This window comes from Acrocarpospora catenulata (genome assembly GCF_018476525.1).
GTDB lineage: Bacteria > Actinomycetota > Actinomycetes > Streptosporangiales > Streptosporangiaceae > Acrocarpospora > Acrocarpospora catenulata.
In genome coordinates, this window is record NZ_JAHCST010000027.1 from 56,916 (window position 1) to 101,385 (window position 44,470).

General features: G+C 68.3%; 41 protein-coding genes (1 of these 41 running past the window's edge). 19 read left to right on the forward strand and 22 right to left on the reverse strand.

The window, feature by feature from the left end; genetic code table 11:
• The 3 genes from KIP79_RS25600 to KIP79_RS25610 form a co-directional block, all read right to left on the reverse strand.
• Positions 1–629 carry the 5' end (the start) of a hemolysin family protein gene (locus tag KIP79_RS25600; RefSeq protein WP_214107462.1) on the reverse strand. The gene continues 721 nt to the left of window position 1, outside the view, so the window shows 629 of its 1,350 coding nt (coding positions 1–629); its start codon is at positions 627–629; the stop codon falls past the left edge of the window.
• An 86-nt stretch (positions 630–715) separates the two neighbouring features.
• Positions 716–1,855 (reverse strand): glycosyltransferase family 4 protein, encoded by a 1,140-nt coding sequence (locus KIP79_RS25605; RefSeq protein WP_250213811.1) that lies wholly within the window; start codon positions 1,853–1,855, stop codon positions 716–718.
• A 105-nt stretch (positions 1,856–1,960) separates the two neighbouring features.
• On the reverse strand, positions 1,961–3,295 hold the full coding sequence (locus KIP79_RS25610; RefSeq protein ID WP_214107464.1) for a hemolysin family protein: 1,335 nt from the start codon (positions 3,293–3,295) through the stop codon (positions 1,961–1,963).
• A 336-nt stretch (positions 3,296–3,631) separates the two neighbouring features.
• On the opposite strand from KIP79_RS25610, the gene KIP79_RS25615 reads away from it, so the two are divergent.
• Positions 3,632–4,639, forward strand: a complete 1,008-nt coding sequence (locus KIP79_RS25615; RefSeq protein ID WP_214107465.1) for a sporulation protein — start codon at positions 3,632–3,634, stop codon at positions 4,637–4,639.
• Between the two features lie 47 nt (positions 4,640–4,686).
• Here the strand turns inward: KIP79_RS25615 and KIP79_RS25620 are convergent, their stop codons facing one another.
• Together KIP79_RS25620 and KIP79_RS25625 are read right to left on the reverse strand one after the other, a co-directional pair.
• Positions 4,687–4,956, reverse strand: coding sequence for a GlsB/YeaQ/YmgE family stress response membrane protein (locus tag KIP79_RS25620; RefSeq protein ID WP_214107466.1), 270 nt, complete (start codon positions 4,954–4,956; stop codon positions 4,687–4,689).
• An 84-nt stretch (positions 4,957–5,040) separates the two neighbouring features.
• Positions 5,041–7,275, reverse strand: coding sequence for an alkaline phosphatase family protein (locus KIP79_RS25625; RefSeq protein WP_214107467.1), 2,235 nt, complete (start codon positions 7,273–7,275; stop codon positions 5,041–5,043).
• 622 nt (positions 7,276–7,897) lie between these two features.
• Here KIP79_RS25625 and KIP79_RS25630 point away from each other — a divergent pair.
• Positions 7,898–9,082 carry a cytochrome P450 gene (locus tag KIP79_RS25630; RefSeq protein WP_250213813.1) on the forward strand — a complete coding sequence of 395 codons (1,185 nt, stop codon included), beginning with the start codon at positions 7,898–7,900 and terminating at the stop codon, positions 9,080–9,082.
• A 62-nt stretch (positions 9,083–9,144) separates the two neighbouring features.
• Here the strand turns inward: KIP79_RS25630 and KIP79_RS25635 are convergent, their stop codons facing one another.
• From KIP79_RS25635 to KIP79_RS49650, 5 genes are all read right to left on the reverse strand, one after another.
• A complete protein-coding gene (locus tag KIP79_RS25635) occupies positions 9,145–10,134 on the reverse strand; it encodes a hypothetical protein (RefSeq protein ID WP_214107468.1) in 990 nt (329 codons plus the stop codon).
• On the reverse strand, positions 10,131–10,625 hold the full coding sequence (locus tag KIP79_RS25640) for a SigE family RNA polymerase sigma factor (RefSeq protein WP_308169888.1): 495 nt from the start codon (positions 10,623–10,625) through the stop codon (positions 10,131–10,133). Before KIP79_RS25640 ends, KIP79_RS25635 begins: the two co-directional genes overlap by 4 nt.
• 95 nt (positions 10,626–10,720) lie before the next feature.
• Positions 10,721–11,611, reverse strand: a complete 891-nt coding sequence (locus KIP79_RS25645) for a hypothetical protein (protein ID WP_214107470.1) — start codon at positions 11,609–11,611, stop codon at positions 10,721–10,723.
• A 93-nt stretch (positions 11,612–11,704) separates the two neighbouring features.
• Positions 11,705–12,355 carry a response regulator gene (locus tag KIP79_RS25650; protein ID WP_214107471.1) on the reverse strand — a complete coding sequence of 217 codons (651 nt, stop codon included), beginning with the start codon at positions 12,353–12,355 and terminating at the stop codon, positions 11,705–11,707.
• Entirely contained in the window at positions 12,345–14,426 is a 2,082-nt protein-coding gene (locus tag KIP79_RS49650; RefSeq protein WP_214107472.1) for a sensor histidine kinase, read from the reverse strand. Before KIP79_RS49650 ends, KIP79_RS25650 begins: the two co-directional genes overlap by 11 nt.
• A gap of 226 nt (positions 14,427–14,652) precedes the next feature.
• Between KIP79_RS49650 and KIP79_RS25660 the strand changes: the two genes are divergently transcribed.
• The 5 genes from KIP79_RS25660 to KIP79_RS25680 all read left to right on the forward strand — a co-directional run bounded on the left by KIP79_RS25660 (position 14,653) and on the right by KIP79_RS25680 (position 19,975).
• On the forward strand, positions 14,653–15,285 hold the full coding sequence (locus KIP79_RS25660) for a hypothetical protein (protein ID WP_214107473.1): 633 nt from the start codon (positions 14,653–14,655) through the stop codon (positions 15,283–15,285).
• A 60-nt stretch (positions 15,286–15,345) separates the two neighbouring features.
• On the forward strand, positions 15,346–16,935 hold the full coding sequence (locus KIP79_RS25665; protein ID WP_214107474.1) for a hypothetical protein: 1,590 nt from the start codon (positions 15,346–15,348) through the stop codon (positions 16,933–16,935).
• Positions 16,914–18,191, forward strand: a complete 1,278-nt coding sequence (locus KIP79_RS25670) for a hypothetical protein (protein WP_214107475.1) — start codon at positions 16,914–16,916, stop codon at positions 18,189–18,191. Before KIP79_RS25665 ends, KIP79_RS25670 begins: the two co-directional genes overlap by 22 nt.
• 141 nt (positions 18,192–18,332) lie before the next feature.
• The gene (locus KIP79_RS25675) at positions 18,333–18,887 is read left to right on the forward strand and encodes a hypothetical protein (RefSeq protein WP_214107476.1); all 555 of its coding nucleotides are present in this window, start codon (positions 18,333–18,335) and stop codon (positions 18,885–18,887) included.
• Between the two features lie 104 nt (positions 18,888–18,991).
• Entirely contained in the window at positions 18,992–19,975 is a 984-nt protein-coding gene (locus KIP79_RS25680) for an aldo/keto reductase (RefSeq protein WP_372453669.1), read from the forward strand.
• Between the two features lie 51 nt (positions 19,976–20,026).
• Here the strand turns inward: KIP79_RS25680 and KIP79_RS25685 are convergent, their stop codons facing one another.
• Positions 20,027–20,554, reverse strand: a complete 528-nt coding sequence (locus KIP79_RS25685) for an EF-hand domain-containing protein (protein WP_214107478.1) — start codon at positions 20,552–20,554, stop codon at positions 20,027–20,029.
• A 325-nt stretch (positions 20,555–20,879) separates the two neighbouring features.
• Between KIP79_RS25685 and KIP79_RS25690 the strand changes: the two genes are divergently transcribed.
• The 5 genes from KIP79_RS25690 to KIP79_RS25710 all read left to right on the forward strand — a co-directional run bounded on the left by KIP79_RS25690 (position 20,880) and on the right by KIP79_RS25710 (position 26,991).
• A complete protein-coding gene (locus tag KIP79_RS25690; protein ID WP_214107479.1) occupies positions 20,880–21,548 on the forward strand; it encodes a Crp/Fnr family transcriptional regulator in 669 nt (222 codons plus the stop codon).
• 96 nt (positions 21,549–21,644) lie between these two features.
• The gene (locus KIP79_RS25695; RefSeq protein ID WP_214107480.1) at positions 21,645–22,571 is read left to right on the forward strand and encodes a hypothetical protein; all 927 of its coding nucleotides are present in this window, start codon (positions 21,645–21,647) and stop codon (positions 22,569–22,571) included.
• A complete protein-coding gene (locus tag KIP79_RS25700; RefSeq protein ID WP_214107481.1) occupies positions 22,555–24,564 on the forward strand; it encodes a hypothetical protein in 2,010 nt (669 codons plus the stop codon). Before KIP79_RS25695 ends, KIP79_RS25700 begins: the two co-directional genes overlap by 17 nt.
• Positions 24,561–25,688 (forward strand): hypothetical protein, encoded by a 1,128-nt coding sequence (locus KIP79_RS25705; protein WP_214107482.1) that lies wholly within the window; start codon positions 24,561–24,563, stop codon positions 25,686–25,688. The genes KIP79_RS25700 and KIP79_RS25705 overlap by 4 nt, the downstream gene beginning before the upstream one ends.
• Positions 25,681–26,991: a DUF4407 domain-containing protein gene (locus tag KIP79_RS25710; protein ID WP_214107483.1), complete on the forward strand. Its 1,311-nt coding sequence runs from the start codon at positions 25,681–25,683 to the stop codon at positions 26,989–26,991. Before KIP79_RS25705 ends, KIP79_RS25710 begins: the two co-directional genes overlap by 8 nt.
• A gap of 118 nt (positions 26,992–27,109) precedes the next feature.
• Here KIP79_RS25710 and KIP79_RS25715 read toward each other — a convergent pair whose 3' ends face one another.
• The 6 genes from KIP79_RS25715 to KIP79_RS25740 all read right to left on the reverse strand — a co-directional run bounded on the left by KIP79_RS25715 (position 27,110) and on the right by KIP79_RS25740 (position 35,534).
• Positions 27,110–30,814, reverse strand: coding sequence for an FHA domain-containing protein (locus KIP79_RS25715; RefSeq protein ID WP_214107484.1), 3,705 nt, complete (start codon positions 30,812–30,814; stop codon positions 27,110–27,112).
• A gap of 49 nt (positions 30,815–30,863) precedes the next feature.
• Positions 30,864–31,307 carry a CBS domain-containing protein gene (locus tag KIP79_RS25720; RefSeq protein ID WP_214107485.1) on the reverse strand — a complete coding sequence of 148 codons (444 nt, stop codon included), beginning with the start codon at positions 31,305–31,307 and terminating at the stop codon, positions 30,864–30,866.
• A 149-nt stretch (positions 31,308–31,456) separates the two neighbouring features.
• Positions 31,457–32,128: a response regulator gene (locus KIP79_RS25725; RefSeq protein WP_214107486.1), complete on the reverse strand. Its 672-nt coding sequence runs from the start codon at positions 32,126–32,128 to the stop codon at positions 31,457–31,459.
• Positions 32,125–33,396, reverse strand: a complete 1,272-nt coding sequence (locus tag KIP79_RS25730; protein WP_214107487.1) for a sensor histidine kinase — start codon at positions 33,394–33,396, stop codon at positions 32,125–32,127. Before KIP79_RS25730 ends, KIP79_RS25725 begins: the two co-directional genes overlap by 4 nt.
• Positions 33,397–33,433: 37 nt before the next feature.
• Entirely contained in the window at positions 33,434–34,558 is a 1,125-nt protein-coding gene (locus tag KIP79_RS25735; protein WP_214107488.1) for an acyltransferase family protein, read from the reverse strand.
• Positions 34,551–35,534: an alpha/beta fold hydrolase gene (locus tag KIP79_RS25740; RefSeq protein WP_308169890.1), complete on the reverse strand. Its 984-nt coding sequence runs from the start codon at positions 35,532–35,534 to the stop codon at positions 34,551–34,553. Before KIP79_RS25740 ends, KIP79_RS25735 begins: the two co-directional genes overlap by 8 nt.
• A gap of 105 nt (positions 35,535–35,639) precedes the next feature.
• On the opposite strand from KIP79_RS25740, the gene KIP79_RS25745 reads away from it, so the two are divergent.
• Positions 35,640–35,864, forward strand: coding sequence for a FitA-like ribbon-helix-helix domain-containing protein (locus tag KIP79_RS25745; protein WP_155350267.1), 225 nt, complete (start codon positions 35,640–35,642; stop codon positions 35,862–35,864).
• Complete coding sequence (locus tag KIP79_RS25750) at positions 35,861–36,274, forward strand: type II toxin-antitoxin system VapC family toxin (protein ID WP_214107490.1); 414 nt, start codon at positions 35,861–35,863, stop codon at positions 36,272–36,274. The genes KIP79_RS25745 and KIP79_RS25750 overlap by 4 nt, the downstream gene beginning before the upstream one ends.
• Before the next feature lie 76 nt (positions 36,275–36,350).
• On the opposite strand, the gene KIP79_RS25755 is transcribed toward KIP79_RS25750, so the two are convergent.
• The gene (locus KIP79_RS25755) at positions 36,351–36,794 is read right to left on the reverse strand and encodes a hypothetical protein (protein ID WP_214107491.1); all 444 of its coding nucleotides are present in this window, start codon (positions 36,792–36,794) and stop codon (positions 36,351–36,353) included.
• Between the two features lie 644 nt (positions 36,795–37,438).
• Between KIP79_RS25755 and KIP79_RS25760 the strand changes: the two genes are divergently transcribed.
• A complete protein-coding gene (locus tag KIP79_RS25760) occupies positions 37,439–38,965 on the forward strand; it encodes an isopeptide-forming domain-containing fimbrial protein (protein WP_214107492.1) in 1,527 nt (508 codons plus the stop codon).
• 247 nt (positions 38,966–39,212) lie between these two features.
• Here the strand turns inward: KIP79_RS25760 and KIP79_RS25765 are convergent, their stop codons facing one another.
• Positions 39,213–39,662, reverse strand: a complete 450-nt coding sequence (locus KIP79_RS25765; RefSeq protein WP_214107493.1) for a CAP domain-containing protein — start codon at positions 39,660–39,662, stop codon at positions 39,213–39,215.
• A gap of 314 nt (positions 39,663–39,976) precedes the next feature.
• Between KIP79_RS25765 and KIP79_RS25770 the strand changes: the two genes are divergently transcribed.
• Together KIP79_RS25770 and KIP79_RS25775 are read left to right on the forward strand one after the other, a co-directional pair.
• Entirely contained in the window at positions 39,977–40,201 is a 225-nt protein-coding gene (locus KIP79_RS25770) for a type II toxin-antitoxin system VapB family antitoxin (RefSeq protein ID WP_214107494.1), read from the forward strand.
• The gene (locus KIP79_RS25775) at positions 40,198–40,599 is read left to right on the forward strand and encodes a PIN domain nuclease (RefSeq protein ID WP_214107495.1); all 402 of its coding nucleotides are present in this window, start codon (positions 40,198–40,200) and stop codon (positions 40,597–40,599) included. Before KIP79_RS25770 ends, KIP79_RS25775 begins: the two co-directional genes overlap by 4 nt.
• Positions 40,600–40,658: 59 nt before the next feature.
• Here the strand turns inward: KIP79_RS25775 and KIP79_RS47370 are convergent, their stop codons facing one another.
• The gene (locus KIP79_RS47370; RefSeq protein ID WP_250213814.1) at positions 40,659–40,961 is read right to left on the reverse strand and encodes a hypothetical protein; all 303 of its coding nucleotides are present in this window, start codon (positions 40,959–40,961) and stop codon (positions 40,659–40,661) included.
• Between the two features lie 248 nt (positions 40,962–41,209).
• Between KIP79_RS47370 and KIP79_RS25785 the strand changes: the two genes are divergently transcribed.
• On the forward strand, positions 41,210–41,722 hold the full coding sequence (locus KIP79_RS25785) for an RICIN domain-containing protein (protein ID WP_214107497.1): 513 nt from the start codon (positions 41,210–41,212) through the stop codon (positions 41,720–41,722).
• A 203-nt stretch (positions 41,723–41,925) separates the two neighbouring features.
• On the opposite strand, the gene KIP79_RS25790 is transcribed toward KIP79_RS25785, so the two are convergent.
• Positions 41,926–43,179, reverse strand: coding sequence for an RNA polymerase sigma factor (locus KIP79_RS25790; RefSeq protein WP_214107498.1), 1,254 nt, complete (start codon positions 43,177–43,179; stop codon positions 41,926–41,928).
• The gene (locus tag KIP79_RS25795) at positions 43,176–43,529 is read right to left on the reverse strand and encodes a YciI family protein (protein WP_214107499.1); all 354 of its coding nucleotides are present in this window, start codon (positions 43,527–43,529) and stop codon (positions 43,176–43,178) included. The genes KIP79_RS25790 and KIP79_RS25795 overlap by 4 nt, the downstream gene beginning before the upstream one ends.
• Before the next feature lie 733 nt (positions 43,530–44,262).
• Here KIP79_RS25795 and KIP79_RS25800 point away from each other — a divergent pair.
• Positions 44,263–44,470 (forward strand): transposase (locus KIP79_RS25800; protein WP_214107500.1); only part of this gene is annotated, 208 nt, incomplete at its 3' end.

Sequence of the window (44,470 nt, forward strand, 5' to 3'; positions counted from 1 at the left end):
AGGGCCCGCTCCAGCACGTCGGCCTGACTGCCCGGCAGGTGGCCGTGGCGCTCCGACTCGCCGATGATGTGGCCGAGCTCCTCCAGGGTGGCACCGTGGTGCAGTTCCTCGACCGGTTCGATGCCGGCCAGGCGGACGAGCCGGTTGGCCGCCGAGTCGAACAGCCTGATGATCGGCCCGGCGATCATCAGGTAGACCAGCGTCGAACCGGCCAGGGCGCGGGCCAGGACCTCCGGCCTGGCCAGGGCGAGGTTCTTGGGCGCCAGCTCGCCGAGCACCATCTGGATGACGGTCGCCAGGACGAAGCCGAGCGCCAGGGCGATCCCGCCGGTCATGCCGGACGGCACGCCGAGCGCGTCCAGACCCGGCTCGATCAGCTCCGCGAGGGCGGGTTTGGCGATGAAGCCGACGACCAGGGCGGTGACGGTGATGCCGAGCTGCGCCCCGGAGAGCATGAACGACAACCGCTCCATGACGCGGACCGCCTTGACGGCTTTCCGGTCGCCGGCTGCCGCCTGCTGGGAGAGCAGGAGCCGGTCGGCGCTGACGTAGGCGAACTCCTGGGCGACGAAGTATCCGGTCGCCAGGGTCAGGACGAAGATGGCCACCAGGCCGAGCGCGATGCTCACGCGGTCCTGCTCCTCCTGCGGATCGATCGAGGTACGCGAAGGGACGAACGATTCCGGTGTGTCTCAGGTGCCCGGTGAGACACAGATCACTTCTGCTTCTCCGCCAGGAGGTCGGCGAACAGGCGCTCCCACCGGGGCATGACCTGCTCCGGCGTGTACTCCTGCGCCGTCCGCAGCGCCGCCGCCCCCAGCCGGGCCCGGAGCGCGGGATCCTCGATCAGGCGCCCGACCGCGCGGGCCAGGGCCACCACATCCCGGTGGGGCACCAGGAGGCCGTTGACGCCGTCCTCAATGATGTCGGCGGGGCCGGTCGGGCAGTCGAAGGCGGCGACGGCCAGGCCGTGGCCCATCGCCTCCAGCATCACCATCGGCAGGCCCTCGAACCGCGAGCTCAGCACATAGATGGAGGAGTCGGCCAGTTCCCGATCCAAGGTCGTGGTACGGCCCCGCAGCCGGATCGCCGCCGGATCGGCGTTCTGGTCGATCAGCCCCTGGAACCGCTCCTTGCGCGGCCCCTCCCCGAAGATGTCCAGCGTCCACCCGGGGTGCTCACGCGCCACCAGGTCGAACGCCGAGATCAGCATGTCGAAGCCCTTCTGCGGATACAGCCGCCCGGCCGCGATCGCGCGCGGGTTGACCAGCTCGGCACGCTTACGTTCGTGGATGCTGACCGCGTTGGGGATCTGGACGGTCCGCAGCCCGGGGGCGGCGCGCTCGTAGTCGGCCTGGTCGGTCCTGGTCAGCACGGCGACCACGTCGAGCTTGGCGTAGTGGCGGTGGATGGCCCTGCGTACGGGGTCCTTGTGGGTGCCGAGGTTGAGGTGCTCCTGGCCGACCTTGACGACCTGCGGGGCGGCGTACCGCGCGGAGACGAGGTTGAGCGCGGGCCGGGTGGTGACGAGGATCCCGTCGGTCAGGCCCCGGACGTACTCGACGACGGCCTTCTCCACCTGCGGCGTGAAGTAGCGGGCGGCGAACTCCCCGGCGGGCACCACCTTGCCGCGCACCCTGCGCATCACCCGCTCCCCCAGCGTCGGGTCCGAGCGGCCGGCACGCTCGTCGACGACGGCGCTGAGCTTCACGCGGGGGTCTAGGGCGAACTGCGGTTTGGTACGGCGCCGGACGGCGCTGACGATCTCGACGTCGTGCCCTCGGGCGGCCATGGCGTTGGCCTGGGCGAAGACGGTTCTGATGGTGCCGCCCATGCCGTAGGCGTGGAGCAGCATGTACCGGATCCTCATGTGACCGGCGGGGCGTGAACGCGGAGCAAGCTTCTCATCCCCGCACCCTATGGAGGCCGTCTTAGAAAACTCTGAGACCAGACCCGCGGCCTAGGCCGCTGCCTCGTCATCCGGTTCCGGCGACGTGGCGGTCGTGAGCCGTACCTGGGTGATGGCGAGGCGTTCGGTGGCGGTCACCTCGATGCGCCAGCCCTCCACGGTCACCCGCTCGCCGGGGCCGGTGGGGATCCGCCCCAGCTCGGCCAGGACCAGCCCGGCCACGGTGGTGTAGTCGCCGTCACTGCGCCGTTCCAGATGTACGCCGAGGTCGGGCAGGTCGTGCAGGGGGAACCCGCCGGGCAGCAGCATGCTGCCGTCCGCCTCGTGCCGCACGCTCTGGATGTCGCGGTCGGTCTCGTCATAGATCTCGCCGACGACCTCCTCCAGGAGGTCCTCCAGGGTGACGATGCCGTCGACGACGCCGTGCTCGTCCACGACCAGGGCGAACTGCTGGTGTTCCGCCTTGAAGCGGCGCAGCGCGTCCGCGACCGGCAGGCTGTCGGGGAGCAGCATGGCGGGGCGGACGACGCCGGCCACGGTGACGGTCTCCTGCGGGTCCTCGGCGGTACGGGTGTCCGGGTCGGTGGCGGTCAGCAGGTCACGCAGGCTGGTGATGCCGAGGGTGTCGTCCAGGCCACCGACGCGTACCACGGGCGCGCGGGAGTGCCCGGAGGCGGCCAGCAGGCGGGCGGCCGCGTCGGCCGGGGTGTCGGCGGGGAGGGTGAAGACCTTCCGCCGGGGGACCAGCACCTCGCGCAGGATCCGGTCGGTGATCTCCACCGCGCCGGAGATGATCATCCGCTGTTCCTGGGTGAAGCCGCGGTGGCCGGCGATCAGGTCGCGGATCTCCTCCGAGCTCATCTCCTCCCGGTGCAGGGCGGGGTCCCCGCCCATCAGCCGGACCGCCACGTCGGTGGCCTTGCCCAGCGCCCACACCACCGGCCTGGACAGGGTGGCCAGCAGGCTGAGCGGCCGGGCGACCAGCAGCGCCCAGGTCTCGGCCCGCTGCATCGCCACCCGCTTGGGCGCCAGCTCGCCGAAGACCAGCGTCAGGAAGGTCAGCACCAGGGTCACCAGCACGATCGCCGCCGGCCCCGCGGCGTCCCCGAGGAAGGACAGCAGTGGCGCCACCGGCTCCGACAGCGCGACCGCGGCGGTCGCCGAGGCCAGGAACCCGGCCAGGGTGATGCCGATCTGGATGGTGGCCAGGAACTGGTTGGGGTCACGGGCCAGCCGGGCCAGGATCCGGCCACCGCCGCCCCGCTGTTCCAGCCGCCGGAGCTGGCCTTCGCGCAGCGAGATCAGCGCGAGCTCGCTCCCGGCGAAGACGGCGTTGAGCACGATGAGCACGACGACCAGACCAAGCTGGAACCCATAGCCGCCCACAGAACAGACTCCTCGAACAAAGATGTGCGCAGACGGCGCCGGAACACGCTCCGCAGGTGACGGCAGTCAGCCGGGGAGGCACCCGGCCCGGTACTGCACTCGTCCACGAGACTCCGTTCTCACACCTGCGGTGATTGCCGTTGTAGCACGGAAACGGGTGGATTGTCGTATTGGTTCCCGAGTGCTCTTTGGAAAACACCCACCACGTGATGAAGGTCGCACGCCGGTACAGCCATCGGGACAGGCCTTCCTGACCGCGGGAACCGGCCCCCCGCGTTGATCGTTAACGTCGGCGGCCATGCCCATCAGCATTCCTTCGACAGGGAGAAACAAGACGTGGTCTTCAAACGCATGCTGGGTGCCTTCGGCGTCGGCGCGCCCTCGGTGGACACCGTGCTGTCCACCCCGCGCATCCAGCCGGGCCAGACGCTGACCGGCCAGGTCCGGCTGTCTGGCGGCGACTTCGACGCGGGCATCGAACACCTCACCCTGGCCCTGGTGGCCCGGGTGGAGATCGAGCACGGCGACGCCGAGCGCGACGGTCTCAGCGAGTTCGCCCGCGTCCAGGTCTCCGGCCCGTTCACCCTGGCCAAGGGTGAGCAGCGGACGATCGACTTCCAGCTCCCCGTGCCGTGGGAGACGCCGATCAGCCACATCGGCGGCCAGCCGCTGGCCGGGATGGCGGTGGGCGTGCGTACCGAGCTGGCCATCGCCCAGGCCGTCGACAAGGGCGACCTGGACATGGTGACGGTGGAGCCGCTGCCGTCCCAGCTACGCGTGCTGCAGTCGCTGCTGAACCTCGGTTTCCACTTCAAGTCCGCCGACCTGGAAGCCGGGCACCTCTACGGGATTCACCAGGAACTGCCGTTCTACCAGGAGATCGAGTTCTATCCGCCCCCGCAGCACGCCGGTTTCGTCGGCGAACTGGAGCTCACCTTCGTCGCCACGCCGTACGCGCTGGAGGTGATCCTGGAGGCCGACAAGGGGGCCGGCCGCTACTCCGGGGACGCGATCGGCCGTTTCTCGCTCAGCCACGACGACGCGCTGCGCACCGACTGGTCCAGCGAACTCGACCGCTGGCTGACGGGTCTGGCCTCCTTCGGTCACCCCGGTGGACATTACGGCGAGCCCCACGGATACGGGTACGGGGGCGAGCATGGTCACCACCCGCAGTACGGTCACCACGACCCCCACTACCAGGAGCAGCACCGCAGCGGCCCGGGCTGGGGCACCGTGGCCGCGGCCGGCGCCGCCGGTGTGGTCGGTGGCCTGGTCGCCGGCGAGATCATCGAAGAGATCTTCGAGGGTGACGAAGAAGAAGAAGAGGAAAGCGGCGACTGGTAACAGATGAGCGGCTCACCACGATCGTGGTGAGCCGCTCTGCCTGTTCGTCAGCGGCCGCGCCTGCCGTACGCGCCCGTAGCCAGTGACACTCCCAGCGCGGCCAGGGCCACCTGGATGCCCAGTTCGATCCAGTCGATGCCACGGGTGTCGGCGACGCCCAGGACGGACGCGATCGCCGTACCGACCAGGGCCGCGACGACGCCGATCACGATGGTCAGCCAGACCGGCATCCGCTGCCGGCCCGGCAGGACCAGGCGTCCCAGGGCGCCGATGATGATCCCGATGATGATGCCGGAGATGATCCCAGTGATCTCCACGCTGCGCTCCCGACGCTCAACGACCAATCCATCGAGCCCAACGAACGGTCGCCGCGCCACGTTCCGCCGCTCTCCGGCAGCCCCTCATTCGTCCGTTGCCGAGGTGATGATCTCGGTCAGTTCGCTGAGGAAGGTGCCCGCATCGGCGGCTGCCCTGAACTCGGCCCCCTTTGTCTGCGCCACCTCCCGAATCCGCTGATACCACCACTCGGGAGGCCTGCCGTCGGATTGAGCGGCCTCGGCCGTGACGATTCGCTCCGCTTCGGCCAAGGCCATGATTTGGATCTGGCGGTCGGTGGGCCTGCTGCCGTCGATCTCCACCTCGGCGACGGCGGGCTCGGGCATGGCGGGACGGTCGGTCCGGGGCTTTGTCCTGGTCAGCACCGACCACACCGTCGGCGCCCTCCTGATGCGCTCATTGGCGCCCAGCATGTCCGATGGCGCCCTGACCCAGTCACGGATGGATGCGAGGATCGAGGTGTGATCGAACTCGGCTCCCCGGGTCAGTGCCGCGGGCGCCAGATGATTCGAGCCTTTCTGCCGGAGTGCGATGCCGAGCAGCGCGCCCGGAGGCCAGGTCAGCGGGTTGGTGTCCGCGTCGAAGGTGCCCAGGCCGCCTTGCTGCGGGACGTAGTTGGTGTTCCAGTCGGGGTTCTCCAGCCACTGCGGGTCGGTGCCGTCGGGTTTGCTGTGCTGGAGCCGCAGGGCGATCCGGTTGCCGGTGGACGGGTCGTGACCAGGGGGCGCCTTCTGGTGGAAGGCGATGCCGGTGATGACACGGCCGGGCGGGCAGACCAGCGGGTTGGTGTCGGCGTAGAAGCCCCCCAGGCCGCCTTGCTGCGGGACGTAGTTGGCGTTCCAGTCGGGGTTCTCCAGCCACTGCGGATCGGTGCCATCGGGCTTGCTGTGCTGAAGCCGCAGGGCGATCCGGTTGCCGGGTTCCTTACCAGGGCCCTTCCGGCGCAGGGCCATGCCGGTGACGACACGGCCGGGCGGGCAGACCAGCGGGTTGGTGTCGGCGTAGAAGTTGTTGAGTCCGCCGCTCGGCGGAAAGCGGTTGCTGTTGTTGTCGTCGTTTCGGAGCCAGGCCTCGGCCGGCGCCCTGAAGACGGTTCCCGGCTCGATGTACGGCGATACCAGGATGGCCGGCACCCGTGTCCCGTAGACCGCGAAGGGGTTGAGTTTCCCCACGGCGAACTGGGGCGAGGAATTATCCGGTGGCGTGGCCGCCGGAGGGGCCACGTGGTCGTAGCAGCCCCCGTGTTCGTCGTGGGTGATGATCAACAGCACTCTGCCCCAGCGCTTGCTGGTGGACAGGTCTGTGAAGATCCTTTGCACCAGAGCATCACCGTTGGAAACCGGGTGCGGCGGATGCTGGTCGTTGTTGTCCAGCGGCGTGTACGCCGGCTCGATGAAAATGTATTCAGGGGGGAACTGAATCCGATACCCCGGAATGAGGTCGTTGTAGAGGTACTTCGCGTGATGGGCCTGCCACTTCAGCTTCTCCGGTATCGTCCAGAACTGGAAGCTCAGCAGAGTGGCGATCCCGACGGCGTCCTGATACACGCGCCAGCGAATACCCAGCTCCTCCAGCACGTTGAAGATGGTCCGTTTCCCGGCGTACACCGCGAAGTTCGGGACAAGGCAGTCTTCCACATCGGGCTGGTCGCAGTTGTTGAGACGGCCGAACGACGTGCCGGCGTGCAGGAAAGCGCGGTTGGGCCAGGTCTCACAGGGCACGGAACCGAACCACCGGTCGCAGACGGCGTAGTTCTTCGCCAGCTGGCTCATGGTCGCCAACTGATCAGGCGTGTAGCAGTCCATGATCGCGGATGGGTCGGACGCCTTCGCCGCCGTTTTGTAGTTGGCCGCGAAGCCCCACATGTTGGGCTGCTGCCCCGCCTCCGGCGTGGCGGTGCCGTACATCTGCTCCACGAAAGAACCGCAGATCTCGCTCGGGTTCCGATCGGGTGTGGTGCCGGACCGCGCCCCCTTCCGCACATAAATGCGGTCCTTTTCCGGGGCCGTGTCGTGCGCGTTGGCGGGAATGGTGTTCCAGTAGGCCTTCTCCTGGAGGCCCAGGAAATACGGTTTGCCGTCCGGCGGGGTCGGTATGTTCCGGGGCGGCACGTTGCCCTGGTCGGCGTAGAGCCAGCCGAGCAGGTTGTCGAAGGACCGGTTTTCGAGCATCAGGACGACGAAATGCTCGATCTTGTCCATCGGGACGGGGTCGCCGAGGTGGTTGTAGATGTAGCACCCGACGGAGTCCTCGTCGAGCGTGACCTCGTTCGTCCACATCGACCGTGGTACGTGCAGCATGTCGCCGAAGCTGCCCGCGGTCCAGAAGACCACCTGCTGCCTGTCGGTGGCCGGCGTGAATTCGCCTCGCGAATGGGGGTCCAGTTTCTTGCGGGCGCCCCACGGAAACGTGGTGGCAGCGTAGGAACGGTCTTTCAGGTGATACAACCCGAGCCAGACAGTGCGGCCCGTTCTGTTTTCGACCAGCATGTTATTCCGATCCCGGTTGATAAGATTTGGCCGACATCTCGTCAGGGGCGTGGCGCACGGAATACTGGCACTGCGATGGGCGGTTCCGTGCTCTATGTGCGCAGAACTGGTGTCAGCCCCAGTGAATACTGTTTGCCCTGGTCATATGGCTGTGAAACTCAGGCCAACCGGCCTGCGCCGGTGGGCGGTGCCAGAAATATGCGCCATTTCTTGACGAGCGCTTGGCGGCCCATCGCTCATTCTCGGCGTCGGCCCGACCTTGGCGGTGGACGCGAGACGCCGGGAAGATTCGTGGCGCGAGCGGGGATATCCGTTCAGAATTGGAGCCATGACGGAGCTGTGGTCGCCGTGTTCGCCACGTACCGCGGCCCAGAACTGCCTTACGGCCCCGGCCGCCTCCGGTAGCGACCCCCAACCGAGGAGCTCATCCGCCATGCCTGACGCCATGCCTGACGCCATGCCCGATATTGACTTCAACCCTCTCGGCGGCATCCATCCAGCCGGTACGGCTTTCGCCCGCTTCGACGCCCTGCGCGACCAGCACCCCGCCTTCCGCAGCACCTTCGGCCAGGGATTCTGGGTGATCAGCACCTACGACCGGATCGTCGAGGTCTGCCAGGACCCGGAGACCTTCTCCAGTTCGGCCGTCTCGGTGCTGGACCCCAACCCGGCCTACCGCTGGATCCCGGAGATGCTCGACCCGCCGGAGCACACCGTCTGGCGGCGGCTGCTCGGCCCGCTGTTCTCCCCGGCGGCGGTCGCGGCCCGTACCGAGACGATCCGGCGGCAGTGCGCCGACCTGATCGACACCCTCCAGGCCCGGGGATCCTGCGATTTCGTCACCGACTTCGCCCGCGTCTTCCCGACGACCGTGTTCCTGGAGCTGATGGGCCTGCCGGTCGAGGACCTGCCGACCTTCCTGGCCTGGGAGGACGCCATCCTGCACGCTCCGCCTTCCGAACGCGCCGGACGGATTCAGGCGATGGGGCAGGTCATCGGGTATTTCCGGGGCGTCATCGCGGAGCGCAGGGAGCATCCCCGGGAGGACCTGCTCAGCACCGCGCTCGGCTGGGAGATCGACGGGCGGCTGGTGCCGGACCAGGATCTGCTGGATCTGTGCCTGCTGCTGTTCATGGCCGGGCTGGACACGGTCACGGCGCAGTTGTCGTACGCGTTCTGGCACCTGGCCCGGGAGGAGAAGGACCGCGCCCGGATCACGGCCGATCCGGCGATCATCCCGGACGCGATCGAGGAGCTGCTGCGGGCGTACTCGATCGTGATGCCCGCCCGTAAGCTCACCCGGGACGCCGATTTCCACGGATGTCCGATGAAGGCCGGCGACATGGTCCTGCTGCCACTCAACCAGGCCAACCGGGACCCTGACGCGTTCCCGAACCCCGCCGAGGTCGACCTGGACCGCTCCCGCAACCGGCACATCGCCTTCGGGGTGGGCATCCACCGCTGCCTGGGCGCGCACCTGGCCCGCGCGGAGATGACCATCGCCTTGGAAGAATGGCACCGGCGTATCCCCGACTACCACATCCCCCTCGAAACCGAGGCCACCGAACACGCCGACCTGGTACTCGGCCTGGAGACGCTCCCCCTGACCTGGGACTAAATCACCGGTACGGCCGGGCCCCGCCCCCGGCCGTACCGTTTCTGACTGCTCGCGCTCCGTCGTCAAGTGTGGTCCACGACGTGCGTGGTCCACTGGCGTTCGTCGGTGCCCAGCAGGGTGATGCGGCGCAGCACCCCTTCCGTGCCGCCGATGGCGGCCAGTGACTCCGGCATCCCGCCTTCGATCACCGCGCATACCCGGAGCCCGGTGGCGTACGCGCACGAGGCTCCCGGCGAGGAGGGCGGCGCGTTGCCCTCGGGGGTGACCAGCAGGGTGAGGCGTTCGGCGTTCCCTGTGGTGTAGAAGATCGCCAGTTCCCACTCCCGATCGTCGTCGAATCGGGGACGCCAGAAGTGCACCTCCGTGATGTCGAGGTCGCCGGGCAGGCCGTTGACGCGCAGCGGCAGCGGCACAGGCCGGGTGCCGACCGTGACATCCGTCGCGATGCGCAGAAGCACCGGCCGGGGGTCGGCCTCCTTCATGTAGTACGCGTGCAACTCGGCCCACCGACCGTCAGGCACCTGCCACCTCAAGTAGGTGTCACCCCGGTTGAGCGGGTCCTGGGGATCCTCGGTGATCCAGTACGCAGGGTGGCCGTTCACCGCGGGAGCGGGCACCGCGCTTCGCCCGTCCTCCAGCGGTAGCTCATCACCGGCCGGGTACATGTCGAGATTCAGGCGCATGCCGAAGTCGCCGGCGGCCCGCGCCATCACCAGGTCCCCGTGAGCGCCCACCGTGTGGCTGACCCCGATCACCGATTCGGGCAACCAGCCGAACGAAGCGTTGGCGAGCAGGGGATCGGTGCCCTGGGAGAGCGACGCGACCGCCACCGTCTCGATTTCCCCACCGTTGACGGCCGCCACCCCGCCGGTCAGCAGCCCGCAGGCGAGGAGCCCACCGATCAGCTTCGCGCCCCGGCGACGCCGCAGTCGGCGCCGCCCCACCGCCCGTGCCGCCGCGATGTCCACCCGCATCGGCGGCGCGGGCGATCGCGCCAGTTCCCGCAGTCCAGCGGCCAGCCCGCCGCCCTTCTCATCGATCCCCGACGTCATGGCCGGACCTCCTCGGCAGGGGTGTGGAGCATGCGGCGCAGCCGGTCGATCGCCCGTGCCGTCTGGCTCTTGACGTTGCCCTGCGAGCACCGCAGCGTCCGTGCGGTCTCCTCCACTGACAGATCGCAGTAGTAGCGGAGCACCACGACGGCTCTCTGGCGTGGCGGCAGCTTCGCCAGCGCCCCGCGCAGATCAAGGACGCGGTCGAGATCGCCATTGTCGGCGGGCGGTTCCTCCTGCCCGCCGAGTGGGACCATTCGGCGGGCCCACGGAGAGCGCCGCTCGGCCAAGTACACGTTGACCAGGACCGTACGGGCGTAACCGTCGATGTTTCCGGCCACGCGTACCCGGGACCAGTGCACAAAGAGCCGGGTGATGGCGATCTGCACCACTTCGTCGGCGCGGTGCCAGTCACCGCACAGCAGGAACGCGACCTGGCGTAACCACGAGGCCTTGCCTGACACGTAGTCGGTGAACTCGGCATCGTGCACGGAAGGTCCCGGCATTCGCTTCTGCCCCCCTCCGCGCGTACTCATCACCCCTCTGATGCGCGGGAACGGGGCCGAGGTTGCATGCCCCGGTTAGCTCAGGGGAGGACGGGGCGCACGGTTGAGGCGTCTCGCATGCCGGGGGGTTTGCCCAGCATTCGGACCGCGTCCGCGGAGCTGAGATAGGACAGTTTGATGTAGATGGAGTCGCCGTAGGGCTCTCTGGCGGCGAACCGGCGCTCGGCGTCGTCCGGGTGCATGGCCTCGATGGTCTTCTTGAGGTGGGTGGCGTCCTCGACGTAGACGGCCTCGGCGGACAGCAGGTTGTCGATGCGGGCGAGGATCGCGGTCTTCTCCGCCTCCGTCGCGGGGCCGCGTCCGGGGCAGCCCTGTCTGCCGCAGAGCTCGACGCGTACGTCGGCGTGTTCCTCCCAGAAGTCCACGGGGAAACGCGCCACCCGGGCGACACCCGACATTTCACGAAATATCGTGATTGCGGCTTCCAGGGAGGACGGGCGAGGGACCGAACCCGTGAAGTACCTCTCGTCGCCCGGCGGGATGCGTTCATCAGTGGGCAGCCCGTCCTCTCGCAGGTCGTCGAGCCGCCACTTGCGCAGGAGCTTCCCGTCGACATAGCTCAGACCCGAGATCCGCAACTCCCTCGCGCGCTCCAAGATCGCGTTAGCGTCTTCGAGCACCGATTCCCTGCCATCACATGCCGGGAGAGTCAGGGTGCTCTTCGTACACATCTGGATCGCTAAACGGTTCTGAACCGGCCAGACGTCCGGCAACGGTGACATTCCCGAAATCTCTCCCGGCGTTTCCGGCACCGGAGTCGGCGTGGCCACCGGGTCGGGGCCGGAAATCCGCGGAATCCAGCCGACCGCCAGGATGAAGCCGACGATCCCTACTGCGATCAGCGTAGTCAGATGCCGCTTGATCCAGCCGCCGCCAGCCCGCTCCTCCGAGGCCAACTCCTCCACATCCATGGTCGAACTATGGTGTTCACCCCAGACGCCGATCAAATTCCGTGGATGGAGGCGCCGGACGGCAGTGTCCGGCGGGGACGTGTCCTCCAGGCTTCAGCGGCCGAGGCCGGCGTCCCGGGCGCGGATGATCGCTTCTGCTCGGTCGGCGGCCTGGAGCTTGCTGAGTACCGCGTGTACGTGGTTGCGCACGGTCTTCTGGGACAAGACCAGCCGTGCGGCGATCTGGCCGTTCGACAGGCCGGCGGCCACCAGGTCGAGTACCTCATGCTCCCGGGCGGTCAGGCCAGGGAACGCCGTCCCGGTCTGCGGCCTGGGGGACAGGAAATCGGCGATGCGCGAGGCCAGCACCGCGCCGAAGACCACGCCGCCGCCGGCGACGGTGGTGATCGCGCGAACCACCTCGTCCGGCTCGGCGCCCTTGAGCAGGTAGCCGCGCGCGCCGGCGCGGAGCGCGTCGAATATGGTGCCGTCCTCTTCGGACATGGTGAGCACCACGACCCCTATCTCCGGATGCTCCTGGAGCAGGCGACGGGTCGCCTCGATTCCATCCATTTCGGGCATCTGTACGTCCATGACCACCACGTCGGGATTTCCCCGAGCGGCCTGCTCCAGGGCCTCGACGCCGGTCGAGGCGGTCCCGACGACTTCGACCTCGTCGATGCTGCTCAGCAGTGCCGCGAAGCCTTCACGGAACACCGGATGGTCGTCCACCACGAGGACCCTTACCGGTCGATCACCGGTCATATCCCACCTCTCCTGAAGAGACGGTGGCGAGCACGGCCACCTGCCCGGACGGTGCCAGCGGCAGCCGCGCCCACACCCGCGTACCGCTCGGCCCGGCGGAGCCCACGGTGCACGAGCCACCGAGCTCGGCGGCTCGTTCGCGCAACGAGACCAGTCCCACACCGGCCACCACCGCCTCGGCGGCGAAGCCGACGCCGTCGTCGACGACCACCACGTCAAGGCACTCGGCTTCGGTGTCGCGGGTAAGCGACACCACGCACTCAGCGGCCGACGCGTGACGGACCACATTGGTGACCGCTTCCGACGCGATCCGGTACGCCGCCACCTCGACCGCGGCCGGCAGACCGGTCAGATCACCACGCTCCTCGACCCGAACGGTCAGCCCAGGGGCGCGCAACCGCTCCGCCTGCTGGCGGATCGCCCCGACCAGACCGACGTCGTCGAGCGCGGGTGGCCGCAGGCCGTGCACCAGCCGCCGTACCTCGGCCAGCATCCCGGTGAGTTCCTGACGAGCCAGCCCGAGGATCGGGTCCGCCTTCTCCGCCGACCGGCGCGCGGTGATCCTGGCCGTGTCGATCCGGGACGCGACCGCCGCCAGCGTCGGCCCGAGGCCGTCGTGGAGTTCGCGACGCAGGCGCCGCCTTTCGTCCTCCACCGCCGAGACGATGCGCTCGCGGCTGCGCTGCAACTCCTCCGCCAGGCGTACGGCGCGGGCGGCCGCGGCGGCCTGGCGGATCAGGTCGGCCAGCAGCCGTTTGTCACCGTCGCTGAGCCGGTTGCGGCGGGCGGCCTGGCGGGGCAGCAGCAGACGCCCGATCCTTTCCCCTCGATAGGTGATGGGCAACGCGCGTGTCTCCGTGGGACGCTCGCCGTCCTCGACGAGCAGGCGTTCGCCGTTGACCTGAGTGATCTCCACGCCGACGTACCGGGTCCGGAACGCCCGCGCCACCGTCCGGGCCAGCGTGAGGAGTTGCGCCTCGGAGTCGTCCGTCCGCTCCAGCCGCTCGGCGAGCCCGGACATCACCTGGTAGGGATCGTCCCGATCCCCCATGACCCGGCGTCGTACCAGCCGCCACAGCCGGTGCCGCAGCTGCGCGTAGACGATCGCGACCGCGAAGACGGCGAGGACCAGGCGCTCCCCCTCGTTCAAGCGTGCCCCCAGCAGGCGGCCGGCGCTACCGAGGACCAGCAGATCGAGCACGAAGGTCAAGGTAAGCAGGGCGCCGTACACCACGGTCCCGCCGATGAGCCGGTCGACATCGACGAGATCCGGTCGCACGATCCCGATCGCGACCGATCCGACCGTGAGGATCACGGCGACGGTCAGACCGACGGAGCCGAACCAACTGGGCAGCAGCCGGAACGCCAGCATGACCAGCAGGTCGACCACGGCGGCCCAGAGCAACCAGCGCATCCGCGTACGGTCGATCCCGGTGGCCGTTCGGTAGCGCAGTACCACCACGACGAACGGAGCGAGCAGGCTCAGCGGAAGGCAGATCTGCGCCACGAGCAGCACGCCGGTCCAGACCGCGTCCGGCAGTGGAAGGTAGAGCGGATCGAGGTCCAGCGCCCGCACCGGCGCGGGAAACGCCCCCGCCCCGGAGGTCACCTGGGCGATGTCGGACGGCGCCGCGAGCAGGGCCAGCGGGAGCAGGCTCGTCAGTGCGAGGCTGATCAGCGAGACGACCCGCCACCCTCCCGAGGGCAGCTTCCCGGCTGGGAACAGCAGCAGCACCAGGGGCAGCAGCAGCGCCAGGCCCGCCCCTGGCCGGTGATAGATGTAGAAAGCCGCGGACGCGCCCGGGAGCGGAGGGTTGTGCAGGGTGGCGTAGACGAGCCACGAGGACGCCAGGCCGTCGAACCCCCACCAGCCGCCGAAGGCCGACATCAGCCAGCCGAGGGGATGGCGCGGATACCGGGCGAGCACCACCAGGCCGGCCGTGGCCAGCGCGAGACCCGCGAGCGCGTCGAGCCCGCCGGGCTGAAGTTCGAGCACGGCGCGGTGGGCCTGCGGCACCCGCAGGTCGAGCAGCGCTGCTGACAGGACGGCCGCAGCGCTCGCGAGAAGCACCAGCCCCGGAACCAACCGCGAAGGCCTGCAAACCGCCACAAACTGCACCAGGAAAGTGTGCCTCATCAGGTGTGCGATGTCCCTGGGACGCGCGTCCCATTTGTCCTGGGACACGAGAGAGGCCGGGGATCAGGACAAGGCGCCCTGACGGTCTGGGCCGAGGGCTCACCAGGATCGTCCTCGTTGTCGCGGTGCCCCGCACCGCCTGGCCGTACAAGGAAGAACGATGACCGAAACCACCCGCCTCCACGCCCAGCGGGACACCCACGCCACCTCATCCGCGCGGCTCGCCGAGCCGGTCGTGCGCCGCCTGGCCCTGGGCCTGTCCTCGGGCGCGCTGATCTGGTCGGCCGCCAGCTTCGTCTACGGTTTCCAGCCCACGACCGAGATGGGCGTCAAGATCACCGACCTGGGCGGTCTGGCCTTCCAGTTCGGCGCCTGGTCCCTCCTGGTGCTCATGAGCCGTACCAGTGCGGTCGGCGTCACCCGCACCGCTCGCGCCATGCTGACGGTCGAGCGGGTGCTGCTGGCCCTGGCCATGGCGTGGAGCCTGATCCACGCGCTCTTCCCCGCCTCCCGTGACACGGTCTGGCTGGGCGTCCTCGACGTGTTCTGGCCCCTCTCGATGCTGGGCATGTTCGTGATCGGCATCAAGATCGCACTGACCGGCCGGTGGCGCGGCCTCGCCCGCGTCTGGCCGCTCGTCGCCGAAAGCTGGGCGGTCGTGACTCTCCCCGCCATGGGGATCTTCGGTGTCCAGGCCGGGAACATCGTCGGCTCGTCCCACCTGCTCGTGGGATACGCCACGCTCGGACTCATCATCGCGTTCCGCCCCGAACTGGTGTCCGACGAAGGCTGAAGGAATTGAGCAGGGGGATGCTCACGCGCGCTCGGTGTACGCGTTCTTACCGTCTGCTACATGCGCACCCTTTTACGCGTGTTCCTGGCCGTCGCGTTGGGGGCGGGGCTGATCACACTGCTCCAGTCCCCCGCCGCCGCGGACCCGATCGTGAACGTGACCGTCACGATCAAACGCATCACTCTGCTGGCCGGCGGCGACTGCGGCGAAGCTGACTTCTACAACCGTGTCTGGATCAACGGCATCTACATGGACAACGAGGACAGCGAATCGCAGGACGACTGGGAGGGCCACAACGACATCACCCCGGACTGGGAGTTCTCCAAGCCCATCGACGTCGCGGCCCTCGCCACGCCGGGCCGGGTCCCGATCAAGATCGAGGTCCACGACGAGGACGGCGGCTTCTGCTTCGGCGACGAGCACTACGACTCCTCCCCCACCGCGGACCGCTACTTCGACGGGTACGTCGACCTGGCCGGCTGCTCCGTCCACGACCCACGGCAGACCGCCGGGCCCTACCTCGGCGGTTGCCGTACCGACATCGTCCAGGAGGGCACCGCCGACGAGCGGGTCAGGCTCACCTTCCAGGTCGACGTCAAAGAACCGGCGAGCGCGCCGGGACTGAACATCCGCTGCACCCACACGCCCGCCTGGCCGCAGCCGGGCGAGCCCGTGACGATCGTCGCCACCGCCCTGGACGGCAACCTCCAGCAGACCGTCGTCGCCGACGACCTGGAGATCTGGGTCAACCTCCAGGCCAGCGCGGCCAGCCTGGCCGGAAGCCCGCTCCAGTCGCGGCACGGCGTCGGCTCGCTGACCGAGACCTTCACCCCCAGGGCCGAGCTGGCCCCCTTCGCGTACGGCTGCCGCCTGGTGAAGAACGGCGTGAAACTGTTCTCGTCCTGGCACACGGTGACCGTGGGCGACCCGAACCCGAACTTCACCTTCCCCAAGCCGGCGATCCCGATCATCTACACCGGCCCCAGGGACAGCCGCATCGACATCGTCTTCATCGCCGACAAGGACGAGTACAGCGGTCCGCGCGACCCCCGGTTCATCACCGACGTCTCGGACATCATCGAGCGCTCGTACTACGGGTTCAAGGAGTACCTGGTCAGGCAGGACATGTTCAACTTCTGGCTGCTGCCCGACAACACCGGCTACGCCAGCGACGCCACCGGCGACAAGGACTGCGACCACGGGTTCCCCGTACTGTGGGACGACATCTACGCGTGGGCCGACGCCGGCGCGATCCTGCACCACCGCAGCGCGCAGCAGGACTGCGCGATGCGCGGCGACCGGATCTTCTCCGCGCTCGTCGACCCGGGTCTGCCGAAGATCGCCACCCATGAGACCGCCCACCAGCCCTTCGGCCTCTCCGACGAGTACGTGGGCGGCGGCGCGTTCCAGGCGGACCCCTTCCCCAACATCTACGCGGACCAGGAGGACTGCGAGGACGACGCCCCGAACCTCGGCCGCACCGGCGACGCCTGTTACAGCTGGGAGAAGGAGCACTGGTACGGCGACGCCGACTGGTGGAGCTCCGAACCCCACCCCGACGACCTGATGTTCGACAACGGCCAGGCCCGCGCGGCCGACATCCGCCGGTTCAACTACATCTTCTCCGGATGCGAGGCCGCGAAATGCTGACCCGAACCCACTGGGCCATCGCCGCCGCCGCGGCCGCCCTGCTCCTGCTGGCGCCGCTACGCGCCGAAGGGGCGCCGGAGGATCCCGCCACCATCCCGATCCCGCAGCTCGACACCGCCGATCCCGACAAGTCTGTGGTCGCCCGGGTGAAGTTCACCTCCCGGACGTCCGCGGTCGTCGAACGGGTCAAGGTGTCCCGTTCGCGCGCCCACACCCATTTCGGCGACCCGCCCATCCTCAAGCTCGGTCTGGTCGACGTGGACGGGCAGGTGATCGATCGGATCAACACCTGGAGCCCGCTCTGGACGTACGAGGAGGGCGGCCCGGAGCACGTCGGGCTGCGGGACAGCGGTTCTGCCAGTTTCATCGTGCCGTTCTCGCCCGCCCTGTCGACCATGACCGTGACCGACGTCGCCCTCGCCCGGGAGGTCCTGAGCATCGACCTCAGGCCGCCGCTCAGGGAGTTCTGCCTGGCCCACCCCGAGGACCCCGACTGTCTGGAGGCCGACCTCGCGGTCACCGCGGTGACCCCGGCCGCCCCGCTGTTCGCCGTCCTGGGCAAGCCGGTGACGGTGACGGTCGCCTCGGCGGTCGCCAACACGGGCCCTGACGGGCCGGTCACCGCCGTGGTCCGCCAGGACCTCGCGGCCGGCGACGGTCTCACCGCCACGGCGGGCGCCACCGTCGAGACCAGCCTCGCGGCCGGGGCCACCGCCACCGTGACCCGCTCGTACACCGTGACCTGCACCCAGGCGGGGGCGCGCACGATCGACTTCACAACATCGATCAAGCCGAAGCGCGCCACCGTGATCGACCCCGACGCGAGCGACGACACCAGAACGACCCGCCTGACCGTCGACTGCGCCATCCCGGTAACAATCAACATCAAACCGGGCAGCGCGGAAAACAACGTCAACCTGAACGGCGACGGCGTCGTCCCGGTGGCCGTCCTCACGACCACGGCCGGGGAGTACGGCAACCCGATCGCGTTCGACGCCACCCGCATCGACGCGGCGACCCTGCGTTTCGGCTCACCGGCCAAGCTCCTGGCATCCGCCGGCTGGCCCGAGACACACGGAAAGATCCACATCGAGAAGTCGATCGAGCCCGACGAACACACCGTGGACACCGACCAGGACGCCGTCACCCACTACCGCTACGACGTCCTGTCCGTAACCGACACCACCGCCTGCGTCATCGGCCGCGCCGCCGGACTCACGTTCTACGGCTGCGACCACGTCACCGTGCGCGATTGATTTCTGAACACCCAGGCAAGATCCCCTGACCCGGCAGCCCCGGGTCAGGGTGTTGCCACAGATCGCTCAGGGCCGCACACTTCGCGAGGTTCAGACCTACGCTGGTCGTACCAGACATCCGAATCCTTATTCGGAGGCCAAATGGGCGTCATGGACGTCGCGAAGTCGTACGCGGAAGCCGACGAAAAGCGAACCATCCGTGAAGCGCACTACTTCCTTGCCGTTGTGAGCGAGGATGAGCAGGCCCGGCGGATTGTCACCGACAGCGGCTTCCTCCCGCCGGAACTCGAACGACGCGCCCCCCAGGGGACCTTCACCATCGCGCCGACACTCGCACACCATCTCTTCTGGACGGATGGCCTACACCTCGGACTCGGCAAGACCGTCAACCCCAACCTCTGTTTCCTGCTCAGTTGCCTCGTCAGTTCGGGTAGCTCCCTCTACCGGTGGCTCCGCCGGAACGGCACCGACTGCGACGCCCTGTGCCGTGCCCTGACCACCGAACTCGGCCTCGACGAATCCCTTTGCGCACGCATCATTCACTGGTCCGATGAGGTACTCCACCTCGATGCCCAGGAGGGCGAAGCCCTGATGAGGGAACTCCGCTCGCAAGGCCGCCGCTACATGATGAACAGAAAAGACGACGGAACCTTCATCGTGATCCCCGAAGCCGCCAGCCCCGAGAACGAGGAGTGACGACTGCTCCGGGCGGGCGGTGATCCGTTGGACGTCGACCGAATTCTGGCACGATCCTTGGTTTCGGTCGTCCGTGGCGGGCGGCTCTCGCTATGGAGGAAGACGTGGAACAACGGACGTTCGCCAGAACGAATTACAGCGTCTCGGTCATCGGGCTCGGTACTTGGCAGCTCGGGGCCGACTGGGGTGACGTGGCGGAGGACACCGCGCTGGCCGTACTCGATGCGGCGGTCGACAGTGGGGTGACCTTCTTCGACACCGCCGATGTCTACGGCGACGGGCGCAGCGAGCAGTTGATCGGCGCGTTCCTCAAGTCGCGGCCCGACGCGGGGATCACGGTCGCCACGAAGATGGGCCGCCGGCTGGCGCAGCGTCCGGACATCTACACGCTGGACAACTTCCGCGCGTGGACCGACCGGTCGCGGGCCAACCTCGGAGTCGACACCCTCGATCTGGTCCAGCTGCACTGTCCGCCCACGATCGTGCACTCCACCGACGAGGTCTTCGACGCGCTCGACACCCTCGTCGCGGAAGGCCGCATCGCCGCCTACGGGGTCAGCGTGGAGACCCGGGCGGAGGCGCTGGCCGCGATCGCCCGGCCAGGCGTGGCCAGCGTGCAGATCATCCTGAACATGCTGCGGCTCGGGCCCCTGGACGACGTGCTGCCCGCGGCGCGGAAGGCCGGCGTGGGCATCATCGCGCGAGTGCCGCTCGCGAGCGGTCTGCTGTCCGGCAAGTACGACGAGCACACCGAATTCCCCGAGAACGACCACCGCACCTACAACAGGAATGGTGAGGCGTTCGATGTCGGCGAGACCTTCTCCGGTGTCGACTTCGCCACCGGCCTCGCGGCGGTGCGCCGGCTGGCGCCGCTGGTCCCCCACGAGGCCACGATGGCCCAGTTCGCGCTCCGCTGGATCATCGACCAACCGGGAGTCAGCACCGTCATTCCCGGTGCCCGCAGCCCGGAGCAGGCCCGGGACAACGCGGCCGCGGCCGGTCTCCCACCGCTGTCGGACGAAGCGCTCAGCGCCGTGCACCACGTCTACGACGAACTGATCGCCCCTCAACTCGCGAATCGGTGGTAACCCAGACCTCGGCCTGACCACGGACCCGGGCGGTGACGCGCTGCCCCCGGGCTATTCCACCAGCGCGCCGAAGACGTAGGTCCCTGGAGCGTTCGGGTCGTCGCCTGCCCAGAACTCGGTCCAGTGGATACGGAACTCGTCGCGGGTGAGGTGGCCGTCCCCGTCCAGGTCCAGGCGGGGAAAGATCTCATCGGTCGCCGTGGGCGTCCCGTTCCAGGTCTCGATGAGCGCGCCGTACTCAGCACGGGAGATGAGGCCGTCGCCGTTGAGGTCGATGGCCTCGAACATCGCATCGGCGGTGCCGGAGACCGCGTCCGCCATGCCGCCGAGACCGTCCACGACGTGGAGCACCTCGTCGAGGGTGACGGCGTGGCCTCCGTCATGGCTGGAGGCGGCCTGGAGCACCGGCCACCAGCCGGTCATGACGGAGGCCAGTCGCGCCGGATCCACAGGCCCGGCGACGGCCGTCCAGCGCCGGGCGAGCGCCTGAAAGTCGGCCTCCGTCAGCCGCCCGTCTCCGTCCACATCCATCGCACGGAAAACTCCGACGACCTTCTTGCGCTGGAACTCACTGGCCACATCCGCCTCCGCTCTTGGGAAGACTTCATGCTTCCGGGAGGTCACTGCCGGTGACCATAGCCATTGAGTGACGAGTCTGTTACGCACCGTACGGAACGCATTACATGAGTCGGCATCATATAGCGCAGGAACACTAATTGGGACTTCAATCCTTTTTTCGGGAAACAGGCGGACACCACGCCCCAAATCCGTACCTTTGCGGCTATTAAAAGTTTGGGTTCACGTCATTTCGGGGTGTAGTTTCTGATGCTCTGAATCAATGACATTAAGGGTTTAACCGGCGATGGATGATCATCCCCCGGCCAGCTGGCCAAAGGGCACCCTTATGGACAGGCTCAGCCCGGAGGAACGAACGGAACTTCTCGCTCTCGCGCCGTCCTCTCCACGAAGGGCCAGCGAACCGCTCATCTATCAAGGAGATCGAGAGAGATCCGAGGTCTATCTGCTGAGGTCCATTCCCGGTCAGCGGCTCACCGCGTGTGTGAAAGTGACCGCCTACCTGGAATCGGGCGGGGCCGCCTTACTGGGCATCCGGATCAGCGGCGACGTGGTCGGCGAACTGGCGGCCCTGCGCAGGCAGCCGAGAGCGGCCGTGGTGACCACGTGCAGTCCGATGCTGGTGCACGCCATTCGCGCGCAGGTGTTCACGGACTTCCTGGACCGCCATCCGGCGGCATGGAACGCGGTGGCCAGAATGATCGCCGACCGGCTCGACTGGGCCAACCGGAGAAGAACGGACTTCGCCCAGTTCAGCGTCCCGGAACGGGTCGCGAAGGTGCTCGTGGAAATCGCCGGCCGGTACGGATCCGACCGCGCCGACGGAAGACGGGAGCTCGGGGTCGATCTCACCCATGAGGAGATCGCCAATCTCGTCGGGGCCAAAAAAGACGCCGTATTCAAAGCCATCCGACGTTTCAAGGACCTCAAACTGATCGACCCGAGTCATCGCCGGAAGATCCTCATCGACCAAATCGGCCTGGCCAATTTCCGCTAAACGTACTGGTACGTCGCAGATTGCCGCGATCTTCGCCAGACTCCACTCCCGAAGATCGCTCCGGTCGATCTTTCTCGAATCCTCAAAGGTGACGTGATGCTTGATTCCGATTTCAGCCGCCGCCTGGTGGTGGCGGTCGACGCCGAAGGATATGGCCGCGGCGACGACCTGCGGCACGACTCGATCCAGTCCGGCCTGGCCCAGGCCATGGACCGTGGCGCACGCGAGGCCGGCCTGAACCGCGAGACCTGGGCTCGCCAGGAGGCAGGCGACGGCGAGGTCAGCGTGATCCCCGAGGGGGAACCCGAACTCCGGGTCATCGACGACCTGGTCCGCCGCCTGCGCAAGGCGCTCCACGACCACAACCGCGAGCGCCGCGATGACGCCCGCCTGCGGGTGCGCATCTCGATCGGCCACGGGGTGGTGAAACGCGGCGCGATGGGCTTCGTCGGCCAGGTCGTGGTGACCACCTGCCGGCTGCTCGACGCCAAGGCCGCCCGTGAAGCCCTGAAGGCCAATCCACGCGCCGACCTGGTGCTGATCCTCGCCGACCGGCTCTACGAGGACGTCGTCCGGCAACTCCACACCGCCTACCGGCCGGAGTCCTTCACCCGGCTGGAAGTGCCGACCAAGGAACGCACCGAGATCGCCTGGCTGTGGATTCCCGCCGAAGACCTGGACCAGAAGGGAACACCCGACATGGACAATCTGCCCGACGTAGCCGACACCCTGTGGGCGCTCATCGCCGGCGGCGCCCTCGAACGGGTCGGCGCCTACGGCACCGAAAGCGGACTCAGCGGTGCTCGCAAACTGCTCGCGAAGATCAAGGAGTTCCGGTCCAGGCAGGGCCGGCAGGCCGACCCGGAATCCCGCGACGACCTGCTCGAATCCATGGAGAAGCTGGTACGCCTCGACGCCGCCGGAGAGCAGTTCGTGCAGCGGTTCAACGCCGAGCAGATAACCGTCAACCTGATCAACGCTCCCATTTCCGGGGAGGAGATCAACTTTGGCATCCGAAACTGACCTGCCGGCCGAGGAGGGCCCGGCAGAGCAGGTCGAGTCGCCCGAGGTGACGGACGAGAGCTTCGCGCAGGTCTACCAGGGCCAGATCGTCATCAACCACATCCACGACAAGATCGGCCAGGCCTCCTTCGGCATCTCGGGTTCCCGCACCGAGTCCCGCCGCACCTCCGGGCCCGTCCCTCCGTACGAGATGGCGGAGGCCCGCACCTGCTACGTACGCCATGACAGCTACCACGCCGCCGCCGCACGGCTGGAGACCGGCAACATGGTGGCCCTGGTCGGCAGCGCCGGCACCGGCCGCCGGACGGCGGCGCTCAACCTGCTCCACGACGCCGTCGGGGGGCGGCGCGAGGTGGTGGAGCTCAGCCCGGCCTACACGCTGGAGAAGCTGGCCGCCCGCGAATACCGGCAGGCCCACGGTTACCTGCTGTGCGGCTGGCCCAGGGACGACGTCGACCAGAGCGTCGCCGACTTCCACGTACGGGAGATCCGGCGCCGGGTGCGCGCCGCCGGGGCCTATCTGGTGATCACGGCGACGGCCGCCTCGCTGCCCGACGGAGACCAGGTGGCCTGGCAACCGCCCCCGGCCCGCGACATCCTGCTGGCCCACGAGGTGGCGCCCGAGGTCGCCGACCTGGCTGCCGCCCAGATCACCGCCGACCATGCCATGGCCGATGTGGTGGCGCTGGCCCGCGAGCTGGCCTCGGGGGTTCCGCTGGACCAGGCCCTCGGCGGGCTGGCGTCCGCCGGGCGGCGCGACGTGGTGGCCTGGTTCGAAAGCCCGCGGACCCGGGGCGAGATCTTCGAGATGGCCGCCATGGCCTTCGCCGCCGGTCTGCCGGAACGCGGCTTCGAGTCGCTGCACGCCCGGCTGGAGTCGATCGCCGGCATCGGCGAGGAGAGTGCCGAGACCATTTCGGCGGAGGAGCTGATGCCGGGCCGCCGCCTGCTCCGGGTGGCGGAGGGATCGCTTTTCAGCCTGTCACCGGTGCGCACGCTGGAGTTCCGGGTCGAGGGTCACCGAACCCACGTGATGCGGGAGCTGTACCGGCGGCACGGCATGCGGTTGTGGGATCCGGTCACCGAGTGGCTGCACGAGTGCGCCGCCGTACGCGACCCGCTCGCGCAGGTGGAGGTCGCCAGGGGCGTGGCGATTCTGGCCCTCGTCGCGGACTATCCGTACGTCGAGAGCACCTTCCTCACCCCGTGGGCGCGCGGTGAGGGCATCATGCGCAGCCAGGCCACCGCCGCGATGGCCATCTCGTGGTTGTGCCTCGACGAGACGACCCGTCCGCAGGCGCTGCGTACGGTCAACTGGTGGGCGGGGGCGGCCACCGTCCGGCTCAGGTTCACCGCCACCCTCGCCTACTCCGGTGAGCTGGGCATCCGGTTCCCGCTGGAAGCGGTCCGGATGCTCTGGCTGCAGATCAGGGACAGCGAGCGGCGCGCCAGGCACGCGGAGATCGCGCTGGCCCGCCTGTTCACCGCGCTGACCGAGGCCACCGGCAACGCCCTGCCGATGCTCGACTGGCTGGTACACCAGATCACCAACGAGCGGCGGATCGGCCGGGCGATCGACCCGCTGATGCGGGCGATCCTGGGCGTCCTGTCCGGTCGCGCGGACGGCTTCGGCATCCCCACGGTCACCACGCACCTGCGCCATCGTCCTGATTCGGCCCTACCTCTCGCCAAACTCTGGTCGACGGTGCTGGTCAACCGCCCCTACCGCAGGCAGGCCCTGACCGCCCTGTACGACGCCGTCTGCGCCTTCGACGAGAAGGACGATGAGGACCGCGACCGCGTCCGCGCCCTGTTCGCCGCCCTCGTGGAGACGCTTCCCGCGAAGGAACGGCCGTTTCTCGCCCACGACCTGCGCGCCTACGCCGTCTCCCGCGACACCGACGAAAACCGGCTGGAGATTCTCCTGTCGCTGCTCCGGGTCTTCCTGAACCCGGCCGCACTGTCCCTCGACACCATTGGAAAACGTCCATGAGCTACCCCGTGGTCAGCCAGGTCCCCCTTGATCCCGTCGCCAAGCAGGGCTTCCTGAGCAAACCCCGCCGCCCGATCACCAGCCTCCCCCGCCAGCTCCCGCACCAACGGCTCGTCTTCGAATACGACGGCACGTTCGTGCTGGCCGACCGGCGGCTGCGGGGCGACGAACCGCACGTGCTGTACGGCGTCAGCGTCAGCGTCGTCGACGTGACCAAGGACCACCCGGTGACGGTCCAGGTGCCGATCAAGTCTTCGGGCGCCCACGACTTCACGGTCGCGGTGCACTTCCGCTGCATGGTCGACGAACCGATCGAGGTGGTGCGCGCCGGACTGACCGACGCCACCGAGCACCTGCTCACCTACATCCGGGGCTACCACAAGCTCTTCGAACTCGGCCGCGGCCACGGGCTGGACCAGGCCCACGAGCTTTGGACGATCGTGCACGCCCAGGTGAAGGCCTACGCGACCGTGGTGCCCTGCCTGCTGCCCGGCATGTCGGCCGAGTTCACCAGCCTCGAACTGTTCGCCCCCGACGAGATCGCCCGGGGTCAGCGGCGCTACGAGACCAGCCTGCACGAGATCCGGGGCACCCACGGCCTCCGCGACGTCAAACGCAAGCTCGACCGTGACTTCGAACTCGACGAGCAGGACTACCTGCACACCAAGACCGGCAGCGCCAACGACTTCACCCGGCAGGAGGCGGCTCTCGACAAGGACCACCAGATCACCGAGGCCACGAAGGTCAGGGACTTCCTGAACAGCGGTCCCGGCGCCGCCGACGGCCTGTACGCCACCGTGCCCGGCCTCAGCTCCCAGCAGGTCGCCGACCGTTACGCCGCCCTGGGGGACCGGGAGTTCCACACCACCCAGAACCAGATCCAGCACGAACACGAGCTGGAAGTGGTCTCGGCCCGCGCCCGGGCCGAGGTCATCCGGGCGGCGATCGCGCAGGGCCTGTTCAACGAGACGACCGGCAGGGAACTGCTCGCCACCTTCGACAACGCCGCGCTGGAAGAGGGCCGGGAGAACCCCGAGGCACGTGACCAGGAGGCCCGCCCCGAGGTGACCCCGGGCGACCCCGCCGACGACAACCCCTTCATGGAGGAGGACGTCCGTGGTTGACACCCTCCACCGGCCCCCGCTGACCGACCAGCGCGGGCGCCCCCGCCGCCCGGTGCGGTTCACTCCCGGGACCTTCCTGCGCCGGTTCACCGGAGTCGACGAGAAGATCCTCCGGAGTGTGCCGCAGGAACGTTCTCGCTACACCAGCCTCGGCGGGATCGTGGTCAGTAGCGCGCTCATCGCGAGCACCTCCGTGCTGGGCGCGCTGACCCTGCTCTCGCAGGTGTCCCCGCTGGTGCTGCTGCCGGTGGCGGTGGTGTGGGGGCTGATCATCGCCAACGTCGACCGGTTCCTGATCACCAGCCTGCACGGGGACAACGGCGGCTGGTCCCGTTGGGGCAACGTGCTGATCCGGCTGAGCCTCGCCGTCGTCATCGGTGTCTTCATCGCCGAGCCGCTGACCTTGAAGATCTTCCAGGAGCGGCTCGACCGGCAGATCATGCTGGAGCGCGACCAGGCGGTCAGCCTGACGGAGAGCCGGTACAAGGAGTGCAACCCGCTGCGCGGGCCGGCGCCTTCCGGCATCGACTGCACCGGCTATCTCCTCGACATCGGCGACAAGGCCCTCGCCGTCGGGGGCAAGGTGTCCCAGCAGGAAAACATCCTCAAGGCCGCCGAAAAGCGACTGGCGGACGACATAGAACGACGCGAGACGCTGGAGGGACTCCGCGACCGGGAGTGTTTCGGCGTCAAGGTGAAGGGCCAGACGACGGGCGTGCCCGGGGACGGCCCCAAGTGCAAGGTCCGGCAGAACGATCTCGACACCTTCCTCGCCGGCCATGACATCGCCGCACAGGAGACGGAAGTGGCCAACCTGAAGACGGCGATCGGCTCTCTCGGCACAGATCTCGCCACCGCCGAAGAGGAACGCGCGGCGACCATCACCAAGAAGATCACCGAGCGCGTCGAGGAGAAGAGACAGGCCTACGCCAATATCGGCCTGCTCGACCGGTGGGAGGCCCTGGGCACGGTCGCCGCTCAGAACGGCATGGTCAACTTCGCCCACTGGCTGTTGCGCCTCATCTTCGTCCTCCTCGACTGCATGCCGATCATCTCCAAGACGCTGAACGGCAAGACCGAGTACGACCGCCTCCTCACCCAGGAGCTACGTGCGGGCGCCGCCTGCCACGAGGCCGAACTGAACTTCACCACCCGCCAGACGACCGGCGAGTACGAGATCAGGCTCCGCGAGGAGGAGCGCCGGCTGAAAGCCGAACGGGGCAGAATCGACCGCGACCAGCGCATCGACGAGGCCTCCCGGGACAACGAGATCGACCGCCTCGCCCGTACCTTCATGACCTGAGTACCCACCCAGAGGATCCAGGGCGTCCCCAGAGCTCAGGGGAGGCCCTGGTCAGTCGGCCACATGACGGTGAGGATGCGCCGGTACCAGGGCGCCGCCGGCCGGGGCCACGCGAGCGTCAGTCGGGAAGCGCGAGTGGACCGCCGTGGCCGGGCAGGCCCCGGTCGTCCGGGATCTCCTCCTCGACCGCGTGGTCGGCGGTGACGCCCTGGCCGCGGGTCTGCTCGGCGAGGCGCTGGTAGTAGGCCGAGACCGCGGCGAGCGCCTCGCGTACCGCGTTCAGCAGCGTGGCTCCCGCCTGCTCGACGACGTCCGCCTCGTGGATCTCGAACGCCCGAATTCCTTCCAGCACAGCGGTTTTCAGATCGCGCAGCAGTTGCACGTCGCCATGGGCGTAGACGCGGCACAGCGCCGTGACCTGCCGGAAGCCGTCCCCGGTGAGCAGCAGCTCCTTGACGGCGGATACGGAATGCCGGACCAGCCCGACATCAGGCTGCGCGAACATGGCGGCGAGATCGGTGTCGAAGGACCGGATGTCCAGGTCCGGGGCACAGAAGCCGACGGTGAGTTGCCACAGGGTGCGCAGTTCCTCGCGCACCAGCCCGTCCAGATAACTGACCAGGAACCGCCGGTGGGCCTCCAGGACGTACTGCGCCTTGAAGGGCGTCAGCTCCCGGGGGTCCTCGCCCAGGGTGGTGACCGACGTGGTGAATCCGTAGTCGGCGGTCAACGCGTTCTCCATGCCGACCACGAGGTACACCAACCGTACCCAGGTCCGGAACAGCTCCTCCAGCGGCAGCGCGCGCAGACCGCCCTCGGTGAGCACCACGCCCCACCGGGCGCCGAACTGCAGCCGGCGCAGATGGCCGATCTGGTACATCGCGAGTTGGGCGTCGATCTCGGCGTGCGCGTGGTGCAGCACTTTTCGATACGCCGCGGTCGCGTCCAGCCCGACGTGATTGCGGACGATGTGCGGCCCACCGATGTGCAGGTGCAGGAACTCGCTGACGTCGAAGACCGCGCCGCCGATGGCCATCCAGTAGCCCACGTCGGAGGTCGTGTGCTGCGCCAGATCCGACACCTCGAAGCGGGGACCCTGCTGCGCGTGGCCCATGTAGGTGGTGAAGACGTCCTCGCCCAGACGTCCGTCGGCCACCAGCTGGCGGAGGAATTCGCGGCCGTCGCCGGGCACGATGTCGGTCAACGCGTTGAGCACGGAGACGGCGAACCGTGCGCTGCCGCACACGTAGACGTACGCGCCGCGACCGCCATCGTCGGTGGACCGCACCAGCTCCCAGAGCGCGTCCGCCTCGGCCCGGATCACGTCGTCCACCCGGCGCCGCTGCCCGGCCTGGACGACGTGCCGCCGGCCGTCGAATTCGATCGCGGCGTCGGCGCGGGAGAACGCGACGGAGAACTTCAGCCGGCCCTCGGCCGCCGCCGCGTCCAGGTCGGCTTGCTCGACGAATTCCTCCGGCGTCCGGATCCCCAGATAGAGCCGATTCTCGCCCGGCCCGGTACGCGCGGCGACGAACCCCAGGAACGGGGCGATCCCGGAACCGGCCGCGAACATGACGACAGGCCGGGCAGGATCGGCCGGCAGCCGGAACCGGGGCGTGGAGACGATCTGCAGCGACAGCCGCTGCCGGCCCTCGACGCTCGCCCGGCGCAGGAAATGCGATGCCGTACCCTGCCGTTCCCGCGGGTACGACCACGGCGTCTGGGCGGAGGTGTAGTCAAGGCCGGCGACCACCAATCGCAGCGTGGTGGCAGGCTGGCCGGGCGGCGGCGCCGAGGCGATCGAATACAGCCGGAACGGTTCGGGCGGGATCACCGCGCAGAACGCGTCGTCCTCGCGTGGATCGGCCTTCCACAGCCGGGTGACGTCATATCCGCCCGCGTACAACAGGTTCAGGACGTCCCACAGCTCCCACTGGTCCTCCATACGGGAGTCCACCACGCGCTGCCACGCGCCCACGGCGGTCAGTTTCACCAGCCGTTTCGCCAACTCCCGCCCGATCGGCCGGAGCCGGGCGAAGCGCAGCAGTGTCCGCAGCGGCAGCACGTCGACCTCGGCGTAGCCCGCCCGGCAGGCCACCGCCGCCTGCCACTCCGGGGTGAGCCGCACCAGTTCGTCGCCGGTCGCCTGCAGGGCGGCCACGGTGCGGCGCACCAGCTCGTCGTCGTTCTCGGCCAGCACGCCGACCCGGTCACCGGGCAGGTGGTGCACGCCCTGCCCGGCGACGTCGATCTCCAGGTAACAGGTCCAGGCGCCGGACGCTCCGGTGACGACCCGCCCCCGGCGGGCGGTCCCGAACACCACCGGCGCACCCACCGGTGGGCGGCGTTCCTCGCGGACGACGGCCAGCTCGCCGTCCACCTTGTCCCAGGTCCGGTCCTTGAACAGTCCGGTGAACCTGGCCCCGGTCGTCACCTGCCGGCCGACCTTGAAGGCCACCTCCAGGAAGCCGTACGCCTTGATGCGGTGCAGGCCCATCCAGCCGCGGTTGCCCACATAGGCGTCGAGCATGGCGTTGTAGATGCCGCGCAAGGTGCTGTTGCGGGTGTCCTCGACGTACTGGCGTACCGACACCTCGCGCAACGCGGCCACCAGCTCCTGCCAGTGTCGCGGGAAGAATCCGGAGAGGTAGACGCTCTGTTGCCCGACCAGCGTGCCGTAGTCCCGGCGTTCGAGAAACGCGTCCAGCGCGTGGATCTGCGGTTGCGCGGTGCCGCTCGGGCTGGGCGCGCCGTCGAAGATCGGGACGCCCGCGGTGCCGACCGTCTTGGCCCACAGCACCTGGTCGAGCGGATACCGGCCGCGGGGGTTGGGATCGATCTGCGGATAAATGGCCTGGGTGACGTGCTGCAGCCGGTCGAGGATCACCAGCAGCGCGCTCTCCAAGGCGGCGGGATCGTCCGCGACGACGGCCTCCTGGGCATCCAGCATGGCGCCAAGCACGGGCGTGAGCCCCATCGCGAATTCGGTGGTGACCAGGTAGAACACCCGCTCCGCCGCGTTGTTCCAGGTCGGCACGAGCAGGTCCATGTTGTCCAGCGCCCGTGGCCCGGCGGGATCGCGCAGCCGCCAGTTGTAGAAGAACAGATCGATGTAGGAGACGGCCGGGGTCTTCTTGCCCAGTCGGCGCGAGACCGTGGTCCACGGTCGCAGCAGCGACTCGGGCAGAGCGGTCGGCGGGTCGATCGCCATGTACTGATAGGCGTGGGCGAAAACACCTAACATCGTCGAGGCGCGCAACAGGTACCGGTCGGGCAGCGCCTCAGGCCGGGCGTCGAGCACCGGCATCGCGTCGAACGCCCGGCGCAGCGACAGCCGACGGAACAGATCGGGGAGCCGGTCGGTCATCTCGTCCCAAGCTCGGTGCGATTCCGGGAAGGCCAGCAGCGGTAACTCGGCCGGCAGAAAACCGTGCGCGAGCGACAGGAACCCATCGAGTTCGTGCCCGACCCGCTGGTTGTACGCCTCGGCGGCCTCCACCACGCGTCGCGCGGGGATACGCTGCGGCGCGACCGGCCGCAGCATGGTCAGCTGGCTGATATCGACTAACGCCGTAACCTCCGGGTCGAGGAACGTCCACGTCAGCTCGTATCGGCCGATGCGCACCCGATCCCCGGAGACGATCACCTGGCGCGTCACCCGCGCGTCGTTCACGTACGTTCCGTTGGAGCTGCCGAGATCGATGAGCACCAACTGGTTGTCGGCGAACTCCAGCCGCGCGTGGCGCCGGGAGACCATGCTGTCGTCCAGCACCACCGCCGCCGCACCGCTGTCCCGGCCGAGAGTGGCCGGAAGCGTGCACACCCGTTCGCTGGTCTCTCGGGTGTGCCGATCGGTGAGGATCAGCCGGAGTTCAAGAATGGTAGATCACCGCACGGCACAGATCGGCCCGGGACAGCGTGCCCACGAGGGTTCCGTCATCGACCACGGGAAGTCTTCGGATCCCGCGTTCGACCATCACGATCGCCGCCCGGGCGAGTTCGTCGACCGGCCGGACCGTCGCCGTGTCCCGTACGACGAGGGGGTCGATGACGCGGTCGGCGAGGGCGCGGCCCCGCTCCAGGAAAACCCGGAACGCGTCGTGGAGCGTGCCACCGGCGGCGGTCACGTCGTCGAACCCGGGCAGCATGGCCCGCACCAGGTCCTCCTCGGCCAGTGACCCGACGAACCGGCCCTCGTGGTCCACGACCATCAACTGGCCGACCTCCGACACGCTGACCACCTCAGCCGCCCGCCGGATGGTCGCGCCGAGCCGTATGTAGGCCGGGAAGGCCGTCATGACATCACTGACCAGCACGCAACCTCCCAGGTCCGCCCTGCGGTCGTCCCCGCGACAATCGCTTACCTGGCCGCTCATCCGAACAATCTCCCGCGAGTATAGATCGTTACAAATGGGGTGTACACCCACTGGGACGCGGTGCCTGCCCCGCTGGTGCGGGGCTGTTTTCAGTACCCGGCCGGACGCACGAGTCCCGTCTCGTAGGCGTAGACCGCGGCCTGAGTCCGATCCCGCAGGCCGAGCTTGACCAGGATTCGGCTCACATGGGACTTGACGGTCTGTTCCGCGACGACCAGGCACTGGGCGATCTCCGCGTTCGACAGGCCCTGAGCGATCAGCGAGAGGACCTCGGTTTCGCGTTCGGTCAGGTCGCCGACGCGGTCCTTGAGCGGGGCGCGCCGAGCGCCGGTCACCCGGGAGAACTCGGCGATGAGGCGCTTGGTGACATTCGGGGCCAGGAGCGCGTCGCCCGCCGCCACCACCCGTACGGCGTGGGCGAGTTCGGCGGCCGACGCGTCCTTCAGCAGGAACCCGGACGCCCCCGCGCGTAGCGCCTCGTACACGTACTCGTCGATGTCGAAGGTGGTCAGGACGAGCACCTTGACCGCCGCGCCGGGCGCCTCGGTGATGCGGCGGGTCGCCTCGATGCCGCCGAGCCCGGGCATCCGGATGTCCATCAGCACGACGTCCGGCGCGAGTTCGGCGATCTTCGCGACGGCGTCGAGGCCGTCCACGGCCTGGCCGACGACCTCGATGCCGGGTTCGGCGTTGAGCAGCACCGTGAAGCCTTGGCGGACCATCATCTGGTCGTCGGCGATCAACACGCGGATGGTCGTCATGGGGCGTCCTCAACGGGCGTTCTGACGGGCAGGGTCGCGGTCACCTCGTAGCCGCCGTCCGTGGTAGGGCCGGCCGCCAGTTCGCCACCCAGCATGGCCGTACGCTCGCGCATGCCCAGCAGCCCGTGCCCGGGACCCGTGGACGGGGGTGGCGGCCGGTCGGGCGCGGTGTTGGTGATCTGGAGGACAAGCGCGTCGGTCCGGTACCCGATTTTCACGTGCACCGCCGCGCCGGGGGCGTGCCGCATCGCGTTGGACAGCGCCTCCTGGATGATGCGGAACGCCGACAGCTCGACGCCCGGCGACAGCGGGCGCGCCTCACCCGTGGTCTCGATGTCGAGCGCGAGACCGGCGCCGCGCGCGTTGGCGGCCAGTTCCGCCAACCCATCGAGGCTGGGCTGCGGCGCGTGTGGCGGCGTGTCCTGCGACCGCAGCACGCCCAGGACCCGCCGCAGTTCCGTCAGTGCTTCGACGGCGTTCTGGCGGATGCCGGCGAGGTTCTCGGTCAGCTCCTTCGGCGGGTCCTTCACCAGGTGCGGCGCGACCTGCGCCTGGATGGAGATCAACGTCATGTGGTGGGCGACCACGTCATGCAACTCGCGGGCGATCCGGTTGCGCTCCTCAAGCACCGTACGTCTGGCTCGCTCCACGGCCGTGAGCTCCTTCTGCCGGAACAGCCGGGCGCGGGCCACGCGCTCGCCGCGAAGCACGACGCCGATGCCCATCAGGGCGCTGACTGCCGCGCCGGTCACGACGACGGGTACGGCCATCAGGACTTCGTGCGGGCCGATGTTCGGGTTGACGACGTACACGCAGATCGGCCCGGCCAGGAGGGTGATCAGCAGCGTCTCGGCCACCACCCGGGGACGGACCCGCAGGGCCAGCAGGAACAGCACCCCGGCCTGCAACGCGATCAAATGGATGGACCAGGGGAACGCCATCCCTCCGTGCGGAAGCTGGCCGGGAACATCCCAGGACGCGGGGGCACGCTTCACGAGCCACGCGCCGATGACCATGATGGCGGTCGATGCCCACCAGGCCGGAATCGGGCGGACCATCGCGCCGACGAGCGCCGCCGCCTGGAACAGGGCGAGCACCGGGATCGCCGGGTCTACCGAGCCGTTGCCGGCGCCCAGGACCATCAGCATCGCGAACACCACGACCAGGACGTGCGGCAGCCGGGCCAGCCAGCGTGGCCCGTCCATACGCGGCAGCGGATCGGCGGCCACCGTCCACAGGTCCGCGCGCAGGGTACGCCAGACCGTCATTTCGTCCCCCGTTGCCCCCTGGTGGCGAAGGTCCACCCTAGCCACGAGACACCGCCGATGTCAGGACGGGCCGACGCTCCGTACCGCGAAACGCGGCCCAGCACACCAGCAACGCCGCCGCGAAAACCGGCAGCCAGGCCAGCCGGGCGAGCACCCAGCCCGAGCCGTCGGGGACAGTATGCAGACCTGGCAGCGCCCCACCCATGGCCAGCGCGATCGCGGTCACCGCGATCATGGCGGTCTGATGCCAGAGGAAGATCGTCATCGCGGACAGGTTCACCAGAGCCACTGCGGCCCAGGCGGCGGGACGTCGCAGCACCCGGCTCAGCGGACCAAGCAGCAGCAGAGCCGCCCCGCACTGGGCGAGCCCGAAGGCGACGGCCGCGAGAGTCGGCGGATTGAGATTGGAGATCTCGGCACCAGGCACCCCGACCATGGCGGCCGGATAGCCGGCCCACCGGACGAGCCCGGCGGTCACGACCGCGCCACCGACCAGCAGCACCCATCCGGTCCTGCGGCTCCGCAGCCGGCCTCGGGCCCAAGCCGCGCCCAGGCAGTACGGCACCAGCCAGCCGGCCACCACGTTGACCCACCCGAGCCAGGCGGGGCCGCCCAGGCCGTACAGGACAAGGTCGACCAGCGCGACGGCGGCGACCGGCCAGAGCGGGTGCAGGCGGGTGACCAGCGGGGTCACCGCCGTCAGCGCCGCGAAGACGAGCAGGAACCACAGCGGGGACCACACCAGCTTGACCAGTGCGCGCACGGTCCCCAGGTCGGCACCGGCCGCGAGCATCACGCCCGCCGCCACGGCCCATACCGCCACGACGGCGGTGACCGGCCTGGACAGCCGGATGATCCGGGCGCCGAGCCACTGCCCGTACGTCCCGCCCCTGGCGCGGGCGGCGGTGTGACTCTTCGCGCCCATCTGCCCACCCACCAGGAAGAACACCGCAAGCGTCTGGAACAGCCAGGAGACCGGAGCGAGCTGGGGCATGTACCGGAGAGGGCTGGCGGTGCGCAGGGTGCCACTGTCGGCGACCAGCGCGGTCACCAGCCAGTGGCCGAGTATCACGCCGAGGATGGCGAGAGCTCGCAGCGCGTCGGCCGTACGGTCACGTTCGGGCGGGGTCGCGGTCTCGATCCGCCGGATGATGTCACGCACGACGTGCCACGATCCGAGCGATGTTCTCCAAGGCCACGCCAGGTCTCAGGTAGTCACTGTGGCCGCCGTCTCCTGCCTCGAAGACCCGGGCGCCGAACTCAGGTGAGACCGGATCGGTCCCGAATCCCACCCCGGCGAAGGGCAGCCGCGTGTGCGGCACGTCGGCGACCCAGTCGCCGCTGCTCCGACCGGCCCAGACGGTGGCCCGGGTGTCCAGCGCGGCGACGTTGTCCGCACCGACGCCCGGACTGCCACAGAGGAGGATGTCCGTGACGTCCAGCCCGTACGCGGCCTGCCCGCAGACGACAGAACCATAGGAGTGACACACGACCGAGATCCGGGCGGCGGGCTTGGCCGCAGTCAACTCCCGTACGAAAGCCTGAAGGTCAGGGGCGGCCTGGACAGCGCGGCCGGTGGTCAGCGCCTCCAAGCTCACCGTGCTCGGCGTCGCGTACCCGAGCCAGGCGATGACCACGGACCGGTCACCGAGCGCCTGCCGCAGCCTCATCGAGCCACCTCGCAGGAGCCCGTACTTGTCGAGGTTGGTATCAGAGCCCGGGACCAGCACCACGATCCGCTCAGCCCCGGACAGATCGCCGAAGACCTCCACAGCGCGGCCCCCGTCGCGACCGTCGAAGGACAGAAACTGCCGCGCCGGATCCGCCATGGCACGCAACATCGCGGCCCGCCAGTGATCGCCGTGACCGGCGGCCATCCGCTCGGCCGCCCGAATGCCATCACGGCTGGCGGCGTACCGCTCGGCGAGTGCGGCAGGGGTCGCGGCCCGAAATGGGGGCAATGCGGCGGGCGTAGGCGCCGGGACCGCCGCTGGCCGGGCCGCACCCGACAAGGGCCCGGCCAGCGAGGCGGTGACGAGTGTGGAGAGCAGGGCGCGGCGCAGTCTGCGCAGGTGGGACGCCACGGGGTCCTTCCGGGCCGGATTCTCGTACTGACGGCACCGAAACTTACGGATCACATCTCGTGGTCGTCCTCCCGCTTGAGAGCGCATCTCCCGCGTAGCTCTCCGGTATCAGGGGTATGGGTCAGAAAATGCATGCACGTTGCATGCTAGAGTGCCTGCATGGGCATTATTCAGATCCGGGACGTCCCCGAGGCAACGGAACGGACACTGAAGGCGCGGGCCGAGCGGGAAGGCAAGTCGTTGACGGCCTACGTGCGTGACCTCCTGAACGAGGAGGCGGCCACTCCGGCATTGGACGAGGTGATGGCCAAGATCGCCGCCGATGAACCGGTGCCGTACGACCCCGACTTCGTACGCGAGACGATGCGCGAGGGACGCCGGTGAGCTTGGTCGTAGACGCCTCGATCGTGTTCCGCCTCCTGGCGAACGTGAAGGGCGACGATCGGCTCCGGCAGCGGCTGGCCCGCAAGGTACACGCCCCGGCCTTGATCGATGTCGAGATCGCCTCCGTAGTGCGTGGTCACGTGATCACGAGCAAACCGGAGGTACGCATCTCCGAGGCGCGGGCTCAGATCATGCTGGAGCGCTACACCCAACTCAAGATCGTCCGCCACCCGATGCTGCCTCTCCAACCGCGCGTGCTGGACCTGCGGAACAACCTCACCGCCTATGACGGCATGTACGTAGCCCTAGCCGAACTGCTGGAGCTGCCGCTACTCACCGACGATGCCAAATTCGCCGGTTCGACGGGACATCGAGCGGAGATCCACCGCTACCCTCCGCCGCTGGCGTAGGTCACCGATTGCGCCCACGGTCCCGACCCGGACGGCGATGGCCCCGCCGGGCGACCGGCAGGGCCATCGGTAATCCTCAGTTGAACGGGTTGTCGTAGAACGCGGAATTGGTGTGGTACGTGCTGTTTGGGGGGTTGAAACGCACGCCGTCCACAGTGATTGTCACGTTGTTGATGGTGCCGCCAGGCGTTACCTCGCCGCTGAGGAGGGTGGCCTGGCCCTGGCACTGGGAGATCGTCACCGAGGTGCCGCCGCCCGGCAGCGGACTTCGCCAAGCACCGTTGACGGACGCGTACAGAGTGGGCCGGCTGTAGCTGCCCTGCCAGCACACCGCGATCGAGTAGCGGTACTTGGCGTTGCCGTCGTCGAACGCGATCGTTCCGTACGCCCCGGACAGCTTGATGCCTTGTCCGTACACGTCGAGGCTCACCGTCATGTCGGGCCCGTACGTGGCGTGCGCCGGGGCGGACGGCACCACGAGCGCGGCGACCGCCGTCAGAGCAATCGTGAGAACGCGCAAGAAACGTGCCACCATTCTGGACCCTTTCTTTGACAGATGTTTTAAGGTGATTCTTTTGCTCGGCCTTTCATGCTGTCCAGTTGCCTAATATTGACAAATCTGTAACCTTCCCGAATTCGGGATGTTAGCTAGAATGCGCGTTTCGCGATCTCCCGGAAGCCCCTGACCTGCGGCATCCCTGACGGCTTGGCCGCTGGTCGAACCTGGCCCGCATCGCGCTATAAAGCCTCGCTGCCTGCTCAAATGTCCAGAGGCCCCTCATGGGTCATGCTCATAAGAAGCCTTCCGGAAGCCGATTCCGGTTTCGGCCATGATTTATGGATGGCACGCTGCCGCGCTTTTCGGTCTAGCGCAGAACAGGCCCATGTCCACGACCTGAGCCCGTCCCAGCACAGCGCCGCCAAGCGTAGGAACCCGCATGCACGCCGCACGCCTTTCCCTGCGGCGCTGCCGCTTGATCTTCACTGCTGAGAGTCCTCACAAAAGATCGTGCCAAATATTGGCGGAGCGGTACGTGTCACGTCCCCTCCGGTGATCCCCTCACGCGAATCTGCGGTGTGGTGCCAGCGCCGATCTTCCGGCGCTGGTGGACGGACACAGGTCCGCCCATCGAGAGGAACATCAACATGAAGCACATCCGCAGGATGCTTTACCCAGTCGCCGCCCTCGCGGCGACGGCCCTGCCGCTGACGCTGTCCGACGCGGTGCTGGCCGGCGCCGCGCCGACCCAGGCCCACGCCGACCCAGCCCGCATGGTCGCACCGGATCCGGCCACCTGTCCGGAGCGAGTGGCGCTGGCCAACGGCGGCTTCGAACAGCCCGTCGTTAACGGCGGAGCGTGGGCTTTGTTCCCCGATGCCTCGCGGAGCGGCGCGAACGCGGTACCAGGCTGGCGCACGACCTCCACCGATCACCAGATCGAGATCTGGAGCACCCGGATGGGCGTCCCGCCCGCCGAGGGAAAGCAGTTCGGCGAGTTGAACGCCACCCAGGTCGCGACCCTGTACCAGGACCGCCCGACCACGCCCGGGCAGAAGCTGTACTGGCGCCTGTCCCACCGCGGCCGTCTCGGGACCGACACGATGGCACTGGACATCGGTGATCCTGCTGGCCCGGCCCAGCAGGCGATCCTCTCCGACGGAACCGCGAAGTGGGGCACCTACACCGGCACTTACACCGTGCCCGCCGGGATGACGACCACCAGGTTCGCCTTCCGCTCCATCTCCGCCGCCGGGGGAAACCCCTCCGTCGGAAACTTCCTCGACGACGTCTTCTTCGGCACGGCGCCGTGCGTGGTCGTGAGCAAGACCGCGAGTCCGCAGGGGCCGCTGAACGTCGGCGAAGAGATCACCTACCGGCTGACCTCGGTCAACAGGGGCGGCGGCGCAGCGGAGAATGTCCGCCTCACCGACACCGTCCCGGCGGGCACCACTTTCGTACCCGGCTCGCTCCAGGTCGTCAACGGCCCCAACAGCGGCCCCAAGACCGACCAGCCCGGCGACGACCAGGCCGACTTCGACCCCGCCACCGGCAAGATCACCATCACGCTGGGCAACGGCGCGACCGCCGCAGCCGGCGGCCAACTACCCAACAGTGACGACCTGCCCGACGGCACCACCGTCGAGTTCCGGGTCAAGGTCGGCCCGGCCGCCGCGGGTAAGCAGGTCACCAACCAGGGCACGGTCACCTATGAGAACCGGCTCGGCCCCGACCCCGAGCCGCTGACCTCCACCAGCGGCGACACCGTCACCGAGATCAACCCGGCCATCGACCTGAGCGTGGTCAAGACCGCCGAACAGACCCGGGTCACCGTCGGCGGGATGGTCAGCTACCACATAGCCGTCCGCAACGCCGGCCCGAACGACGCCACCGGCGTCGTGGTCAAGGACACGCTGCCTTCCGGGCTCACCCTCCTGTCGGCAACGCCCTCCACCGGCACGTACGCCGGCGACACCTGGACCGTCGGCACACTCCCCGCCGGCGCCACAGTCACACTGACCGTCCGGGCCAAGGCCACCACGGTCGCCGAAACCACCAACACCGCCACCGCAAGCGGCAAGGAACTGGAGCTCGACCCGTCCAACAACAGCGACAGCGTCAAGGTCTGCGTCGACCCCGCGCCTGCCTGCCCGTACTGCACGCCGGAGAACGCGCAGAAGAAGAAGGCCTGACCTACTGAGACCGGGGCAGGCCTGATCCCCGCCTTTCACGAATCATTGGTGTCGCGCACTGGCGCTGCCGCCAGAGGTGGCGGCGTCGGGTGGTTGCCGCAGGTGATGAAGATGCCGGCCAGGGTCGGTGCCGAGCCTGGCCAGCTCGGCACCGGTCGGTCATGCGTGGCCCCCGGCCAGCAGGAAGGGGGCTTCGGCACCGGGCTCAGGCTCGATCCGCGAAGTAGCTGAAGCACGATCTATGGGGTCAGTCGCAGCGGCCGAACATCTGGACATACGTCATGGCCGGGGTGGCCGACACGGACGGGTCCGCGCTGCCGTACGCCGCCTTCGTGTACATCTCGGTGTAGCCCGGCGTGAGGATGGTGGCACGGTGCGGCGGGCTGCCCATCCACCAGGTGACGGCAGCCCTGGGCGTGACGGACGCACGCCCCCACCCGAGGTAGGCGTTCTCACCGACGGCCCAGGAGGTCCCGCGCTTGCAGTAGCCGGCGGCCTTCGCCCTGGCCGCAGGGTCGGTCCCGGTCTCAGGGTTGACATGGACGTCGCAACGCGTCGGATCGGACTTCAGCGGCGTACAGTTGCCGACCTGCGCCACCGTCCCCCACCAGCGGATACGGACCGCAGCGGCGACTTCTTTGGACGTGGCGCTGCTGAGCGCGACGGTCGTACCGCGCAATGCGATGTATCGCTTCACAGGCTGCAACCCGCGACTGATGCCGACCAGGGGAAGGGCCCGTTCGCGGGATCGTCGCCGACGAGGCTGACGCTGCGAAGCGGTCTGAGGAGATCATTTCGCGAACACTTTCGGTAGGGCTGAAGCTCGTTTGCGATATAGGACCCTTGTACGCACCACGCCCACTTCCCGCTCGTCGCTCGATCACCACCACTGATCAGCCGCCGACCACCCCGACCCGTACGGCGAGCGGAGATCCTTGCTCCGGGGGGCTCCCTGATCGACACCTCCTGATATACTGATCTGGATTTATATATACGAGCGAGGGGGCCTCCATGACCAAGACCCTGATCGACCTCGACGACGAGGCTTTGGCCGAGGCCGCGAAGTTGCTCGGCACCTCTTCCAAGAAGGACACGGTCAACGCCGCGCTACGAGAGATCGTCGACCGGCGCAGACGGGCAGCGGCCATAGCTCGCATGCGTGAGATGGTGGCCGAGGGAGAGATCGACTTCTCAGTCATCGAGAAGAGTGACGGCACACACCAGGCGGAGGCGTGACAGAGCTTTACCTCATCGATACCAGTGCCTTGGTCCGTTTCTATCGCGGTCAGGTCGGTTCGGAATGGGATCAAACAGTTTCCGCCGGTCTTGTTGGTATCTGTGAGCCGGTCAGGCAGGAGTACCTCCGAGCAGTCGGCGGCCGACCAGCCTTCTACGAAGCCGACAGCCTGCTCCAGGAAACCTTTCCGTATTACGTCATCCCCGAATCGGCATGGGACGATACAAGCCGACTGCAGCGCGAGCTCGCCGACAAGGGGTGGCACCAATGCGCCTCTCCTGTCGATCTGCTCACAGTGGTAACCGCCCGGCATCACAAGCTCACCGTGCTGCATGCAGACACCGACTTCGACACCATCTCCCGCCTGAACGGACAGCCGACGCGTTGGATCAGCTGACTGGGCACGGGGTTCACGCTGGTGCGGGACAGCAAGAACCCCAGGGGCGAATGCACCCGTTACACGATCAGTGAGTGGCCTGCGTTAACGGCGTGGGCCGTCAAAGTGGGCTGTCTCGCAGCCGACAGGCACCGCCGCAGAGCCTCGCCGTCGCCGGAGGCGTACGCGTGCGCATAGCGGCTCAGCAGCCGGCCTGTTTCGCCGTACGGGTCCACACATGCCGGTAGCCCGCCGGGTTGGCGTTCCAGGGTCATGTCGGCCGCGAACCAAGCCATACCAGGTGTAAGACCATCACCCGGCTCGACGAACTGGGTCATGTGACTCCCAGCGAGTTCGCTCATGTCCTCCGCGAACGTGCGCATAGCCAAAGTGTCCTGATTTGATCGCAGCCTCGCGCACTTCAGCCGTCTACGAGGAGTCGCCTTCAGCATTCCGGCGGTAATAGCGTCTGGCACGCCGCTGTCGGGAAGGGCCGGGCAACCGCACCAGGGCACAGGTGGCCGCCGTCGCAGCGCCAAAGGGCCTTCCTAACAGGGCCTATACCCCACGTATACCGACGTGTCCGAGACTCAGGCACCAGCGCCCATTCGAAGGACAGTAGGGGACATCGATGAAACGCCTCATCAGCTCTGTGACCGTCGTCGTCGTCGCCATCTTCGCCGCCGCCACACCGGCAAGCGCGGCCGAGATCAAGTACGAGCTCCGGCCGCTGAACAGCGGCAAATGTCTGGACGTCGTCAACGGGTCCCGCGCCAACGGCGCCCGGATCCAGCAGTGGACGTGCAGCGGCAACTCGCAGCAGAAGTGGTACATCCGGAGCACGGGCCACCCCAGCGGCGAGCTGTACACGATCGTGTCCGCGCACAGCGGCGCCTGCCTCGACCTGCGCGATAGCAACCCGGGCAACGGGGCCGTAGTACAGCAGTGGACCTGCTCCGGTGGGTACAACCAGCAGTGGTGGCTGACCTGGGACGCCACCATGGGCGCGTACCGCATCAAGGCCGGCGTGGGCGACCGCTGCCTGGACGTGACCGGCGCGTCCACGGCCAATGGCGCATACATGCAGACCTGGGACTGCTTCGCCCCGGGCACCCGCAACCAGCGCTTCCGTCTGGTCGCCTGACTCCGACGCAGTGGCCGCGGAAGACCTCTTCCAGCCACCAGGACGGGCGGCCGGCCGCGGCCTTCGCGTCGATGACCCTGGGGTGTCGCGGGGGCCGACTGCCGCCGTGTGTCCTGTCCCGGGACATGTTTGACCGTGCCATCGTCGGCCGATCTTTCGTGCGTCGTTTGCGGATCTTCGTGCGCGTGAGGCACACAGGCCGATCATCGATCGGTGAGTTCCGCGAGTCTGCGGGCGAGCATGGACCGCTCTGGTTCGTTGCCGACGAGGGCGAGGGCGGCCCGATAGGCAGCTGCCGCCTCGGTAGTACGGCCCAGTCTTCTCAGCAGGTCGGCCCGTGCTGCGGGAAGCAGGTGGTAGCCGCGCAGTTCCTCGGCCTCGGTAAGGTCGTCCAGCAGAGTGAGGCCCGCCTCCGGGCCGTCGCGCATGGCGATAGCCACGGCTCGGTTCAGTGCGACGAGCGGGGATGTCTCAATCTGCAGCAGCACCTCATAGAGCGCGACGATCTGCGGCCAGTCGGTCGTCTCAAAGTCCGTCGCCTCGTCGTGCAGCGCCGCGATCGCCGCTTGCACCGCGTACGGTCCGACGCCGGGACCGGTCAGGGCCGGCACAACGAGCCGCCGGCCCTCGGCGATGAGGTCGGCGTCCCAGAGAGCGCGGTCCTGGTCTTCGAGTAGCACCTGGCCTCCCGCAGCGTCGATCCTGGCCGCACGCCGGGCGTCGGTGAGAAGGAGTAGCGCGAGCAACCCCGTCACCTCTCGTTCCCGGGGGAGCAGCCGATGCAGGATCCGAGCGAGCCGGATGGCTTCGTCGGCCAGGTCGGGGCGGAGGAGGTCGTTGCCGGAGCTGGCGGCATACCCCTCGGTGAAGACGAGGTAGATAACCCGGAGCACGCTGGGCAGCCGCGCGGGCAGCTCGTCCGGCCCCGGAACGCGGAACGGGATGCGCGCATTGCGGATCTTGCGTTTCGCACGCACGATGCGCTGGGCCATCGTCGCGGTGGGCACCAAGAATGCCCGGGCGACCTCGGGTGTGGTCAGGTCTGCGAGAAAGCGCAGCGTCAGCGCGCTCTGTGCCTCCGATGAGAGCGCGGGATGGCAGCAGGTGAAGAACAGCTGCAGCCGCTCGTCGGGGATGTCGTCGAAGCCGGGCTCTGGCGCGACCGCAGCTGCAGCCCGGTCGCTTTCCACCTGCAGTACCGCCAGCCGCTCCGCGTACGTGCGGTCGCGCCGGATCCGGTCGATGGCCTTACGGCGTGCCGTGGCGAGCAACCACGCCAGTGGTTTGTCCGGCACTCCGTCGACCGGCCACCGTTCCAGCGCGGCCTCGATCGCGTCGGAGGCGGTCTCCTCGGCAAGGTCGAGGTCTCCGAACCGGGCAGCGAGCAAGGCGAGCAGCCGGCTCCGGTCTTCGCGGAACACCGCCTCCACGGAGCGGGCCGCTCGCTGCTCGTTCACGACTGATCGGGCTCCCAGACCGTACGGACCTCGACGGTGCCGTGCCGGGCCCCTGGGCACCGAGCCGCCCAGTCGAGCGCGGCATCGAGGTCGGGAACATCGATCAGGTAATAGCCGCCGACGATCTCCCGGGTCTCGGCGAACGGCCCGTCGGTCACGACGCGCTCACCATTCACGCGGACGCGTACGGTGGTCGCGTTCGAGGTGTCCAGGGCGTTGCCGTCGAGCTTGACGCCAGCATCGGAGACGGCCTTCTCGAACGCCATGAACTCTTCCACGGTCGGTCCTTGCGCCGGTCGCTCTTCAGAGGAGTCGGGCGACGGGGTGTTGATCAGCAGCAGATACTTCACGGCACGCTCCTCGTGCATCGGGTGGGTTGCGCAGATATGACGAATGGCCGGCGGGAGAATCGACAGGACGACCGGAGAATCTTGTCGTGAATGTGGGGGCGACCGGGAGTGCCGTCGGAGCGCCATCACTCCTCGTCGGCGGTGTCCGGGTCGCGCAGCGGCCGCATCTCGCCCGGAAGCTCCAGCAGCTGAAACGAGCGCCGGTCAGAAGGTCGCCGTCGGCCGCCTGCATGCCTGTGCGATTGTCACCGTGCATGTCAGCGACACCACGTTGACCATCGAACTTTCCGACGATATCCGGGTGATCCGCCGCACCACGACCCAGCCCGTCCGCAGTATCAAAACGGCCCGGCCCCGCAAGGCCAGTCATGTTTCCTAGGGCACCTGTCAAGCACCACAACTGCAACCACAGACGACAACAGGGCGCTCTCCAAGAGAACGCCCTGGTCAAAGGTGGAGCCGCCTTGGGGAATCGAACCCCAGACCTACGCATTACGAGAAGTAAACGAGGCGTCCACGAGTGTCCACCGCTCACAGAAGTTCCTGCTCGGGACGCCCATCGGGCCTTCAGGATTCCGCCACCATCCACGGTCGTCCATGGCTGCTGTTAGCCTCGGGCTTTCGTCTGGGCGGCGCGGGACCTGATCGTTTGCATAAGAAAAGTGCTCTCTGAACTGGAAGGATAGGGCTTGTCGAAGGTCCTGTCCGCGCCGAGTTCCGGAGCACTTTTCCCATGAACACTATCGCTTCCAGCCACAAGATTGTCGTGTCATCGGACGGGCGGGGAATCCTCAGCCAGGCCGGCGGACTGCTGCTGATCGAGACCCTGCGGGTCAGTGGCCTGGGACAGGGCTTGTCACAGGCTCTATCCCGATGGCGTAAGCCAAGGTCGGTGCACGACCCCGGAAAGATCATCACCGATCTGGCGGTCGCCCTCGCGC

Excerpts from the sequence above, each read along its gene's own strand:
- KIP79_RS25605 (WP_250213811.1), bottom strand. The coding sequence starts at position 1,855 with ATGCTGCTCCACGCCTACGGCATGGGCGGCACCATCAGAACCGTCTTC.
- KIP79_RS25625 (WP_214107467.1), bottom strand. The coding sequence starts at position 7,275 with ATGCTGCACGTACCACGGTCGATGTGGACGAACGAGGTCACGCTCGAC.
- KIP79_RS25630 (WP_250213813.1), top strand. The coding sequence starts at position 7,898 with ATGCCTGACGCCATGCCTGACGCCATGCCCGATATTGACTTCAACCCT.
- KIP79_RS25635 (WP_214107468.1), bottom strand. The coding sequence starts at position 10,134 with ATGACGTCGGGGATCGATGAGAAGGGCGGCGGGCTGGCCGCTGGACTG.
- KIP79_RS25645 (WP_214107470.1), bottom strand. The coding sequence starts at position 11,611 with ATGGATGTGGAGGAGTTGGCCTCGGAGGAGCGGGCTGGCGGCGGCTGG.
- KIP79_RS25650 (WP_214107471.1), bottom strand. The coding sequence starts at position 12,355 with ATGACCGGTGATCGACCGGTAAGGGTCCTCGTGGTGGACGACCATCCG.
- KIP79_RS25660 (WP_214107473.1), top strand. The coding sequence starts at position 14,653 with ATGACCGAAACCACCCGCCTCCACGCCCAGCGGGACACCCACGCCACC.
- KIP79_RS25665 (WP_214107474.1), top strand. The coding sequence starts at position 15,346 with ATGCGCACCCTTTTACGCGTGTTCCTGGCCGTCGCGTTGGGGGCGGGG.
- KIP79_RS25670 (WP_214107475.1), top strand. The coding sequence starts at position 16,914 with ATGCGAGGCCGCGAAATGCTGACCCGAACCCACTGGGCCATCGCCGCC.
- KIP79_RS25675 (WP_214107476.1), top strand. The coding sequence starts at position 18,333 with ATGGGCGTCATGGACGTCGCGAAGTCGTACGCGGAAGCCGACGAAAAG.
- KIP79_RS25690 (WP_214107479.1), top strand. The coding sequence starts at position 20,880 with ATGGACAGGCTCAGCCCGGAGGAACGAACGGAACTTCTCGCTCTCGCG.
- KIP79_RS25695 (WP_214107480.1), top strand. The coding sequence starts at position 21,645 with ATGCTTGATTCCGATTTCAGCCGCCGCCTGGTGGTGGCGGTCGACGCC.
- KIP79_RS25705 (WP_214107482.1), top strand. The coding sequence starts at position 24,561 with ATGAGCTACCCCGTGGTCAGCCAGGTCCCCCTTGATCCCGTCGCCAAG.
- KIP79_RS25725 (WP_214107486.1), bottom strand. The coding sequence starts at position 32,128 with ATGACGACCATCCGCGTGTTGATCGCCGACGACCAGATGATGGTCCGC.
- KIP79_RS25730 (WP_214107487.1), bottom strand. The coding sequence starts at position 33,396 with ATGACGGTCTGGCGTACCCTGCGCGCGGACCTGTGGACGGTGGCCGCC.
- KIP79_RS25745 (WP_155350267.1), top strand. The coding sequence starts at position 35,640 with ATGGGCATTATTCAGATCCGGGACGTCCCCGAGGCAACGGAACGGACA.
- KIP79_RS25760 (WP_214107492.1), top strand. The coding sequence starts at position 37,439 with ATGCTTTACCCAGTCGCCGCCCTCGCGGCGACGGCCCTGCCGCTGACG.
- KIP79_RS25770 (WP_214107494.1), top strand. The coding sequence starts at position 39,977 with ATGACCAAGACCCTGATCGACCTCGACGACGAGGCTTTGGCCGAGGCC.
- KIP79_RS47370 (WP_250213814.1), bottom strand. The coding sequence starts at position 40,961 with ATGCGCACGTTCGCGGAGGACATGAGCGAACTCGCTGGGAGTCACATG.
- KIP79_RS25785 (WP_214107497.1), top strand. The coding sequence starts at position 41,210 with ATGAAACGCCTCATCAGCTCTGTGACCGTCGTCGTCGTCGCCATCTTC.